Annotated in this window: 39 protein-coding genes, 1 rRNA gene and 1 riboswitch (1 of these 41 running past the window's edge); of the genes, 8 read left to right on the forward strand and 32 right to left on the reverse strand. The window is 50.1% G+C overall.

The window, feature by feature from the left end; genetic code table 11:
- The 3 genes from purE to ICC18_RS24730 form a co-directional block, all read right to left on the reverse strand.
- Positions 1–386 carry the 5' portion of a 5-(carboxyamino)imidazole ribonucleotide mutase gene (purE, locus tag ICC18_RS24720; protein WP_188177111.1) on the reverse strand. It extends 100 nt beyond the left edge of the window, so the window shows 386 of its 486 coding nt (coding positions 1–386); its start codon is at positions 384–386; its stop codon lies off the left edge, out of view.
- A 171-nt stretch (positions 387–557) separates the two neighbouring features.
- Positions 558–659: riboswitch (purine riboswitch) on the reverse strand.
- 662 nt (positions 660–1,321) lie between these two features.
- A complete protein-coding gene (locus ICC18_RS24725; RefSeq protein ID WP_188177163.1) occupies positions 1,322–2,623 on the reverse strand; it encodes a dicarboxylate/amino acid:cation symporter in 1,302 nt (433 codons plus the stop codon).
- A 210-nt stretch (positions 2,624–2,833) separates the two neighbouring features.
- Positions 2,834–4,258: an NAD-dependent malic enzyme gene (locus ICC18_RS24730; RefSeq protein WP_188177112.1), complete on the reverse strand. Its 1,425-nt coding sequence runs from the start codon at positions 4,256–4,258 to the stop codon at positions 2,834–2,836.
- Between the two features lie 190 nt (positions 4,259–4,448).
- On the opposite strand from ICC18_RS24730, the gene ICC18_RS24735 reads away from it, so the two are divergent.
- Positions 4,449–5,546: a PdaC/SigV domain-containing protein gene (locus ICC18_RS24735; protein WP_188177113.1), complete on the forward strand. Its 1,098-nt coding sequence runs from the start codon at positions 4,449–4,451 to the stop codon at positions 5,544–5,546.
- Positions 5,547–5,666: 120 nt separating this feature from the next.
- Here the strand turns inward: ICC18_RS24735 and ICC18_RS24740 are convergent, their stop codons facing one another.
- The 3 genes from ICC18_RS24740 to ICC18_RS24750 form a co-directional block, all read right to left on the reverse strand.
- A complete protein-coding gene (locus ICC18_RS24740) occupies positions 5,667–6,110 on the reverse strand; it encodes a cell wall hydrolase (protein WP_188177114.1) in 444 nt (147 codons plus the stop codon).
- Positions 6,111–6,269: 159 nt separating this feature from the next.
- Positions 6,270–6,968, reverse strand: coding sequence for a response regulator (locus tag ICC18_RS24745; protein WP_188177164.1), 699 nt, complete (start codon positions 6,966–6,968; stop codon positions 6,270–6,272).
- Positions 6,946–8,559, reverse strand: a complete 1,614-nt coding sequence (locus tag ICC18_RS24750) for an ATP-binding protein (protein WP_446673947.1) — start codon at positions 8,557–8,559, stop codon at positions 6,946–6,948. Before ICC18_RS24750 ends, ICC18_RS24745 begins: the two co-directional genes overlap by 23 nt.
- Before the next feature lie 103 nt (positions 8,560–8,662).
- Here ICC18_RS24750 and ICC18_RS24755 point away from each other — a divergent pair, with 103 nt between their 5' ends.
- Positions 8,663–9,718 (forward strand): DctP family TRAP transporter solute-binding subunit, encoded by a 1,056-nt coding sequence (locus tag ICC18_RS24755; protein ID WP_188177116.1) that lies wholly within the window; start codon positions 8,663–8,665, stop codon positions 9,716–9,718.
- A 63-nt stretch (positions 9,719–9,781) separates the two neighbouring features.
- On the opposite strand, the gene ICC18_RS24760 is transcribed toward ICC18_RS24755, so the two are convergent.
- Entirely contained in the window at positions 9,782–10,054 is a 273-nt protein-coding gene (locus tag ICC18_RS24760; RefSeq protein ID WP_188177117.1) for a Fur family transcriptional regulator, read from the reverse strand.
- A gap of 47 nt (positions 10,055–10,101) precedes the next feature.
- Positions 10,102–11,580 carry a catalase gene (locus ICC18_RS24765; protein ID WP_188177118.1) on the reverse strand — a complete coding sequence of 493 codons (1,479 nt, stop codon included), beginning with the start codon at positions 11,578–11,580 and terminating at the stop codon, positions 10,102–10,104.
- A gap of 183 nt (positions 11,581–11,763) precedes the next feature.
- On the opposite strand from ICC18_RS24765, the gene ICC18_RS24770 reads away from it, so the two are divergent.
- The 4 genes from ICC18_RS24770 (at position 11,764) to ICC18_RS24785 (ending at position 15,750) form a co-directional block, all read left to right on the forward strand.
- Entirely contained in the window at positions 11,764–13,332 is a 1,569-nt protein-coding gene (locus tag ICC18_RS24770; RefSeq protein ID WP_188177119.1) for a catalase, read from the forward strand.
- A 339-nt stretch (positions 13,333–13,671) separates the two neighbouring features.
- A complete protein-coding gene (locus ICC18_RS24775; protein ID WP_312029599.1) occupies positions 13,672–14,880 on the forward strand; it encodes a chromate transporter in 1,209 nt (402 codons plus the stop codon).
- A 16-nt stretch (positions 14,881–14,896) separates the two neighbouring features.
- Positions 14,897–15,328, forward strand: coding sequence for a Chromate resistance protein ChrB (locus ICC18_RS24780; RefSeq protein WP_188177120.1), 432 nt, complete (start codon positions 14,897–14,899; stop codon positions 15,326–15,328).
- The gene (locus tag ICC18_RS24785) at positions 15,328–15,750 is read left to right on the forward strand and encodes a chromate resistance protein ChrB domain-containing protein (RefSeq protein WP_188177121.1); all 423 of its coding nucleotides are present in this window, start codon (positions 15,328–15,330) and stop codon (positions 15,748–15,750) included. The genes ICC18_RS24780 and ICC18_RS24785 overlap by 1 nt, the downstream gene beginning before the upstream one ends.
- Positions 15,751–15,848: 98 nt before the next feature.
- On the opposite strand, the gene ICC18_RS24790 is transcribed toward ICC18_RS24785, so the two are convergent.
- Positions 15,849–16,760, reverse strand: coding sequence for a helix-turn-helix transcriptional regulator (locus tag ICC18_RS24790; protein WP_188177122.1), 912 nt, complete (start codon positions 16,758–16,760; stop codon positions 15,849–15,851).
- A 102-nt stretch (positions 16,761–16,862) separates the two neighbouring features.
- Between ICC18_RS24790 and ICC18_RS24795 the strand changes: the two genes are divergently transcribed.
- Together ICC18_RS24795 and ICC18_RS24800 are read left to right on the forward strand one after the other, a co-directional pair.
- Positions 16,863–17,327 (forward strand): VOC family protein, encoded by a 465-nt coding sequence (locus tag ICC18_RS24795; protein WP_188177123.1) that lies wholly within the window; start codon positions 16,863–16,865, stop codon positions 17,325–17,327.
- Positions 17,328–17,417: 90 nt separating this feature from the next.
- The gene (locus ICC18_RS24800) at positions 17,418–17,987 is read left to right on the forward strand and encodes a YdeI/OmpD-associated family protein (protein ID WP_188177124.1); all 570 of its coding nucleotides are present in this window, start codon (positions 17,418–17,420) and stop codon (positions 17,985–17,987) included.
- Positions 17,988–18,151: 164 nt separating this feature from the next.
- On the opposite strand, the gene ICC18_RS24805 is transcribed toward ICC18_RS24800, so the two are convergent.
- From ICC18_RS24805 to rrf, 23 genes are all read right to left on the reverse strand, one after another.
- The gene (locus ICC18_RS24805) at positions 18,152–19,135 is read right to left on the reverse strand and encodes a Rieske 2Fe-2S domain-containing protein (RefSeq protein ID WP_188177166.1); all 984 of its coding nucleotides are present in this window, start codon (positions 19,133–19,135) and stop codon (positions 18,152–18,154) included.
- Positions 19,136–19,156: 21 nt separating this feature from the next.
- Positions 19,157–20,296 carry a BMP family ABC transporter substrate-binding protein gene (locus tag ICC18_RS24810; RefSeq protein WP_188177125.1) on the reverse strand — a complete coding sequence of 380 codons (1,140 nt, stop codon included), beginning with the start codon at positions 20,294–20,296 and terminating at the stop codon, positions 19,157–19,159.
- 7 nt (positions 20,297–20,303) lie between these two features.
- On the reverse strand, positions 20,304–20,789 hold the full coding sequence (locus ICC18_RS24815) for a (2Fe-2S)-binding protein (RefSeq protein WP_223192832.1): 486 nt from the start codon (positions 20,787–20,789) through the stop codon (positions 20,304–20,306).
- A complete protein-coding gene (pucD, locus tag ICC18_RS24820; protein WP_188177126.1) occupies positions 20,786–23,071 on the reverse strand; it encodes a xanthine dehydrogenase subunit D in 2,286 nt (761 codons plus the stop codon). The genes ICC18_RS24815 and pucD overlap by 4 nt, the downstream gene beginning before the upstream one ends.
- Positions 23,055–23,954 carry an FAD binding domain-containing protein gene (locus ICC18_RS24825; protein ID WP_188177127.1) on the reverse strand — a complete coding sequence of 300 codons (900 nt, stop codon included), beginning with the start codon at positions 23,952–23,954 and terminating at the stop codon, positions 23,055–23,057. The genes pucD and ICC18_RS24825 overlap by 17 nt, the downstream gene beginning before the upstream one ends.
- Before the next feature lie 182 nt (positions 23,955–24,136).
- On the reverse strand, positions 24,137–24,829 hold the full coding sequence (locus tag ICC18_RS24830) for a nucleotidyltransferase family protein (RefSeq protein ID WP_188177128.1): 693 nt from the start codon (positions 24,827–24,829) through the stop codon (positions 24,137–24,139).
- A gap of 20 nt (positions 24,830–24,849) precedes the next feature.
- Entirely contained in the window at positions 24,850–25,845 is a 996-nt protein-coding gene (locus tag ICC18_RS24835; RefSeq protein WP_188177129.1) for an XdhC family protein, read from the reverse strand.
- 40 nt (positions 25,846–25,885) lie between these two features.
- Positions 25,886–27,481 carry a gamma-glutamyltransferase gene (ggt, locus tag ICC18_RS24840; RefSeq protein WP_188177130.1) on the reverse strand — a complete coding sequence of 532 codons (1,596 nt, stop codon included), beginning with the start codon at positions 27,479–27,481 and terminating at the stop codon, positions 25,886–25,888.
- Complete coding sequence (locus tag ICC18_RS24845) at positions 27,475–28,719, reverse strand: (S)-ureidoglycine--glyoxylate transaminase (protein ID WP_188177131.1); 1,245 nt, start codon at positions 28,717–28,719, stop codon at positions 27,475–27,477. Before ICC18_RS24845 ends, ggt begins: the two co-directional genes overlap by 7 nt.
- Positions 28,706–29,989 (reverse strand): allantoate deiminase, encoded by a 1,284-nt coding sequence (gene allC, locus ICC18_RS24850; protein WP_223192833.1) that lies wholly within the window; start codon positions 29,987–29,989, stop codon positions 28,706–28,708. Before allC ends, ICC18_RS24845 begins: the two co-directional genes overlap by 14 nt.
- Positions 29,982–31,412: an allantoinase gene (locus ICC18_RS24855; RefSeq protein WP_188177132.1), complete on the reverse strand. Its 1,431-nt coding sequence runs from the start codon at positions 31,410–31,412 to the stop codon at positions 29,982–29,984. The genes allC and ICC18_RS24855 overlap by 8 nt, the downstream gene beginning before the upstream one ends.
- A gap of 27 nt (positions 31,413–31,439) precedes the next feature.
- Complete coding sequence (gene uraH / locus ICC18_RS24860) at positions 31,440–31,796, reverse strand: hydroxyisourate hydrolase (protein WP_188177133.1); 357 nt, start codon at positions 31,794–31,796, stop codon at positions 31,440–31,442.
- Positions 31,793–33,259: a factor-independent urate hydroxylase gene (pucL, locus tag ICC18_RS24865; RefSeq protein WP_312029600.1), complete on the reverse strand. Its 1,467-nt coding sequence runs from the start codon at positions 33,257–33,259 to the stop codon at positions 31,793–31,795. The genes uraH and pucL overlap by 4 nt, the downstream gene beginning before the upstream one ends.
- Positions 33,260–33,793: 534 nt before the next feature.
- Complete coding sequence (locus ICC18_RS24870) at positions 33,794–34,279, reverse strand: nucleoside deaminase (RefSeq protein WP_188177135.1); 486 nt, start codon at positions 34,277–34,279, stop codon at positions 33,794–33,796.
- A 47-nt stretch (positions 34,280–34,326) separates the two neighbouring features.
- Positions 34,327–35,256, reverse strand: a complete 930-nt coding sequence (locus ICC18_RS24875) for an ABC transporter permease (protein ID WP_188177136.1) — start codon at positions 35,254–35,256, stop codon at positions 34,327–34,329.
- Between the two features lie 18 nt (positions 35,257–35,274).
- Positions 35,275–36,396, reverse strand: coding sequence for an ABC transporter permease (locus ICC18_RS24880; protein WP_188177137.1), 1,122 nt, complete (start codon positions 36,394–36,396; stop codon positions 35,275–35,277).
- Positions 36,393–37,964 carry an ABC transporter ATP-binding protein gene (locus ICC18_RS24885; protein ID WP_188177138.1) on the reverse strand — a complete coding sequence of 524 codons (1,572 nt, stop codon included), beginning with the start codon at positions 37,962–37,964 and terminating at the stop codon, positions 36,393–36,395. Before ICC18_RS24885 ends, ICC18_RS24880 begins: the two co-directional genes overlap by 4 nt.
- A gap of 260 nt (positions 37,965–38,224) precedes the next feature.
- Positions 38,225–39,046, reverse strand: a complete 822-nt coding sequence (locus ICC18_RS24890) for a carbohydrate ABC transporter permease (RefSeq protein WP_188177139.1) — start codon at positions 39,044–39,046, stop codon at positions 38,225–38,227.
- Complete coding sequence (locus ICC18_RS24895) at positions 39,046–39,927, reverse strand: carbohydrate ABC transporter permease (protein ID WP_188177140.1); 882 nt, start codon at positions 39,925–39,927, stop codon at positions 39,046–39,048. The genes ICC18_RS24890 and ICC18_RS24895 overlap by 1 nt, the downstream gene beginning before the upstream one ends.
- Positions 39,928–39,995: 68 nt before the next feature.
- The gene (locus ICC18_RS24900; protein WP_188177141.1) at positions 39,996–41,387 is read right to left on the reverse strand and encodes an extracellular solute-binding protein; all 1,392 of its coding nucleotides are present in this window, start codon (positions 41,385–41,387) and stop codon (positions 39,996–39,998) included.
- Between the two features lie 114 nt (positions 41,388–41,501).
- The gene (gene chrA / locus ICC18_RS24905) at positions 41,502–42,035 is read right to left on the reverse strand and encodes a chromate efflux transporter ChrA (protein ID WP_282559208.1); all 534 of its coding nucleotides are present in this window, start codon (positions 42,033–42,035) and stop codon (positions 41,502–41,504) included.
- Positions 42,032–42,616, reverse strand: a complete 585-nt coding sequence (gene chrB / locus ICC18_RS24910) for a chromate efflux transporter ChrB (RefSeq protein ID WP_188177142.1) — start codon at positions 42,614–42,616, stop codon at positions 42,032–42,034. Before chrB ends, chrA begins: the two co-directional genes overlap by 4 nt.
- Positions 42,617–43,027: 411 nt before the next feature.
- Positions 43,028–43,137 (reverse strand): 5S ribosomal RNA (rrf, locus tag ICC18_RS24915); the annotation flags it as partial.

Raw genomic sequence — 43,137 nt, forward strand, 5'->3', positions numbered from 1 at the left:
GCCGCCAGAAGGCCTGCATTCGTCGCGCCGGCATTCCCGATCGCCACTGTCGCGACGGGAATACCGCCAGGCATCTGCACGATGGAAAGCAGCGAGTCCAGGCCGTTTAGCGTGGAGCTTTTCACAGGAACGCCAATAACCGGTAACTCGGTTTTGGCTGCTACCATCCCTGGTAGATGCGCCGCCCCGCCTGCTCCGGCAATAATCACTTGGAGGCCGCGGCTTGCTGCCGACGCTGCATATTCAAACATGAGATCCGGCGTTCTGTGCGCGGAGACGACCTTTTTCTCATAAGGCACTCCCAGTTCCTCCAGCATGTCGCATGCGTGCTTCATCGTTTCCCAATCCGACTGGCTTCCCATTATGACACCAACACGTACAGTCATGATAAACCTACTTTCTATAGTGGTAGTTTTAAAAGCTAACTTTTAAAACTCTTATTAATCTTTGCTAAAAACCCCATAATAATAATAAAAATGCCCAGAGTTAGAATACGCGATTCTAGACGCTGGACAGCAAAAGAACCGAATGCAAATAGACCATCCTCTTCCTATGGTTTCCCGCATTCGCTTCCTCGTAGTCCAAAAATTTATGGTTTTTGGGTAGATACTTTCAGGCCTTATTCCTGACGTTATACGAGTTGGTTCGACATTTTCAATTAGGGGGAAGTGTTTTCCCGCTTCCCTAGTTTACTACCAAGTAACGTGTCATGTCAATTTGCAAAAACGAACGTTTTTAAATAGTTTCATGAAAAAAGTTCGTTTTTTGGCTACATTTTAAATGTTCCGGACGATATATGACTGAAAATTCAGCCATCATTGTATTTAATGTACTCAATAGGCTGCTTGGTGTGTTTGCTGGTCGATATATTTTTCGACATGGTGCAAGAAGACTGGCGATTGGAGGAGTCGCTATCGTGCAGCTCATGTCGGCTCGCGGTACATTGAACGATTCCCAATGGCATGTACGTAATCTACTTAAAAAGCACAATAGTCGCAAATAGAGCAGCGATCGTTCGTAATTTCTGAGACAAATAGTGCCCTGGTAAATAGTGCCTGGCGTACTCATAAAGAACAATGGTCGCAAATAGCATACTGATCGTTCGCTATTTCTGAGAAAAATGGTTCCTATTATGCTCGAAAGTACAAAAGTCTGTAATCAACGAACATTATTCTATAATTAATGTCATTCATTCTCTAAGAGTATGAAGCAATCCGGGATAACGTGGGCGATACAAAAGGATTTCGAATGATGAGCTGCCCAAAAGCGTGATAAAAATAGAGCACCCCACAACGGGATGCCCTCATTTTTCCTATTTGCCTTATGCGAATTTTCCAGGCAGTTCCACTGATTCGTTCGCTATAGCAGGAGCTTCTACCTCATCAGCAACGTAGCCATCCGGATCAAACTGATTCTCACTCTTTGCAATTACAATCGTCGCTACGCTGTTACCAATGATGTTCGTAATCGCGCGAGCTTCGGACATGAAGCGGTCTACCCCGATCAGAAGCGCCATACCTTCGACCGGAATGACATTATTCGGGATTGCGGCCAGTGTAGCCGCCAATGTGACGAAGCCTGAACCGGTAATACCCGCTGCACCTTTCGAAGTCAGCATCAGTACGCCGAGAAGGGTTAACACTTGGATCCAATCCAGGTGAACGCCATATGCTTGTGCAATGAATAGCGCTGCCATCGACAAGTAGATGGATGTACCATCCAGGTTGAACGAGTAGCCTGTCGGTATGACGAGGCCGACAACCGGCTTCGAAGCGCCGAATTTCTCCAGCTTTTGCATGACCCGCGGCAGTGCGGATTCCGATGAGGAAGTCCCCAGCACGAGCATCAGCTCTTCTTTAATGTGACGAAGCAGCTTAATGAGACTGAATCCGTAGAATTTGCAAATGGATCCCAGTACAATGAAGATGAAAAGCGCCATCGTCACATATACAGAGCCCATCATTTTACCGAGAGAGAACAAGGAATGAACGCCGAACTTGCCAATCGTATAAGACATCGCGCCAAAAGCGGCAATCGGAGAAAACTTCATAATAATTGCCACGAGGCGGAAGAAAATTTCATTCATTTGCTCAAAAAAGCCCATAACCGGCTTCACTTTGCTGCCAAGACCCGCCATTGCCAAACCGAATAACACGGAGAAGAACAGAACCGGAAGCATATCCCCTTTAGAAAAAGCGCCAATCACGTTATCGGGAACAATGCCCACAAGGAAGTCCATGAAACCATGGCTGGTTTCGGCAGCTTGCTTCGTAAATTTCGCAACGTCCCCGGCTTTAACAGCATCTGTGCTCATGCCTGATCCCGGTTTGAAAATGTACATCACGGCGACTCCGATCACCATGGCGAACGTCGTAATTATTTCAAAGTATAGAAGCGCCTTGCCGCCGATGCGGCCGATTTTTTTCATATCACCCATGCCGGCGAAACCGATTACAATCGTAAAGAAAACAATCGGTGCGATGACCATTTTGATCATTTTAATAAATACGTCTGAAAGTATTTTCAACTCAGCTGCTTGCGAAGGAAAGAACTGCCCGAACGCAATACCCAGAACAATCGCGATTAACACTTGGATCGTAAGGTTTTTTCTAAGTTTTGTCATCATATTATCCTCCTAAAGTTATTGGGGCCCTCGCAAAGTAATGTCTAAACTCTTATCGAAGCAATTCGAGAAGAATGACCGCTTAAATCGGTGAGTTTAGACGCCGATCGAGTCCTTGACTCGATGCGGACGGAATATACTTCAAAGCTTAGCGTCACTTTGTGGGGCATCATAGGGACCTTTGAGCTTGCTCAAAGTCTCTCAGCTTCGTTATGCCTGCACTTTCTCCCTGCGTCTTCTTGCTACTCCGTCTTCATAAGCCGCCTGAATGACAGCTTCTCTGACCCGCTCCGCCACCGACTGGTTAAAAACACTCGGAATAATGTAATATTCATTCAGTTCATCTTCTTGAACGACCGATGCAATGGCTTTAGCCGCTGCCAGCTTCATATTTTCCGTCACTCTGGAAGCTCTGCAATCGAGCAATCCCCGGAACAATCCCGGGAAGCAAAGCACGTTGTTGATCTGGTTCGGATAATCCGAGCGCCCGGTCGCCATAACGCGAACGTAAGGTTCAGCCTCTTCCGGAAGAATCTCCGGCGTAGGGTTTGCCATGGCAAACACGATCGGATCTTTCGCCATCTTAGCGACGTCTTCCCTTTTCAACACGCCTGGCCCTGATACGCCGATAAAAATATCTGCTCCTTCAATAACCTCTGATAACGATCCATGTATCTGATCAGGATTGGTATTGTTCGCATACCACTGCCAGAACGGGTTATCGTAGACGCCGTCTCTCGTAATCGCGCCCGGCCGGTCAACGCCGATAATATTTCTGACGCCTGCCGCCATCAGCATTTTGGTGCATGCTGTCCCGGCCGCTCCGACCCCACACAGGACGACTTTGCAATCCGACAGGCTTTTGCCCACAAGCTTAACGGCATTAAATAGTCCTGCCAAAAGCACTACGGCCGTACCATGCTGATCGTCATGGAATACCGGAATATCCAGCTCCTCGATGAGCCGCTGCTCGATCTCAAAGCATCTCGGCGCCGATATATCCTCGAGGTTAATGCCTCCAAATGTTGGAGATAGCGCTTTCACGATGCGCACAATTTCATCGGTATCCTGTGTATCCAGACAGATCGGAAACGCGTCAACGCCGGCTAGCTGCTTGAACAGCATGGCTTTTCCTTCCATAACGGGCATTGCGGCCTCTGGTCCAATATTCCCTAGACCCAGTACAGCGGTTCCATCTGAAATAACAGCGACGGTATTTCGCTTGATCGTCAGCGTGTGGGCCAGCGACGGCTTCTCGTGAATCGCCATACAGACTTTGGCCACGCCCGGCGTGTATACCCTGGAGAGGTCATCCCGATTTTTGATCGGGTATTTCGGACTCGTCTCGATCTTGCCTCCTAAATGTAGCAGGAACGTTTGATCCGACACATGAACCACTTTAACTCCGGGCAATTTGCTGATCGTCGATTTGATCAAATCGGTGTGCTTGTTATCGTACACGTTGATCGTGATATCGCGGATCGTGACGTTTTTGTCCGTTCTCACGACGTCAATCGCAATAATATCTCCGCCTGTATCACTAATAGCAGTGGCAATGCTGCCGAAGGAAGCGGTATTTTTATCTAATTCAAGACGCAAAATAATACTCGTATTTACTCCCGAAGGAATTGACATGTTATACACCTCAAGCGCTTTCAGACTTTGTTTGAATCTTTGATTGATCTCATGATATCGCTTTCAAGGGAAGTCGTGAAGAATTTGACCATATTGGTACTTATGGTCTTTTTGGTCTTAAGCCCAAGCCATGCAACTTTTCACTAGATCAGTCGTCAAATTCAGTGATTAAGAGAGGAGCACTCAAACGATGAAATTACGAAACCTATACCCAAAAAAGAGGGCTTCATGGCTGAAGCTTTCTCTGGCAGCTGCCTTCGTGCTGGCCGTGCTGCCAAGCGCAAACGAAACTGCGCAAGCTGAAGATTATACCGCGGAGGTTCAACTTAATCTCGCCCCGCTGCACGTTCAAATCAGTGATAAAACCATGCAGGTGCCTGGAGGTTTATCGACAGAAGGAGACTCTTATGTAGGACTGGCCTTTTTAAGCCAGCAGCTTGGACTTACGACTTCGTGGGACGATACCACCCGTATTGTAACCGTCAGCAGCGCCAACAAAACCATGAAAATGAGCAATCAGAGCTCAGCATATGAAATGAACGGGCATCGCTTTTACAGTAGCAAACCTCCCGTCATCGTCGAGGGTAGTACATATTTACCGCTCCGCTTTCTATTAGAACAAATGGGTTACAGCATTGGCTACAGCGCCGCGGATAAGCTGATTTCAATCCAGCCGATCAAGGAGAACGCGCTAAAGCTGACGAACGTATCCATCGATGACCGGAAGGAAGATGGCATTACGATTCAATATCCGCAGATTGAAGGATGGACCAATACGGCTGCAAGCGCGAAAATTAACGCGTTCTGGAAAGCGGAAGCATTGAAGTACGCAGCGGCTGGCCAAGAGCTTTTGAAGGAATTTAAGGCGGAACAGACCGCAGACATGCCTGAGTTGCGGTTCGCTTTCGATGTCAATTACACGGTGACCTATAATCAACAAAACAAGCTCAGCATGCATTTCGATACTTACCAATATACGGGCGGCGCCCATGGGATGTACGATATGGAAGCTCACACCTTCGATTTATCGACTGGGGAAGAAATTACGCTGAAGCAGGCAGCTTTGGGTGATCCGAATTACAAGCAAATCATCAACGAAGAGATTAAGAAGCAAATCAAAGAACGGGACTATGTGCTTTTGGAACCGTTCGAAACAATAAGTGACGATCAACGGTTTTTCTTGTTGGACAACGACATCGTGGTGTATTTTGCCTTGTACGAGTATACGCCATATGCGCTTGGAATCCCGGAGTTTTCGATTCCTGTGTCCCGGTTTAAATCGCCGTGATTTCGCATCAGAATCGTGTTTGCTCCGCATATTGCCCCAAAAGGAAACAGCGGAGTGCAAAAAAAAACCAGCAAACACAAGGGATGCTGGTTTTTTTCTGGGCTGTTTTCGTCCATAAAATTAATAAACATTGTATACATTGTCACATTCTTTCCCGGTCGGCTCATAAAAACAGTGAAGCTTGTATCGTCCTACGTGCGGCTGATTATACCAGGTCGGCGGACATGGCTGGGGAGCTGCGGCCGTTCCCGGACGAAAATACCAGAGGGCGAATTTGGCCGGCCAATACCGCTCCCCATTCACAGCCCGTCGCGCCAGACGGCGTTCTTTCTCTCTAGCCTTTTCGTAGTACATACCATGAAGCAGAGCTTCAAACGCATGCGGCTGGTTAATCATTTGGGGAATTGTCCGGATTCCTTTAAAATCGGAGCAATTCGCTCTTATTCGGTTAATGCCAACATTTCCAACAAGGAGCATACCCCTTTCGCCTTCACCCACAGCTTCGGCTCGAAGCAACCTTGCTAACATGTCAATATCTTGGTTCCTGGCTTTTACGACTGCCATCGGCTCACCTCTTTTGATTGTTCTAGACACATCATATTGTAGGTGAAACGGATGTGTTACGCTGGCGTCTCAATAGTCTTTCTAAATCATTACTCTTAAAAACCTTTAGCTCCGCATTATGTGGAATTGAAGGTTTTTTTTGTGTTATTCAAGGCTCGTTCAGCCGACCCATACGTACCGATTGACCGGTCGACCAATGCCGCCGTATTCAAGATCAAGCTTCACCTGCTTGCTTTTCTCCAAAAACTCCAAATATCTGCGCGCCGTGACCCTTGCCAATCCAACGCCCTCGGCTACTTCTTCAGCGGATAAAGATTTCTGCTGCTGCCTCAGAAACTGCATGACCTGCTTCATCGTCACTTCCTGCAGACCTTTGGGCAAATCCAGATGCGAGGTGCCCGGTACAGATTCAGGAGCTTGCGCAGTCGACCTGCCGTGCAAAATTTGGTCGAGGTCCGACTGGGACAACGCCGCGTCCTTATTCAGTCTTTTTTTCATCGCCCGGTAATTCTCCAGCGCTTCTTTGACCCGTTCGAATTTGAACGGCTTTACGATGTAATCCACCGCGCCTTGATGAAGCATCCGCTGCACCGTCGGGATGTCGCTAGCCGCTGTGATCACGATCGCATCTGTGGCGAGCTGCTCATTGCGAATTTGCTGCAGCACTTCGGTCCCATTTTGCCCAGGCATATAAATATCCAGAAAGACCAGGTCAGGCTGCAAACTGCGAACCTTTTCGATGCCATCCAGGCCATTAGATGCCGTTCCTACGATCTCGAACCCGGGCACCTGCTCAACAAACTGCTTGTTCACTTCCAAAACCATCGGATCGTCCTCAATCAGTACGACTCTGACCATCATTCTCCTCCTTCCGCTGTGTCATGGGAAAAGTAAGCATAAAGCTCGCACCTTCACCGGGCTCGGACTCTATTTCCATATATCCACCGCATTTGTTCACGATATTATGGATCAAATACAAGCCAATCCCTCTGCTTACCTCATCTTTCGTAGAGTACCCTCGCTCAAACATCCGCCGCTTGGTCTCCTCATCCATCCCGCTTCCGTTATCTTCCACGAGGATCGACAGTACTTCCTCATCCTGCTCGATGCTGATAAAGACCTCTTTGTGGCCTTCCTTACCCTTCAACGCATCAAAAGCGTTCTCAATCAAATTGCCTAAAATAACTACCATATCATGCTGATCCAAATCCTCCGGAAATTGCATCAACCGGCTTGCCCGGTCCAAACGCACTTCGATACCCAGCTCCCGGCCGCGGCTGATTTTCCCCAAAATTAAACCGGCTGCACTCTCATTGGCAATTTTGCTCGAGATAAAGCCACTCAGCTCAGATTGAGCCTCTATCGTTTGAAACAAATAATCCAGCGCCTTCTGCTTAGCCCCAAGCTGGATCAAGCCGCCGATCGTATGGAGCTTGTTCATATATTCGTGATTTTGCACACGGAGTGCGTCTACAAACGCTTTGACCCCCGTCAGTTCCTCGGCGATTTTGGTCACTTCCGTACGATCTTGGAATATCGCCACCGCGCCAACCGTCTGATTCCCGACTTTAATCGGAACCCGATTGCTTAGAATTTGAGCAGGCCCAATATGGAGTTCTTGATTAAAAATCGGATGATTCAGCTGCAAAATTTCAGGTAGACGCGTATCCGGCAGCACTTCCCGAATAGGGCGCCCGAGCACGTCGCCTTCGATATGAAGCATACTTTTGGCCTTATCGTTAAAAACCGTCACGAATTCACGGCTGTCTATAGCAATAACACCTTCATGCATAGCGTTAAAAGTCGCCGTCCGCTCTACGAGCAGCTGCGCGATCTCTTCGGGCTCCAACTGGAACATTTGCTTCTTAATGTGCCGCGAAAGCAGCCACGAACCCCATACCCCGAAAAGCAAAGACAAGAACACCGTCGCATAAATTTGCCCCCGCATGGCCAGAATGACGCCTGTGAGTCCCGGAACCAACTGCCCGACGAGCACAACGCCCACTTGCTCATGCTGTTCGTTCATGACGGGCACGAATGCCCGGAGCGCTGTCCCTTGCTCGCCTTTGGCCTTGGATACATACGTATGCTCGGCAAAAGCCGATCGCTCGTCCGCCCCTTGCGAAAGCTCCCCGATTCGGGAAGCGTTGGGGTGTGACAGGCGAATGCCGTTCATATCCAAGACGACAATATAATCAACGTCGTTAATAATTCGTATACGCTCCGCTACCGGATTAATCTCCTGCCTGCTGCTTTCTTCCATCAGCCCGCTGACGATCGAAGGCAGACCGGCAACCGTACGCGCCGTGACAAGCAACCTTTGCCCAAGCTCCTGTTCTTGTAGATGTATGACCCGGCCAATCAGAATGATGCCGCCGATACAAATCGCGAACAAAACGATGCCGAACGACAGAATCGTAATTTTCCAGTTCATTCGGAGCCCTTTGATTTTCAATGCCTTCACCTTCTCGCTGTCCCTTTGGTTTCTACGATCATCATACAATATGATACACTGAATTTATACTTTGAAACTTTGAAATGGGAGGATGGCTGTGAGAACGTTTGTCGGCATTACGCTATTTGTTATCATTGGGCTCGTGACAGCTGTGATATTCGGTTTCTCCTCTCAATTTAATAACGGACAACGCGTATACGATGATGAGCAAAGCGGTCTCAGAGAGCAGACCGTCATCCGATTCAGCTTTGTCGTCGCGGAAAATACGCCCAAAGGGCAAGCGGCGCAAGAGTTTGCCCGGCTTGTCAAACTCAAAACGAACGATACGATCAAGGTCGAACTGTTTCCCAACGGCACCTTGTATAATGAATACGATGAAGTCGCCGCTTTGCAGCAAGGCAGCATTCAATTGATTGCGCCAAGCTTCTCCAACATATCCGAGGTCGTTCCGGAGTGGATGGCGATGGATCTGCCGTTTGCTTTCCGGAACGAAGAAGCAGTGCAGCAAGCATTTCAGGGCAAAATCGGTTCCATCCTGATGGGTAAATTGGAGTCGAAGGGGATGATCGGGCTTGGCTTATGGGCCAACGGCTTCCAGCAGATGACTTCCAATAAGCGCCCGCTTGTTGAGTTAGAAGATTTTCGCAACTTGAAATTTCGCATTCTTCCCAGCGAGGTCATCGAAGCCCAGTTTCGCCAATTGAATGCGACGACTGTTCCTATTCCTTTTAACAAGGTGTATCGTAGTATGGAATCTGGCGAGGTAGATTCCGGGGAGAATACGATATCCAACATTTACTCCCGAAAGCTGTATCAGGTGCAAAAGTATATGACGATCAGCAATCACGCCTATTTGGGCTATGGCGTCATCATGAATAAAGCATTCTGGGATAAGCTGTCGGCCGCGCAGCAAAAGGCGGTTGGCGAAGCCATGCAGGAAGCCACGGCTTGGGCGAATCAAAATGCAATCCACTTGAACAGCAAGCAATTGGACGAGTTAAAAAAGACCGGACAAATGGACATTCATGTCCTGTCGGATGAGGAACGAGCCGAGTGGGAACAAGCTCTTGAACCGGTCTATCAAGAGGCGCGGGCCTACGTCGGCCAAGAACTCATTGATGCGGTGAACGAACTTAGACGTCATTACAAATGAAAAGGGCGCCCCCGCGAGCGAAAAGGCCATATGACCTTTCCGCACGCAGGAGCGCCTTTATATTTATGAACAGATCGCCGCCTCATACCGCAGGAAAGTATCGTTCACGGCTAATTCTCTTACCAGGCCAAGCTGCTTGAATACGTGCAGACTGCTGTATACGGATGTTGCATTGATATGCGGATACCGCTCGTTGAGCGCATCACAGATGTCTTTAACGGTGGTGTAGCTGTCTCTAGTGTATAAATACTCCAACAACGCATATCGCTGCGGGGTTAACGGAATGTTTTTGGAACGGATATGCTGCAGCGCTTGATTCAAATCGCTTTGGGCCATGAACAATACCTCCTTTTTGGTTTAGATGGGATCGATCTGATTGCCATTTATTGCTTCAAATGCTTCAGGTAGCCGGAAATGTCCACTTTCAGACCGTCAGCCAGGCGTTGCCCCAGCCCTGCATCTGCTCTGTAGAAATTGCAGATGGCCATTAGCTGCGATTTTTCGTGAACGGAGGCCAGATCGCCGACCAGGTTGGAGATGAAGTTCTCCTGCTCTTGCGGGCTAAAGCTGCGGAATGTATCTCCGGCTTGCGCGAAATCATTCGTTTTCGCGATTTTTTCTCTGCCTGCGGAGCATTGAAGAGGCATACGACTGTCGCGGTATTCTGGCGCTTCCTTCGGCGCATCGGCATGCCGGGTCGGCTCATAATTGACGCTGGACGGCTGCTGTTTCATTTGCATCGCGCCATCGCGCTGATTGTTACGCACGGTCGCATAAGGGCAGTTAACCGGAATTTGCAAATAGTTCGCGCCCAGGCGGTACCTTTGCGTATCCGGGTATGAGAACAGACGGCCTTGCAGCAGTTTATCTTCGGAAGGTTCAATGCCGGGTACCAGTACGCTAGGGGCAAAAGCTGCCTGCTCCACTTCGGCGAAGAAGTTTTGCGGGTTGCGGTTCAGCGTCATCGTGCCGACCTTTTGCAGCGGAATCAGATCTTCCGGCCACATTTTCGTCGGATCCAGCGGATCGAAATCGTAAGCATCCAGATCTTCAGGCTGCAGGAGCTGCACATGCAAATCCCATTTCGGGAAGTCGCCGCGGGCGATATGATCGTATAAATCCCGGGTCGCATGACTGAAATCTTCGCCTTGAACAGCCGCCGCTTCGGCTTTGCTCAAATTGCGGACGCCTTGATGCGGCTTCCAGTGATATTTGACATATACATAGTTGCCTGTGTGGTTAATCCATTTGAAAGCATGGACGCCGAAACCATTCATTTCGCGGTAATTGGCCGGAGTCCCGTAGTCGGAGAACACCCATGTCAGCATATGCGTCGATTCCGGAGTCAGCGACATGAAATCCCAGTAGCGATCCGGCGTCTGCACGTTTGTGTCCGGAGCCGGCTTCAGCGAGTGCACCATATCGGGGAATTTCATCGCGTCGCGGATAAAGAACACCGGCAGATGATTGCCGACCAGATCGTAATTGCCTTCTTCCGTGTAAAATTTCACGGCGAATCCGCGCGGATCGCGAGCCGTTTCCGGCGAGCCCTGACCATGAATAACGGTCGAGAAACGAACGAAGACCGGCGTTTCTTTGCCCGCCTCGCCGAGGAATGCGGCTTTGGTGTACCGTTTCATCGAATTCTCTACAGTGAAAGTACCGAATGCACCTGCTCCCCGCGCATGGACAACCCGCTCCGGAATGCGTTCCCGGTCGAAATGCGCGATTTTCTCAAGAAGATGGTAATCTTCGAGGAGCGTCGGGCCGTGCTGGCCGGCTGTGCGGGAATTTTGATTGTCGCCTACGGGGGCGGCTTGATTGGTCGTCAGATAATGAGGGTTATTCGGGTTATAAGTCATGTGAGCTCTCCTTTTAGTTTTTGATAATGATTTCTTATTTATAATTATTATAATTTAATATTTATTTTATTTATATTGATAATGATTGTCAACACCTTTCTTTTACATATTCTCTGCCCGCTTAGCAAAAAATGGAGATGGAGGAAAAAGACTTTGATCACCGCAAGCTAGGAGGAAGCTTTTGTGAAATCAACCGAACAGGATTCGAACTCATCTACCCTAACGAACCGCCAAGGTCACCCTATCTCGGATAACCAAAATATCCGTACGATCGGCAACCGCGGACCATCCACCTTGGAGAACTATCACTTCATCGAGAAAATTTCGCATTTTGATCGCGAACGCATCCCGGAACGCGTCGTCCACGCGCGGGGCGCAGGCGCCCATGGCTACTTTGAAGCTTACGGCACTGTGGGAGGCGAACCTGTCTCCAAGTACACACGGGCCAAACTGTTTCAGGAAAAAGGAAAACGCACCCCCGTTTTCGTCCGTTTCTCGACCGTTGTGCACGGCGGGCATTCACCGGAGACGCTGCGCGATCCGCGTGGCTTTGCGACGAAATTTTACACCGAGGATGGCAACTGGGATCTCGTCGGGAACAATTTGAAAATATTTTTTATCCGCGATCCGCTCAAATTCCCTGATATGGTTCACGCTTTCCGGCCCGATCCGGTGACGAATCTGTCCAACCCTGAGAGGATGTTCGACTTCGTCTCCAACTCTCCGGAAGCCACGCATATGATTACATTTCTCTTCTCGCCTTGGGGTATCCCGGCCAACTACCGGCAAATGCAGGGCTCAGGGGTGAATACGTACAAATGGGTGAACAGCGGCGGTGAAGCCGTGCTCGTGAAATACCATTGGGAGCCAGTGAAGGTCGAAATTAAAAATTTGACTCAGGCCGAGGCTGAGCAGATTCAAGGCAAACATACGAGCCATGCAACGCAGGATTTGTACGAAGCAATTGAGCGCGGGGAGTATCCGGAGTGGGAGCTATGCGTGCAAATCATCAGTGACGATGAGCACACGGAGTTGGATTTTGATCCGCTGGATCCGACCAAGCTGTGGGATCATGAGAAGTTTCCTTTCTTGCCGGTGGGGAAAATGGTGCTGGACCGCAACCCGGAGAACTACTTCGCCGAAGTCGAGCAGGTTGCTTTTGGCACCGGCGTCTTAGTGGACGGCCTGGATTTCTCTGACGATAAACTGCTGCAAGGCCGTACGTTCTCTTACTCGGATACTCAGCGCTATCGCGTAGGCACAAACTACTTGCAGCTCCCGATCAATGCGCCCCGTACGCATGTCGCTACGAACCAGCGCGACGGACAAATGGCGTATCATGTAGACCGCGGTGCGGGTCAAAATCCGCATGTGAACTATGAGCCTTCATCGCTCGGCGGGTTGAAAGAAGCAGCGCCTTCCGGCAAGGAGCATGAACCCGCCTACAATGACAAGCTCGTGCGACAAAAAATCGACCGCACGAACGACTTCGGGCAGGCGGGAGATACGTACCGCAAGTTCGAGAATTGGGAGCGCGACGAGCTTATCGCGAATCTGGTGAATGCTTTGAAGGTGTGCCACCCGGTCATCCAGCGTAAAATGATCGAGCATTTCACCAACGCCGACGCCGACTACGGGCGGCGCGTGGCCGAGGGGCTCGCGAGCGCAGGCGGTCAAGCGGGGACGAGCGATTCCAATCGCGAGGGCGCTGCAGCAGCGGCTAAGTCCGGGCAGCGTACGGACGGGTATTGAAACGCAGCCGGAAGCGACGGATTCAAGCGCAAAAAAAGGCGGAACCCTTGGTGGATTCCGCTTTTTTGTGTCTGTAAGCACGAAAGACCGCGCTAACGCCACCATTTCACCTGCCACCCGCACTTTAATGCGGAAAAACCGACTTAAAACCACTAGCTACTTCTTTCTGGCGGCTTATTGCACCTGTAAGCCGGGGATTGCAGGGTGCTGCTCGATGGCGGCTATCGCCTCGAGCGGGTATTCTGAAAGCTCGTATTATTATAAGTTGAATTATAATGTAACCAGTATTACAATTCGTGATGTAGCCAGTATTACAATGACGGTAAGGAGGGAAAAATAGTGAGTGAGCCATTAACAACGAAAGATGAAACTGAGGTTCAAATTCAAAGTGTAACCTACACGTTATGGGGACTATTCTTGTATTTTCTTAAGTTAGGCACTTGGGGATTCGGGGGACCTGTTGCGTTAACTGGGTATATGTATCGAGACCTTGTTGAAAAACGCGGTTGGATTCCAGAAGCCGACTATAAGGATGGTTTAGCATTGGCACAGCTTGCTCCCGGTCCCTTGGCGGCTCAACTAGCGATTTATCTCGGGTACGTCCATTACCGTATTCTCGGAGCAACATTAGTGGGCATTGCTTTTGTTATTCCTTCATTTTTGATGGTCGTTGCTTTAGGTTGGGCATATGTTCGATTTGGCGGTATAACATGGATGCAGGCTGTATTTTATGCAGTAGGAGCCAGTGTTATTGGAATAATCGCGTTTAGTGCTTATAAACTAACCACCAAAACCATTGGCAAGGATTGGTTACTATGGACTATTTTCTTGATGGCAGGTGCAGTGACAGTAATTACAGAATCTGAGAGTGTTCTTTTGTTTCTTGGGGCAGGAATCATATACTGGTTGGTAAAACAACCACCGAAGAAATTGTGGAGAAAATCAAAACTTAATAGTTTTTCACCTTTTCCAGTTGTCACGGCAATTGGTGGCTTAGCGGTTTCCAGTAATGGTAATGATACTTTATGGAGCATCTTTACTTTCTTTACAAAAGCAGGAGCATTTGTATTTGGGAGTGGTCTTGCTATCGTACCTTTCCTTTATAGTGGTGTGGTAAAAGAGTATGGTTGGCTAGATGCCCAACAATTCCTTGATGCAGTAGCAGTAGCAATGATTACTCCGGGACCTGTAGTAATAACAACCGGATTTATTGGTTATTTGGTAGCCGGGTTTCCGGGTGCTAGTGTTGCCGCTATTGCTACCTTCCTCCCCTGTTACCTACTGACCATCATTCCTGCTCCGTTTTTTAAGAAGTACGGCAAACTACCCGGAATCAATGCTTTTGTTAATGGGGTAACAGCGGCGGCAACAGGTGCCATAAGCGGTGCAGTTATTGTACTTGGTCAAAGATCGATTATCGATATTCCTACAGCTTTGCTTGCCCTAATAACTCTTGTATTATTATGGAAGAACAAAAAGGTTTCAGAACCCGTTATTATCCTTGTATCAGCTATTATTGGATTATTTTTATACCCTATGATGCATTAATTAGGCGGTGAAATTAGTGCAGAACTGGTTACATTTATTGTATAAACTTCCTCGTAATCCGAGTAAAACCCGTGTTTACGTATGGCGAAAACTTAAGCGTATAGGTGCTATTCTCCTGCATGAATCCGTTTGGTGCCTTCCTTGTACACCAAAAACAAAAGAACAATTCCAATGGATTGTACTGGAAATACAAGAACTTGGCGGAGAAGCTTCGCTTTGGGAATCACATCTTGTATTAGGAGGACAGGACGAAACCATTATAAAAGAGTTCACTGAACAAGTGGACCAAGAGTATATTGCAATCATTGACGAACTGAAAAGGGTACAATATGACCTTGTTTCATTAACTAAAAAATATCATCAGGTTAAATCACAAGATTATTTTCAATCTGAACTAGGGAAACGTGTATTGGAGGAACTGCAAGGTGCTAGAGGGAGGGACCAATAATGAGTTGGGTTACTTGGGAAAATGTTGGTGTAGATAGGATGGCATGTGCTTGGCTGATTAGAAAATGTATTGATTCGGATGCGGAATTTTTATTTATACCTGTAGGTCATAAGCCCTTACCCGAGGGGGCTGAACCGTTTGATTTACCGGGAGTTCGACTTACCCATCGTAGAGGTCATTGTACATTCCATACCATGCTAAAAGAATTTGAAATTAAAGACCCCGTTTTGGAACGTATCGCACGGATTGTAGATGAAGCAGATACAGTTCAGGAAGCATTTTTAGAACCTGTAGCACCGGGTTTAGATTTTATTTGTGATGGAATCCGAATGACCTCCCCCGATGATTTAACTGCTTTAGATAGAGGCGGGTTGATTTTTGAAGGTTTATATTCACGAATATCCTCGGAAAAAGTGCAATAAAAAAGAACCGACTACATCGGTTCATTAGAGCAAGCACTATTCCTTCGGACACATATAGTCGTAACCTGGGTTCAAGATGAATCGGAAACGGGACCTTTTCAAAAATAGTTCTCCATCATTTTATTTAAATAAATTCGAAAGTCTTCAACATACGTTTTGGGCTCTACGATTATTAGATTTGTGCCGAAGCTTGCTAAAAATTGAAATCCCGTACTGTTTTGAGGGACATAAATTGTTGCTAATAAATATTCCGAATTATAGTTTTCAATACTCTTTCGACCGTACCTTTCAATGAATTGATCTTTTATGCTAGGCGAAATCAATGCCTTAATAGCGACTAGTTGCGGTTGATAACTCGCTTCGCGTTCTTGCTCTAATAAATATTCTCTAGGGTTAAATGTTTTTTCATCCATATTCAGATTATCGATCCGAGATAATTTAAACGTTCTATACCTCGTACGATGTAAACAGAATCCTTTCAGATACCAACTCGTTTCGCTAAAATGAAGTTGATACGGCTCGACGATTCTATTCGTCGTAGTGCCATTTTTATCTATATAATCAAATGAAACTAACCTTCTCTTTAATATTGATTCTTGACATTTCTTCAAGGTTTGAAAAATCTCAGACCGACCCTCCCAATCATAAAATGACATTAGAATTGAACTATTCAGAGACAATGGGCTAACCATTGCTTCTATTTTTTTTATTGTCATTTCAACTTCTTCGCTAATTAGAATTTGTTCCAATCCGCCGAGCGCAGTTAATATATTCTCTAAGTCGGAGCTGCTCAAAAGACGTTTATCAACCTTGTATTCATCCATAATACCGTAGCCGCCATTAACTCCATTGATAGAATAGATCGGGATGTTTGATAAGCTCAGTGTTTCCATATCGCGAAGAATAGTTCTTTTGGAAACGTTAAATAATTGCGCGAATTCTGTTGTTGAAACGACATCTTTTTTCAGCAATATCATTATGATAGAAATTAGTCTCTCAACCTTGTCCATATTTCCCCCTCTTTTTTCTCTACTTAATCCAAGAAAGGTGACATACAGCTGTCACCTTTTATAAATTATACTATATTTATCACAAGAAGGAGGTATTGCCTTATGTCAGCTATTGCATATTTAAACTTTGATGGAATTGCAGAACAAGTGATTGAATTTTATTCGGAGGCCTTACATGCAAATGAAGTAAAAAAAGTTAAATTCAAGGATTTTCCACAAGATCCAAACTATCCACTGCCAGAAAATGAGTTAACTATGATCATGGAGTCTTCAATGGAATTCGCAGGCGGGAAAATAATGATGTCGGATCTTTTGCCTTCCATGAAGATGGTAACAGGTGAGTTGGTGAAAGGAAATAATGTATTGATTAGTCTAGTCATCGACGATAAACAAAAACTGGAAGAATACTTTAATAATTTGTCTGTTGGCGGTAATGTTTTGATGCCGTTATCCAACACTCCTTGGTCTTCGTGCTTTGGAATGTTAGTTGATAAGTTTGGGGTTTCCTGGAAATTTAATAGTGACGCAAATAAGTTTCTTGATAAAGTCATTTCCGATAAACGGTAACCCGTTTTAAAAAATGGTCTTGCAATTGAAGACCATTTTTTTTATGTACCTTTTGTCCTAAAAGATTTTAGAAGGGATATTATTTTATCTATGGAAACTGAAAATCTGATTCCGACAAAATTAAGAGAAGATCTGAGGACTTGGCTGCAGGAAAATTGTAAGACTGAGAAGTCTTGCTGGATATTGGTTAGTATGACGCCCACCCCTAATATATTGTTATATTTGGACGCGGTCGAGGAAGCTTTGTGCTTCGGATGGATCGATGGAGTCAAAAAGAAAATTTCTGAAACGGAGCTGGCTCAGAGGCTGTCTCCTAGAAGTAAAACAAGTTCATGGACTGAATTAAATAAAGAACGTGTCCGCCGCCTCGAAAAGTTGGGGTTAATGAGAGACGAAGGAAGAATGGTTCTTCCTGATATGGATCACAATTCTTTTAGAATTGATGAAGTTATAGAGCAAAGGCTAAAAGAGGAAAAGCAAGTATACGACAATTTCATGTCATTTCCAGATCTCTATAAAAGAGTTCGAATCGACACGATACAAAGCAATAAGAATCAGCCAGAATTGTTTAGGAGCAGATTAGACAAATTCATAACAAACACTAGAGAAAACAAAATGTACGGTCAATGGAATGATAACGGACGTCTACTAGATTATTAAGATGCTCTGCTGGACAAGTTTACAAGTGGCCAGTAGTTTCCTTGATACATCAGGGGTTCGGTTTTACGAAGTCTTCTCTCCGTAAAAGCCAAAACAAAAAGCGCTGCCAGCGCGCCTGAGAGAATCAAACGTTCTCTCCAGACACGCCGCAGCGCCCAACACATCTAGGCTGTCCCGAAGGTGACGCCCAGCTCCCGCAGCCGCTTGCGGTACGCGATGCTCAAGCGGTCGCACTTCAAATGCAGCTCCGCTTGCAGGTCCAGCGGCAGCAGCTCCGGCTTCTGGTTTTCGACCATTTCCCGGTCCTGCTCGATGAGCCGGTCCTGGAATGCCACGAAAACCTCGTCCGCCTCATCCAGCGCATAGTTGCGCTGTTTCAGCATAAAAGCTTTACTGTGCTTTTCGGTCTCCGGCAGCACCATCAAAAACAACCGGAAGATGTGATCCGTCGCATCGTCCCGTTTGGTGAAAGCCACGCACAGCGGGCTGAACACCTCGTACACGTACCGGCTATGTATGCCGCGTCCCGTGCCGTCAGCATCGGGTTGGTACACGACGATTTCGTCCGACCTCAGCACGCCGTCTACTTCGTGCACGTGATAATCCGCGATTTCCGCGAATTCACTATCGCCCAGCAGCCCCTCATGGACGAACATGAGGTGGGATACATCGAGGAAATTCTCAATAATGCGGGGGCCTGCAGCCTCTAACGCGTACGGTCCCATGAACACTTCCTTGAAACCGTCTTGAATATGCCGGCTAACTACAGGCAGTAGACTTACAGGTTCGCCTAAGCATACCCAAATCAGGCCATGCACCTCCACGCACGAATACGCGATTGCTTTCGCCTTGGACGGTATCGCCTGACCCGCAGGCAGCGAGGGGATTCGCGTACAGGCTCCGCAGCTATTATACGACCAGCCATGGTACGCGCACACCAGTTCGTCGCCGGCCACTTTGCCCAGCGATAACGGTACGCCCCGGTGTATGCATAGATCCTTGAAAGCGTGGACGCCTTGCGCCGTACGGAACACGACGACTTTTTCATCAAGAACCCGAACTGCAATCGGCCGCTCCGTCAAGGCTGACGACAACAACACCGGATGCCATTCGTCAAGTAAAGCTGTATCAAGGCGGATCGTTGTCATCGTCTGCACGTCCCTTCGCTCTTATTTGGGAATGACACCTTTAATGCCCTTAACAAACCAGGTCGTGCCTAAAATCTCTTCGTCCGTCATCTTTTTCCCCTGCTCAAAGCGAACCTTGCCGTCTTGATCTACGATCGGACCTTGGAATACCTCAAATTTGCCGTCCAGGATCTCTTGTTTTTTCTTCAGAACCATATCTTTCACGTCTTGCGGCACGTTTTTGCCTAATGGAGCGATATCGGTAATGCCTTCTTTCATGCTGCCAAAATAAGCTTCAGATTTCCATGTACCATCCATAACGCTTTTCACAGTCTTCACGTAGTACGGTCCCCAGTTCCATTTCGGATTGGAAATGTACGTCTCCGGAGCAAAACGGCTCATATCGGAGTCGTTCCCGATCCCCCATACGCCTCGCTCGGCGGCCGCTTGAATGCTTGCAGGCGAATCCTGATAAGCAGCCAGAACGTCCACGCCTTTATCGAGCAATGAAATGGCCGCTTGCTTTTCCGTGGCCGGATCGAACCAGGTGTTGCTCCAAACAACCGCTACGTCAATATTCGGATTTGTACTTTGTGCGCCAAGAGTGAATGCATTAATGGTATAAATCACCTCAGGAATCGGGAACGCGCCGACATAACCGATATGATTGTTTTTCGTCATTTTACCTGCAGCCATGCCGACGAGATAGGCGCTTTGGTATTCACGGCCCATGTAAGTACCCATGTTCGGCAGTGTTTTGTAGCCGGTTGCGTGCAGGAATTTTACGTTAGGGTGCTTTTGAGCCACTTTATACATAGGGTCCATGTAACCGAAAGAGGTGCCGAAAATAATATCGTTCGATTGTGCCAGTTCTTCAAAAACACGCTCCGCATCCGGACCTTCAGGAATATTTTCAACCGTTGTCGCTTTGATGCCTAACTCTTTTTCGACCATGAGACGCCCCTGATCGTGCTCATAAGTCCAGCCCCCGTCGCCGGGTACGCCGATGTACACGAATGCGACTTTAGGCAGTTTTTTCTCCGCCTGAGGTGCAGTTGTTGCAGCCGATGCCGATGCGCTAGGTGCCGCCGTCCCCGTACTGCCGGTCGTCGCCGATTGCTGAGAACAAGCCGTCACAATCATAAGCATAAGTGATGCGAAAATAAGCGTGATTTTCTTCATATGGTTTCTACCCCTCTCTTTTTATCGACAACCCGCATTTTTCTACTGCCCGGAAAATACCCTCATAGCCGGTACAGCGGCATATATTGCCGCAAAGCGCTTCTTCCGCCTCCGCTCTGGTCGGACACGGATTTTGTTCCCACAAGGCCGTCAGACTGACGACCATGCCCGCCGTGCAGTAACCGCACTGCAGCCCTCCTTCCTCTAGCATCGCTTTTTGGACGGGATGCAACTCTTCTCCAGCTGAAATGCCCTCGATCGTGACCAAACTCTTCCCTGCTGCCTGATAGGCCATGAGCAGACAGGAATTGACCGGTTTGCCGTCGAGAAGCACCATGCAGGCGCCGCAGCGTCCGATTCCACATGACACTTTCGTCCCTGTTAGCTGCAAATCGTCGCGTAATATATCAGACATCCGTTTGGATGCCGGGACCGGTATCGCCATGTCTTTGCCGTTAATCGAGCATTCGAGTACATACGTCGTGTTAATCAATGGCTTTCCACCCCTTCTAACCAGTCGATGGACTGCACGATGTCTTCCGGCGAAATAGGGAGACGGCTCACCCAGATGCCGGTTGCATGTTTGACCGCTGCGGTAATGGCCGGAGCCAACCCTACCGAACCGATTTCCCCAACGCCTCGGGGGCCAAAAGTATCCCCTTCCGGCAACTCCTCAATCGCCTCTACGCGGATCGTTTGCGGACTGTCCTTAAAGGTCGGCACGAGATACGTGTCCAAATTATGCCGGAGATAGCTGCTTTCCTTCATGACTGCATCTTCCGTCAATGTATAACCAAGCGCCATCACGCTGCCGCCTTCGATTTGCCCGAGGAAGCCCATCGGATTAATGACGGGTCCCGCCGCAATAACGTGATCGGTTTGCAGCACTTTCACTCGGCCTGTAAGCATGTTCACCTCGACCTCGGCAATGACGGAAGCGTAAGAATATAAATAATGAGCGCCGACCATGCCTTCCGGCGTCGTCGGATAATCGAATTCGACGCGCGCGCTGATCGGCTGGGAAGCCGCTTCAGCGGCTGCGGCGAGCTGCTCGTAGGTGATGACCAACTTTGCGTCACCCTCACGCCGGTGAATGCCGCCGGCACCGGTGACCAGCTCGTCAGCCGGGATGCCGCTGAGCTGAGACGCACGCTCCAACAGCGCCTTCACGAACGGCGGCTTCAGCTTTTGCAGCGCGCGCCACATCATCGTCGTGGCGCGCGAGGCTGTGCTGGATCCGCTGACCGGCACGCGGTCCGTATCGCCGATGACGATGCGGATGTCCGCTGCGGTGCAGCCAAAAAAATCCTGCAGCATCAAAGTTAATGCTGCATTCAAGCCCTGGCCGAACTCCTCGAAACCGAAGGAGGCCTGGATTTTGCCATCGGCGGTGAGGCAGATCGCGCCGCCCGAGTGATCAGGGATGCCGAAGCCGAGCCCGGCGCCATGCATGACAATCGCTGCGCCGACACCACGGCGGATCCACGGTTCTTCGCACTGCCACGTTTTCCCGCGCTTCGCCCAAAGCGGCGATTCCATCACTTTGCTCCATACCTGCTCCGCCCCGTCGGTGGCTACGATGAGCTGTCCCATCGGCCCGGGATCGCCCGGTGCGCGCATGTTCAGCTTGCGGAATGTCCAGGAATCCATGCCCAGCTTATCCGCCAAGCGTTCGATCTGGCTTTCTACCGCAAAAATCACCTGATTGCCGCCAAATCCCCGGAACTCTCCGGAAACTCCGTTATTCGTATATACACTCGTACCTTGTACATCCACGTTAGGAATGGCATAAGGTCCGACCGCATGCTCAGTTGCGAAATTCAGCACCTCGCACCCGAGCGTCGCGTAAGCGCCTGTATCTGCGAGTATTCGAACCTGATGCGCGATGATGCGGCCTTCGGCATCAATCCCCGTCTTCATCGTAATGCGCATCGGATGCCGCTTAATGCCGGCGATGACGGACTCACGGCGCGAGTTATGCATCTTGATGGGCAATCCTGTCGCAAGCGCCAACAGCGCTCCGAAAGGCTGCACGTTAAGCTCATCCTTCCCGCCGAACGATCCGCCGATCGGGCTGGATACGACGCGAATCTGTTCCTCCGGGATCGCCAGGATGCGCGAAAGCTGCATGCGATCCTTGTACCCATGCTGAGTAGGCGAGTAGACCGTCAGTCTGCCGTCCTCCTCGGGGATGAACAGGCCGCCCTCCGTCTCCATATACGTATGCATCTGTCGCGGAGTCGTATATGTCTCCTCTACGATGTGGGCACATTGTGCGAACGCCTTCTCCGCATCGCCATGCTGAATGCTGGTGCTATGCAGCAGATTGCCTTCGGGATGCAGCTTGATCGTACCCTCGTCGAGCGCGGTCGCCGGATCGTCCACGACCGGCAGCGGCTCATAGACGACCTCGATCAACCCGAGCGCATACTCGGCGATCTCCTCGGTGTCCGCCGCTACCGCCGCCACTGCATCGCCGACATATCTGACGCGGTTGCTGCATAACACAGGCTGATGCGGGAAGGCGATGCCGAATAAATTCATGCCCGGCACATCCTCAGCCGTCAATACGGCACGCACGCCGGGAACCTGTCTTGCTTTGCCGGTATCGATCGAAAGCACCCACGCGTGCGGGTAACGGCTGCGCAGCACCTTGCCATGCAGCATGCCGGCCATGGTTAAGTCCGTTAAATATTTCAATTTGCCGTTTACTTTGTCTTCCCCGTCAGGCCTTACGATCCATTTCTTCGCATAGGTTTCACGGTTGACTAACATCGGAACCGCCTCCCTTGCGCCAAGCTTTATACAATTCCGAGACGATCAAATTCGCCGCTGTTTGTTTGCGGTAGGGAACTCCTGCGTAGTCATCAGCAACGGCGTTAAACTGCTCAAGAATGCCGGCGTGCAGCGATTGCAGCAGCGGCTTCGTTAGAGCCTGCCCGGTTACGGCAGCCTCCAGCTCTTCGAATCTCGCCGGGATGGCGTTTCCCCCGCCGGCAGCAATCGCTAGAGCGCGGATCGTGCCATCCTCGCTGAGCGACAGTCGGCCGGCCACGGTTACCACCGAAGGCGTAAACGCCTCCCGGCGCCCCACCTTCAGGTAAAACTCGGCGGCCGCTTCCCCGGACGGAGAGATGACAATCGCCGTCATCACCTCATTGGGGGCTGGACCCGTGACCAGCCACTTGGCTAACGGCAACGTACGCTCCGCGTTGCCGCCAGAGCAGCTCACCTGCGCTCCTAAAACGAGCAGCGCCGGTATCAAGTCTCCCGTGCGGGTCATCACATTGCCTCCTATGGAGGCCAAATTCCGCACGGAAGGGGCAGCAATCTCTGCGCAAGCCCGAAGCAGCAGCCCGCATGTTGCCCCGGCAAGCGGATTTGTCATTAAATCCGATAAAGGAAGCGCCGGACCTATATGGATATTTCCGATCGAATCGACGGTTAATGCCGAAAGGGAAGGAATCCGCCCTAAGCTGATCAGGTGATCCGGCATCGGCGACAGACCGCTTTCCCAACGGGTGCGCAGCCAGGTCCCCCCTGCAACAAGTGCCGCTCTGTCTCCCCATTTATGTTTCAACAACAATGCTTCTTCCACACTTGCAGGCAGCCATACCGAAGGCTGCTGCTGAGGCAGCTGATGCATAGGAACCGACATGGACAACCCTCCTAAGAGTTCTTAAGCATAAGTTTATAGACATTCGAACTGTAAATTAGATCTACTATAATCAAAATTCAAAATTAACGTCAACTAACCTTACACAATATTGTTTTTTTGTATAAAAAAACAGCACACTATTAGTAATAATGCACTTTTCGCTTCTAATATGTTATTTTAGTTTACATCATTTTGTTCCTAAAGACCTTTTTTGCCTGCTCAAAACATTTAGGAGTGTCTACGTCCATGAAATGCAACTCATTACTCTCCTGAATGACACGTCCCCGGAACTTAGGCATGCGGAATAATAAGCGCGCTCCGGCATCCCCTTCCAATGCAAGCGCATCGGACCACATGCTGCGTCCCAGGACGACAGGAGGCTTAGGTGTTCCCGCATCACCACTGGCGATATAATCAAAATCTGCACCTTGACGAAACGCTTCCACAAGTCCGGTTAGCATGCCATCCGTTACAAACGGCTGATCCGCCAGCATCACAAGGATGCTATCTGCACCTAGCGCTTCCGCCGCCTGAATGCCTGTGCGAAGCGACAGTGCCATACCAAGCTTCGCATCCCGGCAAACCGCAATCCTGCATCTACCCGAAAGCAGGTGGGGATAAGCTTCCTCGGGCAGCCAATCTAATGCATGGCCATCTTTCGCAACGATTACGATATAGTCCAGATCCGAGCGCAGTGCTTGCAGCAGAGCAATGCCACCCAGTCGAACCCCGTCAGCCAGCTCAAGGGATAGCTTCGCCATCCCCATTCGTTTGCTGCTGCCCGCCGCCAAGTAAACGCCGACCAGACCGGTTTGCCTGGACTTTTTTGACTTTACCGACTCTATTGACCGTATCCAATCATTTGATTTCATCATTTCAAACGGTTCCATCACATTCACCAACTGCCCAAGCCATGTATATCTCTGCGCTTTGCAACGGAACATAGCTCTTCACGTTCAAGCGTACCACGGCGAATGGCAATTAATTGCGCTACGATACTGACCGCATTTTCAAACGGACCTTCCGAGCCGATACGGAGCCCGACCGGATAATGCAGCCATTCCGGACGATCCAGCCCATCCAGCATCCGCTCGGTTCTTTCCCTAGATCCCATAATACCGAGATAGTATAGGGAGGACTGCATCACACCTTGAACAAAATCCATGTCCTTTTGATATTGATGGCTCATAACCACAACATAATCTCGTTCCGTCAATTTAAGCAGACTAATCAGCTGTTCCGGAAACCCCACTTCGATCTCCGCCCCAGGAAATCGTTCCAGCGTACACATAGATTCCCGCCAATCCGCGACCACCACGCGAAATCCCGCGCTGATGGCCAGCTGTACGAGTGGAATTGCATCCTGATTCGCACCAAAAACAACGACTCTCGGTTTCGGCATAAAAAGCGAAGTATATGTGGATAAGTCAGTCCGGCGATCGGATGGAGTCCTACCGGAGACAGCGCGCCAATCATAATCGATTGTCGCATATGAATCTGAGAACGTGCGGGTCAGCTCCATCTCTTCTCCACAATCGACTCTTGCCTTAATCGCCAGCAAGCTCACTAGCAGCGCACCCGTTACCGGCTCCAGCAAAATACGGAGCAGTCCGCCGCAGCCTATCGATTCTCCCCAGCCAAAATCATCAGCAGGTCTCATATCGTATTCCACCATTTGCGGCTTTCCGGACTCCCATACGGCTGACCTGTATTCCGTTAAATCCGCCTCCAAGCATCCAGGACTTATACTCCCCACCGAACTGCCATCCTCCATGAAGAGCATGACGGCCCCCTGCTTGCGATAAGCGTGACCTTCCACATGAATGACCGTCGCTAAAACCGCTTGCCGAACGCCATTTTCCACCGCCGTCAACATGTCATAAGACTCCATCACTTATCGCACCTCGCTTAATGTAATTTTGGGGCTGAATTTACCAACCGATCGCCAGGCCGTCTCCACGCGGATCAGCGGCCCCGCTCATGACACCTCTGTCATCAATAACGATGCCCTGCGCCTGCCCCATGATGCCATCCCAGCTATTCACCGGCTCAACGCGATGACCCCACTTCGTCAAACGGGCGTACACTTCCGCATCCAAACGATGTTCCAGCTTGAGCGCATCGCCATCCTCGCCCCAAGTGCGTCCGTACACCCAACGGGGAAGCGAAATCGCCTCCTGAATCGAAAGACCGTAATCCAATACGCCCGTCATGATGGATAATTGCGTTTGGGGTTGACCCTCTCCGCCTTGCGTGCCGAACAGCATGTAGGGCTTGCCCTCTTTGGCTATCATGGCCGGAATTAAGGTATGGAACGACCTTTTGCCCGGTTCGAGCACATTGGCACACGCCGGATCCAGCGAGAAAAAGGAGCCTCTATTTTGCATAATCACTCCCGTATCGCCTGCGACATAAGCAGCGCCAAAGTCAAAATACAAGCTTTGAATAAACGAAACCGCGTTCCCCTCTTCATCCACAACCGCCGCATAAGCCGTATCCTGACCGATCGCCGGAGATAAGTGCGGGCTCGCCTTCAAAGGCTCCGCCTGAATTTCATCCCACAGCTGCTTTGCATACTCCTTAGATAGGAGACGATCCAGCGGTATTTCCCGAAAACGGGGATCGGTCAAATAACGATCGCGATCCCGGAACGCCTTTTTAATGACTTCAGACATGATATGATAAAAATTCGCCGAAGCTCTTGGCACAGCGCTTACTTCGATATTTTCCAGCATATTCATCATCATTAGCGCCGTGAACCCTTGCGAGTTCGGCGGCATCTGATAAATTTCGTACCCACGATATGTCGTGGACAACGGCTTTACCCATTCGCCTTCATAATTGCGGAAATCGTCTTCCTGCAGCAGCCCGCCGTCACGCTGAACGCTGTCTACGATAGCCCGCATCACGGAACCATTGTAAAAGGCCTCTCTGCCCCCTTGCTGAATGATGCGCAGCGTCTGAGCCATTTCTTTTTGAACGAGTCGCGCGCCTTCTTTAAGAAGCTCTCCATCCGGCATGTATAAAGCGCTGAGCTGCTCGGAAGCCCTGATGAACGCTTCATCCTTACGCATCCAAAAAGCCAAATTGCGGGAAATCGGGAACCCGTTCTCTGCATAAGCAATCGCCGGATCGAGCAATTTCTCCCAAGGCAGCTTGCCGTATTTCTCCCAAACCTGCCACCAGGTATCCACCATACCCGGGACTGTAATGGCGCTTAAAACGCCTCTTTGCGGGATGGCCTCCATCCCTTTTTCTTTATAATATTCAGGCGTAGCCTGCGCTGCAGACTTTCCGCTTCCGTTGAATCCAGTGAACGTCCCCGTTGCCGGATGATGCATCAGAAAGAAGGCGTCCCCGCCAAGCCCCGTCATGTGCGGGTACACAACGCCCAGCGCAGCGCTGATCGCGATCGCGGCATCAAAGGCATTACCGCCCTGCTGCAAAATCGCGCTCCCAACACTGCTGGCCAAATAATGAGGCGTAGCAATCATTGCTCGTTCCGCACGCGGCATGATGTTCAGCATGGCAGTTCCTCTCCTTTTCGAGCATAAAATGCAAGTGCCGCCTGAAGCGCTTTACCGGCCGAAATGTCGACGCCATGCCATAGCAGCACAGCCTCCAAGGCGCCGAGCACATGCAGCACGTTTTTCTGATTGCAGCTGAAGCCCATGGTGCCGATGCGCCAGATTTGGCCTTTAAGCGGTCCGAACGAACTGGCGATCTCGATGCCGAAGCTGTTCAGCAGCATAGCGCGAACCGACTCGCCGTCTACGCCGTTCGGGATGCGGATACAGGTCACAACAGGCAGCTTGCAATCAGGGTCGCCGTAAAGCGACAGGCCCATCGCGCACAAACCTGCGACCAAAGCCGCTTCATGACGCCGATGCCGGGCAAACCGCTCCTCCAAACGTTCCTGCAGCACGATTCTGAGTCCTTCGCGCAGCGCATACAGCATTGAAGTCGCTTCCGTATGATGATTGAGCCGCTTCGGACTCCAGTAGTCCTGCAGCTGGCCTAGATCAAAATAATTGCTCGCGACGGTCTTACCTGGCTTAGCCTCAGCACCTTTCTCGCGCAGTCCGCGCTCAATCGTTTTACGGCGCAGCACCTTCGCCTCGACGCGCTCGTTATACGTGATCGGCGCCATGCCGGAAGGCACGGACAGGCACTTCTGCGTGCCGCCGATGACGGCGTCGAGCTGCCAAGCGTCCGTCTCAACGGCAACGCCACCGATTGTGGCGACCGCATCGACGACAAGCAGCGCATCTGTTTCACGGCACGCAGCGCCGATGCCATCGAACGGCTGAATGCAGCCCGTCGACGTTTCGCCGTGCACCATCGCTACGATCTGCGGCTTATCGCGATGAATCGCTTCGATGATTTCCTCGGGATCGAAGACGGCTCCCCAATCCCGCTCCAGCATGATAACTTCCGCACCGCAACGCTCGGAGATTTCTACCAGCAAGTTGCCGAAGCGTCCATATATCGGCACGAGCACCTTGTCCCCAGGCTCTATAACACTGACCAGAACCGCTTCAATACCTGAACGCGAAGTGCCGTCTATCGGGAAGCACCATTGATTTTTCGTTTGAAACAAGTCCCGGAGCATTTCCATCGTTTCATTCATCAGCTCCGTGAACTCCGGATCGAATTGCCCGAGAATCGGATAAGACATCGCGCGCAGCACCCGTGGATCTACCTCTACAGGTCCCGGGGTCATGATTGTGCGCAGCGACGGCGACAGGTCTCTATAAGATTTCATCCGCTTTACCCCCATAACCGTATTGATACAACAATTGAACCAGCGTTTGAAATCCTGCCGCAAGATCCTCTGCGGACGTAAGCTCTTCGGGATTATGGCTAAGCCCGCCACGGCTCGGAACAAAGATAAGCGCTGTCGGGCATACCGCCCCAAACAACTGCGCATCATGCCCGGCACCGCTAGGCAGCTTCATGCCCTTGAACCCCTGATCCTGACATATGCTTTCAATCTCTGCCGAAATGCCGCTATGCATAACCACGGGCGATACGCTCAAATGTTCAACCGATTGTATATCAAGCTCTCTTCGCATCGCGATTTCTTCGAGCTTTGTAAGCAAATTTGTACAGAATGTCTGCAGTTTCGACTCGTCCGTATGACGAATGTCCAATGTAAACTCAACTTCCCCAGGCACCACGTTCGAGGTCCCCTGTTTAACTTCGAGTTTCCCGACCGTTGCTACAAGTGGATCGCCTTCTTCCAGCGCCAACTTCTCAGTCAAAGCAACCATCTCCGCCGCACCCGCAAGCGCGTCGCGCCGCATCGTCATCGGTGTAGTTCCCGCATGATTCGCCTTACCAAGGACACGGACGGTTAGTCTCTTTTGTCCGACTATGGCCGTAACGATGCCAATCTGTTTGCCGTTGTATTCAAGTACAGAACCTTGTTCGATATGAATTTCGATATAGGCGCCTAAATCATTGCGACTTGCCGAATCTCCTTGACCGCCGGTAAAACCGGCACGCTGCATGGCATCAAGCAGTGTAATCCCTTCCCGGTCTGCGATCGTAGCTGCCGCCTCCATCTGATGGACTCCGGTCACATGCCCGGACCCCCAGAACGTGAGCGGAAAGCGGCTTCCCTCTTCTTCGCAAAAGGACACCACTTCCAGCGTCCGCTTAGGCGCGCCGAATGCAGCCTTCAAATACCCTAAAGCCAGCATACTGGCGATAACGCCGTATGCGCCGTCATATTTGCCGCCGTTTTTAACCGTATCTATATGTGAGCCTGTTAAGACAGGCTTCAATTCCGGATTGATCCCTTGAAGCTTGCCATACAAATTGCCTACAGCGTCATACTTAGGCTCCAAACCCAGCTCCTGCATAATTGCTGCCAAAGCTTGCTGCGCCTGCAGCCACGCATCGGTATATAGCAAGCGGGTAACCCCGCCTTCCGGGTCAGCGCCAAAGGTTGCTAGCCATTCCAGCACTTCAGGTACCCGCTTTGTAAATTGTGCAAGCATATCGTGCGGGCCCGAAGCTATCCTACTCATGGGATTCGCCTCCAATAGCCGAGGCTGCAGCGATGGCGGAGTATACCAAAGCCGTATCCGCATGGCGAACCCAACTCCCTTCCGCTTTCGCCGTAACCTCTTCGCCAATCTCATAAACCTTCGCACCGCGTACATACGTCGCCTTCACCCGGCAGCCGAATGTTTTGCCGATATAAGGACTGTGCTTGTGGCGGTACAGCAGGTCACTTTGCTCAAGCGTATAAGCCAGGTTCAGATCGACAAGAGCCAGATCGGCATCGGCGCCGAGGGTAATTTCGCCTTTGCGCGGATGTAAGCCAAATCGTTTAGCCGGCTCCAGCGACAGCATGCGGGCGATCTCCGTCAGCGGAATGCCTCTGCGCAGATGCCCCTCATCCAGCATAAGCTCGAGTGAGCTTTGCGCGCAGGAAATGCCGCCCCATGCCTCGAACATATCCCCCTGCTTCATCGTTGTCGGACACGGGGAGTGATCGGAGGCGATGATATTCAGCGCGCCTTCGGCCACTTTCGCCCAAAGTCGCTCCTGGTCTTCCGCGCTGCGCAGAGGCGGCGCGCATTTGGCCAGAGGCCCGAGCCTCTCCAAATCCGCCGATGTAAGCGCCAAGTAATGCGGGCACGTCTCCACAGTGACGTCCATCCCTCTCGCTTTTGCCTCCGTGATAACTTGCACCGCTTCCGCGCTGCTGATATGCACGAAGTGCAGCTTGCAGCCCGTCTGCTCCGCATAGAAGAGCGCACGGTTAACGGCTTCAAGCTCGGCCAGAATCGGTCTTGTCGCCACATAGTCCAGCGCCCCCCGCCTACCTTCCGTCTTCGCTTGCGCCGCCAGTCTGGACACGATCGCCTCGCTTTCCGCATGGAGCGCCAGCACTTTGCCCAGTCGGGCGATTTCCTTCATCCCTTCATATAAGGTCAGGTCGTCCACCTCAGCGAAAATATCTTCGCCCTCTCCGCCCGGACAAGACATGAACGCTTTGAAGCCGACTACACCAGCCTCCGCTAACCCCTGCAATTGTCCCACGTTTCCGGGTACCAATCCACCCCATAGCGCATAATCCACATAAGAGGCGCCCTCGGCCGCTTCCAATTTGCTCGCCAGCGCGCTAAGTCGAACCGTCGGCGGAACGCCGTTGAGCGGCATATCGATATAGGTCGTACAGCCGCCGGCAGCGAGCGACGCCGAACCTGTAGCGAACCCTTCCCAATGGCCAAGCGCCGGCTCATTGAAATGAACATGCGCATCGACCATCCCCGGCATCACGTGCAAATGTTCCGCATCATATATGGCTGTAAGTTCCGAGACTGTCAGGTTTTCGCCAAGCGCAGCAATTTTGCCGTCGCGAATGCCAATGTCCAACCGGCGTACGCAATCTGCGAGGACGACCGTGCCATTTTTGATAACCACGTCAAACGGTTTATTCACGAAAAACCCTCCCCGAACTAAAGCTTCTCAACTTCCGCGATAAGTATTATAGCCCCAAGGCGCTATCAAAAGCGGCACATGATAATGTGCATCCCGATTCGAAATCCCGAAACGCACCGGCACTTCATCCAAAAAAGCAGGCTCGGCAAGCTCCGCACCGCGTCCGCGAAAATATTCCCCTACATGGAATACAAGTTCATAAACGCCCGGCGTAAATTCTTCCCCGCCAAGCATCGCCCCCAGCACGCGTCCGTCGGCATTTGTCCGCTCTGTCCGCAGCAGCGTAGACTTCCCGTCTTGAAGCCGGAACAAGTCGATTCGAACTCCGCTTGCGGGGCATCCGCCGCTAATATCCAGCACATGCGTCGTCAACCCAGCGCTCATAGTCCCTCCAGATCACGCTTCGTCATGGAAAATCCTTGGAAACCATACGGAGGCCGCGGTTCCGTGAACACTTTACCCTCACCGCTTGCTACCTGCTCCAAAATCGTTTCCCACGTACGGTTATTGGATTCGAACCAAATCTCTTTCAGATGAGGGAACCGTGTCAGCGCACGCTGTCCGATTCGATAAATGAGATTCTGAATGGACGGCGAGTGTTGTTCATGGAATACCGTATGCGCAATGTCCCGTATTTGCTCTGCCGCCACATAGCCGCCACGATCAGCATCCAAAGCATCGGCAACATCCTCGTAATTCCAAGCGATATCCAGAAAAATGAATAACGGACGATCGTACGATTCCGGAAGCGTCGTATACTCGTCTCTAACGAAGCCTGCGAAAGAGCTACCTTTCACCTTAATTAATTTCAGGTCGGCCACCCCGCCCGAGTGCTGAACGACCGATATCCCTTCTTCCGTCCGCACCACTTCGATCAGAGCCGTCGGATGCTCGTTCTGCGAGTAACGGTATACCAGATTGCTTCCAGTCCATCCATTGTTCCCTGGCACCGGCAGCACCTCAAAAGGCACCTGATCCGCCGTCATCTTGACCCCCGTCATTTGCGGGTAGGTCTCAAGAAACTTGCGTCCTGCAAACTCCAGAAAGCCCTCCGCCGTAGCCCCTTCATATTCCCCCGCTTTACGGAGAATGAAGTTCTTCATCGAATCCGTCGCAACGACCAGCGAGTTGTCGCCTTCTGAGAAGGAAGTGAAAAACTTTTCGCCGCTGACGGCTATTTTAATGTTCATCCCGAACAAAATATTGTCCCGCCCTGTAAAACCCGATTCCGGAATTAACGTCACATTTGTAAGAGGCTTCGCATAGGAACGATATACCCATACGTCACCTTTACCGTAATACATGATTCGATCTGATCCATTCGTCTTCATTGCCTGTTCCTCCGCTTCACTAGTGATCATAGGTTCCAAACGAAAACGCCCGATTTTACAAACTTCTTGCAGCGCCTTCCCTAACTCCGTTTCCATATCCCGTTCAATCCTAAGTCTGATGGCCTCGCGAATTGTTTCTTTGGTCTGGCCTTTGACCGCCATAATAAAAGGAAACTTGAACTTCCCCGTATACTGCTTGTTGAACGCGAGAAACTGTTCATATTCTTCAGGCGACAGCTGATTCAATCCGGCACCGGATTGCTCTTTCACGGAATGATCGGTCATTCGTACCCGCGTTCCCAGATCAGGGTGAGCCCGTAACAGCGAGAGCTGCTCATCCTTGCTTGCACGCCATACCTCCCGTTCCAAAGCGCTGATTAAATCTTGAAATCCGGCAAAAGGCGCCGAACCCCAAGCACGCTCCGCAATCCAAGGCGAATGCTCGAAGAGGGGGCCGAAGGCGTGAACGAAACCGTCTTGATCCAGCGCATTCACATCTTTCACTGTGAGTTTCACTACCAAATCACCTCTAGTTCTTGGCATTTTCAACAAGCTCTTTATTAGAATTTGTTTCATTGTAAATCCGTCCCGCTATCGGGTCAATTTACATGACGCAACTTTGTAAACTTTCATAACATCTTATTGTTTTTTTGTGAAAATACAAAGATGCCACCCTGGACCCGCACTGTAAGCATCCTCAATACACCCGGATCCCTCAACGGCGCTCAGGCTTTCCAATCAGCCTAAAAAGGCGTGTAGTCCCAAAGGACGCTACTAGCGAACGATTAGACGCAAAATTCGAAAGGAATCTACCAAATAATGGAAGAAATAATAAAAGTCTTAAATTAAAGAATTATATTCGTTAATTATGGAAATTTGTTCTTTAATCGGCTTTTTGCGCAGTTCCCCCACTCTATTTGCGACTCTAAGGTCTGTATTAGCGAACAAGAGGCGCTGTAGAGGCGTCATGCGGCAGAGCGAGCGAGACCAACACGACACATCAACATAAAAAACCGCCAGGATCCCATCCTGACGGTTTATCTACATACATTACGACCAATATCCCTCGTGCGCAGCCACAGCTTCGTCTTCCACCTCAGGAAATGGTCCTATAACCTCAATCGCTTTCGTGCCTCTCGCAAACACTTCCCGGCACGGTAAATCCAGCGTCGGATTCTGCTCATCTTCACCTGTGAGCTCCGCCAGCCGTTTCTCCGACATTGCAAAGACGACACGACCGACATTGCCCCAATAAATGGACCCTGCGCACATGGCGCACGGCTCAGTCGACGTATATAGCGTGCACGCCCACAGCTCTTCTTTGCTGAATCGTTTGGAGGCTGCCTCCATTAACGTCGTCTCCGCGTGCCCCGTGCAATTGGACTCCGTGATTTCGATATTGCCTTGTTCCAGCAAAATCTCGCCACCCTGCCCCGCTAACAGCGCGCCAAACGGCGTATTCCCCGATTTTCTGGCCATCCGGGACAGCTCTATACTTCTTTTCAAATACGGAATGTGGCTTTCACGCTCACTCACCACAGCTCCCCCTTCCCATATATGTTCATTATTTAATATTTATGCCGTTAAAATCTTTGCTCTCGAATATAAGGAACTCCCAGCGCCTCTGGTGCGCCTGACGGTTTATTCCGATTTCGCCAGCCAAGGAACATCAATGCCACTATCGTGACGATGTAAGGAATCATTTTCAAAAAATAAGACGGAATATGGCTGCCGATCAGCTGCGCCCGGAACCCAAGGGTATCAAGCACGCCGAAAAAGTAAGCACAGACCAGCGCACGAACCGGATTCCACCTGGCGAATATGATCAGCGCCACCGCGATCCAGCCGCGTCCGGCCGTCATTCCTTCGTTCCACGTCGGTGTGTAGACCAGCAGCAAATCAGCACCTGCTATGCCAATGAGCATCGATCCGATGATGATGCAGCCATAGCGAATCGCCATGACGGGTATGCCCATAACGTCCGCCGTCGCCGGATTGTCCCCGACCGCACGCAAGTGCAGCCCCCACGAAGTGCGATGAATGAATACGTGCATCCCAATCACAAGCACAAAGCTAACCCACGTAAAAAGATCCATATGCGCAAAAACGCCCCCTATCAGAGGCATATTCTCCAGCCATGGAAGATCCAGCTTCGGCACAGCTCCCGGAATCGGCTGTCCGCTGACTTTTTTACCCAGGTAGGCACTAAATCCTGTACCAAACAAAGTCATGGCCAGCCCGCTCACCACTTGATTGGCCCGCAGCGTTATACTGAGAAAGCCATGAACGAGACCGAGAACGCCCCCTACTGCAAGCACACAGAGAATGGTCAGCGCCAAACTGTCCGTTTGAATGAATACGAGACATGAGGTCACCGCGCCCATCAGCATCAGCCCTTCCGCGCCCAGCTGCATGACGCCGGATCTTTCAATCAGAATGCCGCCCAGCACAGCGATGAGCAGCGGCGTGCCCGATGAAACAGCGGCAGCAATAATTTGTGTTACAGCATCCATCTTAGCCCTCCTCCTTTCTCACCGGTTACGGCGTAACCTGATTTTCCCGGCCATTCCGCCTGCAATAAGGAAAAATAAAATAGCGCCTTGAATCATCGAAGAGATGGACGAAGGCAGACCAATCGTTTGCACACTGTAACCGCCGACAATAAGACCGCCGAAAAGAACGGATGAAATGACAAGCCCTGCCGGATTCAACTTCGCCAGCCATGCGACGATGATCGCCGTATACCCGTAGCCCGGAGATATTCCGTACATGAGCCGGTGTGCGATGCCGGAAACCTCGCTCATACCGGCAAGACCTGCCAGCCCACCGCTGATGATCATGACGACGAGCACGTGTCTGGAAATGCGAATCCCCGCATTCCTTGCAGCTTCCCCATTCGCGCCAATGAGTCGGAGCTCGTAGCCCCATCGCGTGAAGCGAATCACAAAAGCGTAAAGCAGAACGGCAGCAATCGCAAAAACGACCCCCATATGAAGCCGCGAAGTACCAAATGTGGGCAGCGACTGCGCCGCCGTAAACATCGGGGAACCCGGGAAGTTGAAGCCCTTCGGATCTTTCCACGGGCCGAACACGGCATAATTCAGCCCCAGCATCGCCACATAGTTCAGCATTAAAGAAGTAATTAATTCGTTCACTTGAAAATAGGTACGAGGAATCGCGGTTAGCAACCCCCAAATACCGCCGGCTGCAATACTCGCAACAACCATGAAGGGAATCGATATGTACATCGGTAGATGAGGAAAATAAATCGTCACGGCTGTAGCCGCCATCGCGCCTGCAAGAAACTGACCTTCCGCACCGATATTCCATACGGAAATCCGATAAGCAATCGATACCCCAATCCCGCACAGAAGCAGGGGAATCGCCTTAACGAAAGTCTCTGTAATGCCAAAGGAAGAGCCGAACGCTCCTATTAGCATTTTGGCGTAAACTGTCATCGGATTCATCCCGTTCAGAGCAATAAATACGCCGCACACCAGTAGAGCAAGCGCGATTGAAACGATCGTCATCCACCATGGACTTTCTCGGCCGGTAGAATCGATTTCAAAACGATATGGCAGATGAAACCTGGCTTTTCGCCTAGGCGGCGATTGTTCCACCGGGATAGCTCCCGCCGTTGATGGGTCACTCATCTTGCAACCTCCTTATGAGAGCCGGCTTCGTGACTATGATCTTGATCCCGGAGACCGGCCATCAACATACCGATGTGCTCGCGTTCCGCTTCTTCCCGCGGGATGTTGCCTACGATACTTCCGCCGTAAAGCACAAGTATACGATCGGCCAACTGCATCACCTCATCCAAATCCTCCGAGATGAGCAGTACCCCTCGCCCCTTGCTTCGCAGCTCTTCCAGCAATCGATGAACGCCTTCAGAAGCGCCTACATCTAGCCCTTGCGTAGGATGAACCGCGACCATCAGCTTCGGATCCTGATCGATCTCCCTGGCGAATAACAGCTTCTGTTGGTTCCCTCCGGACATTTGCTGTACAGGAGCATCAATAGACGGTGTCTTCACGTCGAACCGCTCCACAAGCGACTGCGACCAGCTCCTGTTGCTGCCTGTTCGGAGCATCCCAAAGCGCGAACGCTCTTTGGAACGATACGTCTTGAAAAGCAAATTATCAACCGCCCCCAGACTGCCCGCAAGTCCGCTCTTCATGCGGTTCTCCGGCACATGGGCGATACCGGCCTCAATAGCACCGCGTACGGAACCATTCCGCAGCTCATGACCGTCGAACCGTACCTCGCCCTGCTGCCAAACGCGCAGTCCGTTGAGCACTTCAGCCAGCTCCTTCTGCCCGTTGCCGGAAACACCGGCTACACCGACAATCTCGCCTTCGCAGACATGAAAATCCAGACTGTCCAGCGCTTTACGTCCATGATCCCCGTAGACATCCACACCTTTGACGATCAGCATCGGTTTTCCCGGTGTCCCCACACTCACGCTCGTGCGGCTCTCCAGCATTTCCTTGCCGACCATAAGCTGGGCCAGCTCCCGTTCGTTCGTTGCCGCTTTGTCCATTGTCGCGATCATCCGGCCTTTGCGCATGACCGAGATGCTGTCCGAGGCGTGCATGACTTCCTTCAGCTTGTGGGTAGTCATGATGACCGTTTTACCTTCCTTTTTCAGCCGGTCCAGTGTCTCGAATAACAGGTCTACCTCTCCCGGCGTCAATACCGAGGTCGGCTCATCCAAAATAATGAGATCCGCTCCGCGATACAGCGTCTTCACAATTTCAACACGCTGCTGTTCGCCGACCGACAGCTGCCAAATCGGCCTGTCTGCCGGAAACGGCAGACCAAAACGCCGCGAGATCGCCTCGATCTCCTCCTGCTTATTCTTCATCCACCTAGGGCCCCGCAGAAAACCGGATTTCTCGCCGAGCACAATATTTTCCGCAGCCGTCAATGTCTGCACCAGCCGAAAGTTCTGAAAAACCATCCCCACACCGAGCTTCATTGCATCCTTCGGTGATCGAATACGCACGGGCTCCCCATGGATGCGGATTTCCCCACTTGTCGGACGGTATACGCCGGAGAGCATGCACATCATCGTGCTCTTCCCCGCACCATTTTCGCCCAGCAGCGCATGAATCTCTCCTGCCTTCGCCTTGAAATCGACATGATCGTTGGCTGTGACGGGGCCAAACTGTTTGACGATTCGTTTCATCTCAACCGAGTAACTTGCTTCGTTCCCCATAAGCCCCCCATCCTTTCCCCTGTTCTAATTCTATATGTGCAAAACAGCATCTTCCCATTACAAGGAATCTGCTGCTTCGATTTCCGCCTAAGCCTTCAGGATTTCTCCTCACTATAACGCCCGAATAATTTCCACGTCAATTTACCTCACACACAATTTGGTTGAAGTGACGAACAACTCTTTGTATTTTGTAAAAAATACGGATTCAGCCCATAAAAAAACGCCCCCAACTTTCGGGAGCGCATCGACCTTCAGATGCTTTATCCTTTCACACTGCCGGCCGTAAGACCTTCGATAATCGTTTTTTGCAAAAATGCATAGATCAGGAGCACCGGAGCTACAGAAAAAACCACACCAGTACTAATAAGCGCATAATTCGTCTGGAATGCGTTTCTGAATTGCACCATCCCCGTCGGCAGCGTCCGTAATTGATCTTTACTGATAAAGAAGTTAGCGAGCAAATATTCATTCCAGTTGCCAAGGAAATTAATAATAAATACCGTCACCAGCGCAGGCAGCGTGAGAGGTAAAATGATCCTGATAAATAACCCCGGCGAACTTAAGCCGTCCACGATAGCCGCTTCCTCCAACTCATTCGGAATGGCCCGCATGAAGGCTGAAATGAGAAGGATGCTAAGCGGGATCGCGCCCGCTGTATAGGGCAGAAACAACGACCAATGGGTATTCAAAATCCCCATATTCTTAACAAGTATATACTGGGCAATAAACAGCACATTACCTGGAATGAGCATCCCGATCAAAACAAACTGATAGAGCGCCTTGCTTGTTCTGGTAAATTTCATGCGCGTAATGGCAAAAGAAGCTCCTGCCGCCAGGAAAACCCCGGTCACCGCCGCGGACAACGAAAGGTAAACACTGTTAAAGAAATAAACGCTTATTTTGGCCTTCACCCAGGTAGTTACGTAATTTTCAAAATATAATTGGCTTGGGAAGACAAAAGGATGCGCCGCAATATCGACATTGCTTTCTTTCAAGGACGAAAACACAACGAATACAAAAGGGATCAATACGATCACCACATACACGAGTAAAATGATATGGGGCAGCAGTTTCTTAACCATCAGTATTCAATCCTCTCTTGATTTCTACCGACGGTGAGTTGAAAGAGAGCCGTCAACAGCAATGCAATGACGAAAATCAGAATCGATAGAGCCGTCCCGAATCCGTACTCGCCGTATTTGATCGCTCTTGTCACCATGTAAGAGGCCATAACCTCTGTCGCTCCGACTGGCCCGCCGTTCGTCATCACGAGCACGATTTCAATGACCCGCATCGCTCCAGCAATCGAAAGCATAACGACAACGGAAATGATCGGCTTTATTAATGGAATCGTTATGGAAGTCGCACGCTGATAGTAGTTGGCTCCGTCGATCTCAGCCGCTTCCCCCAACTCCTTGGGTATAGCGAGAATCGCCGCAAGAACAAGAACAATGTAAAAGCCCATCCACTGCCAAGCGTTCGTAACGAGCACCGAAAGCATGGCCCATTTCTCATCAGCCAGCCAATAAATCGGCTCGATGCCGAACATGCCGAGGAACTTGTTCAATGCGCCGATCTCAGGCTCAAATATAAACCCCCACAAAATACCGATAACCGCTGTGGATAAAATCGATGGCATAAATACGGTCGTTTTGTATAGTCCTTGCAGTCTCTTGACCCCTGAGATCAGAATGGCAAAAAAGATAATAAGCGGCACTTGAATAAACACTGAAAACAAGATGAAATACACATTGTTCTTGACCGCATTCCAGAAATCAAGATCCTCGAAGGCTTTCATAAAGTTGTCGAAACCAATATAACGAGGCTCTTCTAAACCGTTCCAGTCCGTAAATCCGTAATATACCGACGTCAGCATCGGATAAATGAAAAACAGGAAATACAGCGCAATCGACGGCACAATAAACATAAGGTAGACTGCAGGATTTTTCATGGTATGATTCATAGCTTCCACCCTTCCGAGAAAAAAAGGCACCGCCCCACTCTTGGGCGGGCGGCACCTCCTGAATTAGCTTACTTCTTCGCGTTAGCGGCTTCTTGAACTTTTTGAAGTGCGTCCGCGACTTGTTGCGGAGTTGCTTTACCGCCAATCAGCTTCTGGATCTGGGCTTCCGTTTCTTTATAAACGTCGGATTGAATGGTCGAGTCGAAGTGGGAGAATGCCCCGCCGGATTTTTTGATAATATCCATCACTTCTTTGACAATCGGATCTTGAACCTTAGCAATAGATGCATCGTTAAGCTTCATCGACGGCAGCAAGTTATCTTCAAGCAGCCCGCGAAGCTGAATTTCTTCGTTATACATATTTTTGATAAATGCTTTCACAGCCTTCTTCTCATTCTCGTTCAAATCGGCGGAGAAGCCGTAGCCATTAGAGTAGTTGCCGTTCACTTGTGTTTGATCGCCTTTACCGTTCGGAACAGCCGGCATGGTGATGTAACCTACTTTGTTGGTTAGATCTTTGGCTTGGGCCGGGTCTTTGAAAACAGAGGATCTCCAGCTTCCGTCAAACATCATTCCTGCTTTGCCCGTTAGGAATTGGTTCAACATCTCCGGATATTCCATGCCAAGCTCACCCTTGGTGAAATAACCTTTCTTCACCCATTCCTCATACTTCGCGAAAGCTGCTACAACCTCAGGCTCATTCCATTTTCTTGTACCTGCCGGAAGTCCTGTCACGATGTCAGGTCCCGCATAACGTCCAAGTAAAGTGTTGACTAACATATTCGGTACCCAAGCGCCTTTGGAACCCATGGCGAATGGAGTTACATTGTTCTTCTTCAAAGTTTCCGCGGCTGCTTCCAGCTCGGCAAATGTTGTCGGCACTTTAATGCCGTATTTTTCAAACAGCGGTTTATTATAGTAAATGCCTTCCGAGCTGCCGCCGATCGGCAAACCGTAGATTTTGCCGTCCTGCGTAAACTGGCTCAAGTTCAGGAACTTGTCCTTGATTCCCAGCTCCGTAACGATTGGCGTCAGGTCAAGAAGGCGGCCAGCCTTAGCAAACTTCAGCGCATCACCAGCGCCTCCGAACAAGTCAAAAATCTTAGGAGGATTGCCGGCAGCCATTTCTGCAGGAAGCTTTGTGAAACGGTTCACTTGATCTTCAACGCCGTCCAGCTCGAACTTCAAGCCAGGAATTTCACTCTCTGTTTTTTTAACGACATCGTCCAGGATGGCTTTACGAAATTTTTGCGCTTCACCGATTTGAATGTGACGAAGCGAAACGGTAAATTTCTCTTCTTTTTTAGCCGGAGCAGGCGTAGCTGTTGCTGCAGCAGCCGTTGTTGCCGCTGATGTGGTTGGCTCCGCTTTAGAACCTGTAGTGCTGCTGCCTCCGCAGCCGGCAAGTAAGGCTGAAACGCCTGTAACAAGTGCAAGGGAAAGCGTCAAACTTTTATTCATCGTTCTAGACCCTCCTAGATTTTGGTTACAACTATGCGTTGCAACTTAATTATAGGGTCGCGTTCGATACGCCAATAGGCCTACATTTTAATAAAACAGGGATAAAATTCCGTACTATGATAGAAATACGCCGCCATAAACAAAAGCAGCCACAATGACAAAGGCAGGGTGAATCTTTCTTTTTTGAATCAAATAAAAAGCGACCGCCGCGATGCCTATGAACTGCAAATATCCAATAGTTTTCGTCGAATCTATAACACTGCCCCACGTTACCAGCAGCATCATGATAGCAATGACCGGCTGAACCAGAAGAGTCATTCCTTTTATGACCGGAGACTGCTTATACTTCTGCAGGATGTTCAGCAAAATGATTAGCGCAATGACGGATGGAACGACTGTCGCGGCAACAGCAATGACAACGCCCACCCAGCCTGCAACCTGATAGCCGACATAAGCGGCTATTTTCGTAGCAATCGGTCCAGGCAATGCGTTTCCAAGCGCCAGCATATTAGAAAATCCGCTGTTAGACATCCATCCATGATTCGGAACAATCTCTTGATACATCAGCGGAATCGATGCGGGCCCTCCCCCGTATCCAAACACATTTGCCAGGAAAAAGCTGACGAGCAGATGCCACCATTCCATCATACGCCTTCACCTTTCTCCGACTTTCTGCTTTTCCACTTATCTTTGAGCTTATGATGGAAAGCGCCATACAACAGAAATAGAAAGATTACGATTGCCGGATGTACGGATAATGTCTGCAAAAGTAAAAATGAAAGTATAAAAAAGCCGATACCCGCATACCAGCCGAGGCCTTTAATCGCCTTCTCGCCAAACTCGTATGCCATCACGCCGAGCATTACCGCGACTACCGGTACAACAGCTGCAATCATTCCTTTAATGATCAATGATGTACTGAAAAAATAAATGAACGAGTATAGCCCTACCATTGCTATACAAGTCGGAGCGATATGGGCTAGTACGCCTAGCATAGCTCCCCAGGTTCCCTTCAATCGATAGCCCAAATACCCGGCAAGCTTCGTTGCGATCGGCCCCGGTAGTGCATTTGCAATAGCCAGCACCTCGCCGAACTCATCATCTGTCATCCAATGAAATCGTGTCACAGCTTCATATCGGATCAGCGGCACGATAGACGGACCGCCTCCATAGCCTAATATGCCCGTGCGGAACATGCCTATGCATATTTGAGCATATGCGTTTTCCATTTAACTCACTCCAGTCTTCAATTGTCCCACTCACTTATACTAATAGTTATTGTAATATAATTTTAGTGTAGTTATTTGATTAATACCGCAATTTTTGTAAATATCACAATATATCTTGATATTTTTAGTTGATTGTTCATGAAAAAAGACCGCTGTAGCATCAGCGGCCTGCAGGAGACATCTCATGCCTTGCCCGGGGTTCGCGAGCTGTCTCGAGGTTCTATTGGATTTTGTGCAATGAGCCGATTGATCTATTTGATCGGAGTATTTCCAATCAAACGCTGTTTGATCTTTGGAATAATGTCATTTCATTGGAGGAAATCCAATGTACCATGGGGAAACCGCTATGATATTCTATTATTAATGCAAAAGAGCCTTCTTGAGATTACTCCCAAGAAGGCTCTTTATTGTGCTTGGCAACGTTCTACTCTCCCAGAACCCTTCGGTTCAAGTACCATCGACGCTGGAGGGCTTAACGGTCGTGTTCGAGATGGGAACGCGTGGGTCCCCTCCGCCATCAT

The organism is Paenibacillus sedimenti, assembly GCF_014534655.1.
GTDB classification, from domain to species: domain Bacteria; phylum Bacillota; class Bacilli; order Paenibacillales; family NBRC-103111; genus Paenibacillus_E; species Paenibacillus_E sedimenti.

Excerpts from the sequence above, each read along its gene's own strand:
- ICC18_RS24785 (WP_188177121.1), top strand. The coding sequence starts at position 15,328 with ATGAGTTGGGTTACTTGGGAAAATGTTGGTGTAGATAGGATGGCATGT.
- ICC18_RS24845 (WP_188177131.1), bottom strand. The coding sequence starts at position 28,719 with ATGAAATCTTATAGAGACCTGTCGCCGTCGCTGCGCACAATCATGACC.
- ICC18_RS24795 (WP_188177123.1), top strand. The coding sequence starts at position 16,863 with ATGTCAGCTATTGCATATTTAAACTTTGATGGAATTGCAGAACAAGTG.
- ICC18_RS24730 (WP_188177112.1), bottom strand. The coding sequence starts at position 4,258 with ATGTCAATTCCTTCGGGAGTAAATACGAGTATTATTTTGCGTCTTGAA.
- ICC18_RS24895 (WP_188177140.1), bottom strand. The coding sequence starts at position 39,927 with ATGAATCATACCATGAAAAATCCTGCAGTCTACCTTATGTTTATTGTG.
- ICC18_RS24835 (WP_188177129.1), bottom strand. The coding sequence starts at position 25,845 with ATGGAGTCTTATGACATGTTGACGGCGGTGGAAAATGGCGTTCGGCAA.
- uraH (WP_188177133.1), bottom strand. The coding sequence starts at position 31,796 with ATGAGCGCTGGGTTGACGACGCATGTGCTGGATATTAGCGGCGGATGC.
- ICC18_RS24900 (WP_188177141.1), bottom strand. The coding sequence starts at position 41,387 with ATGAATAAAAGTTTGACGCTTTCCCTTGCACTTGTTACAGGCGTTTCA.
- ICC18_RS24810 (WP_188177125.1), bottom strand. The coding sequence starts at position 20,296 with ATGAAGAAAATCACGCTTATTTTCGCATCACTTATGCTTATGATTGTG.
- ICC18_RS24725 (WP_188177163.1), bottom strand. The coding sequence starts at position 2,623 with ATGACAAAACTTAGAAAAAACCTTACGATCCAAGTGTTAATCGCGATT.
- ICC18_RS24800 (WP_188177124.1), top strand. The coding sequence starts at position 17,418 with ATGGAAACTGAAAATCTGATTCCGACAAAATTAAGAGAAGATCTGAGG.
- ggt (WP_188177130.1), bottom strand. The coding sequence starts at position 27,481 with ATGCTGAACATCATGCCGCGTGCGGAACGAGCAATGATTGCTACGCCT.
- ICC18_RS24765 (WP_188177118.1), bottom strand. The coding sequence starts at position 11,580 with ATGACTTATAACCCGAATAACCCTCATTATCTGACGACCAATCAAGCC.
- chrB (WP_188177142.1), bottom strand. The coding sequence starts at position 42,616 with ATGGAAAACGCATATGCTCAAATATGCATAGGCATGTTCCGCACGGGC.
- ICC18_RS24745 (WP_188177164.1), bottom strand. The coding sequence starts at position 6,968 with ATGGTCAGAGTCGTACTGATTGAGGACGATCCGATGGTTTTGGAAGTG.
- ICC18_RS24825 (WP_188177127.1), bottom strand. The coding sequence starts at position 23,954 with ATGTCGGTTCCTATGCATCAGCTGCCTCAGCAGCAGCCTTCGGTATGG.
- ICC18_RS24885 (WP_188177138.1), bottom strand. The coding sequence starts at position 37,964 with ATGGGGAACGAAGCAAGTTACTCGGTTGAGATGAAACGAATCGTCAAA.
- ICC18_RS24790 (WP_188177122.1), bottom strand. The coding sequence starts at position 16,760 with ATGGACAAGGTTGAGAGACTAATTTCTATCATAATGATATTGCTGAAA.
- ICC18_RS24830 (WP_188177128.1), bottom strand. The coding sequence starts at position 24,829 with ATGATGAAATCAAATGATTGGATACGGTCAATAGAGTCGGTAAAGTCA.
- ICC18_RS24880 (WP_188177137.1), bottom strand. The coding sequence starts at position 36,396 with ATGAGTGACCCATCAACGGCGGGAGCTATCCCGGTGGAACAATCGCCG.
- allC (WP_223192833.1), bottom strand. The coding sequence starts at position 29,989 with ATGAGTAGGATAGCTTCGGGCCCGCACGATATGCTTGCACAATTTACA.
- chrA (WP_282559208.1), bottom strand. The coding sequence starts at position 42,035 with ATGATGGAATGGTGGCATCTGCTCGTCAGCTTTTTCCTGGCAAATGTG.
- ICC18_RS24805 (WP_188177166.1), bottom strand. The coding sequence starts at position 19,135 with ATGACAACGATCCGCCTTGATACAGCTTTACTTGACGAATGGCATCCG.
- pucD (WP_188177126.1), bottom strand. The coding sequence starts at position 23,071 with ATGTTAGTCAACCGTGAAACCTATGCGAAGAAATGGATCGTAAGGCCT.
- ICC18_RS24740 (WP_188177114.1), bottom strand. The coding sequence starts at position 6,110 with ATGGCAGTCGTAAAAGCCAGGAACCAAGATATTGACATGTTAGCAAGG.
- ICC18_RS24875 (WP_188177136.1), bottom strand. The coding sequence starts at position 35,256 with ATGGATGCTGTAACACAAATTATTGCTGCCGCTGTTTCATCGGGCACG.
- ICC18_RS24890 (WP_188177139.1), bottom strand. The coding sequence starts at position 39,046 with ATGGTTAAGAAACTGCTGCCCCATATCATTTTACTCGTGTATGTGGTG.
- ICC18_RS24760 (WP_188177117.1), bottom strand. The coding sequence starts at position 10,054 with ATGGCCCAAAGCGATTTGAATCAAGCGCTGCAGCATATCCGTTCCAAA.
- ICC18_RS24735 (WP_188177113.1), top strand. The coding sequence starts at position 4,449 with ATGAAATTACGAAACCTATACCCAAAAAAGAGGGCTTCATGGCTGAAG.